61 protein-coding genes (1 of these 61 only partly in view) are annotated in these 57,671 nt (G+C 36.2%); 23 read left to right on the forward strand and 38 right to left on the reverse strand.

Translation table 11 applies throughout. The annotated features are described in order from the left end of the window. Positions 1 to 241 precede the first annotated feature (241 nt). On the forward strand, positions 242 to 1,120 hold the full coding sequence (locus FW781_RS10785) for a cupin-like domain-containing protein (protein WP_149387445.1): 879 nt from the start codon (positions 242 to 244) through the stop codon (positions 1,118 to 1,120). A gap of 109 nt (positions 1,121 to 1,229) precedes the next feature. On the opposite strand, the gene FW781_RS10790 is transcribed toward FW781_RS10785, so the two are convergent. After that, entirely contained in the window at positions 1,230 to 1,760 is a 531-nt protein-coding gene (locus tag FW781_RS10790) for a GNAT family N-acetyltransferase (RefSeq protein WP_149387446.1), read from the reverse strand. Positions 1,761 to 1,884: 124 nt separating this feature from the next. Between FW781_RS10790 and mutS the strand changes: the two genes are divergently transcribed. Then, complete coding sequence (mutS, locus tag FW781_RS10795; RefSeq protein ID WP_149387447.1) at positions 1,885 to 4,476, forward strand: DNA mismatch repair protein MutS; 2,592 nt, start codon at positions 1,885 to 1,887, stop codon at positions 4,474 to 4,476. A 35-nt stretch (positions 4,477 to 4,511) separates the two neighbouring features. Here mutS and FW781_RS22420 read toward each other — a convergent pair whose 3' ends face one another. From FW781_RS22420 to FW781_RS10810, 5 genes are all read right to left on the reverse strand, one after another. After that, complete coding sequence (locus FW781_RS22420; RefSeq protein WP_172625707.1) at positions 4,512 to 4,673, reverse strand: hypothetical protein; 162 nt, start codon at positions 4,671 to 4,673, stop codon at positions 4,512 to 4,514. Between the two features lie 29 nt (positions 4,674 to 4,702). Continuing rightward, entirely contained in the window at positions 4,703 to 4,870 is a 168-nt protein-coding gene (locus FW781_RS10800) for a bacteriocin (protein WP_149387448.1), read from the reverse strand. 157 nt (positions 4,871 to 5,027) lie between these two features. Next, entirely contained in the window at positions 5,028 to 5,183 is a 156-nt protein-coding gene (locus FW781_RS10805; RefSeq protein WP_139348445.1) for a bacteriocin, read from the reverse strand. Positions 5,184 to 5,224: 41 nt separating this feature from the next. Further along, the gene (locus tag FW781_RS22425) at positions 5,225 to 5,386 is read right to left on the reverse strand and encodes a hypothetical protein (protein ID WP_172625708.1); all 162 of its coding nucleotides are present in this window, start codon (positions 5,384 to 5,386) and stop codon (positions 5,225 to 5,227) included. A 120-nt stretch (positions 5,387 to 5,506) separates the two neighbouring features. After that, positions 5,507 to 6,349 (reverse strand): hypothetical protein, encoded by an 843-nt coding sequence (locus FW781_RS10810; RefSeq protein WP_149387449.1) that lies wholly within the window; start codon positions 6,347 to 6,349, stop codon positions 5,507 to 5,509. 141 nt (positions 6,350 to 6,490) lie between these two features. Between FW781_RS10810 and FW781_RS10815 the strand changes: the two genes are divergently transcribed. The 3 genes from FW781_RS10815 to FW781_RS10825 all read left to right on the forward strand — a co-directional run bounded on the left by FW781_RS10815 (position 6,491) and on the right by FW781_RS10825 (position 8,110). Further along, positions 6,491 to 6,979, forward strand: a complete 489-nt coding sequence (locus FW781_RS10815; protein ID WP_149387450.1) for a TlpA family protein disulfide reductase — start codon at positions 6,491 to 6,493, stop codon at positions 6,977 to 6,979. Between the two features lie 10 nt (positions 6,980 to 6,989). Beyond that, positions 6,990 to 7,643, forward strand: coding sequence for a thioredoxin family protein (locus FW781_RS10820; protein WP_149387451.1), 654 nt, complete (start codon positions 6,990 to 6,992; stop codon positions 7,641 to 7,643). Positions 7,644 to 7,714: 71 nt separating this feature from the next. After that, positions 7,715 to 8,110: a ribosomal maturation YjgA family protein gene (locus FW781_RS10825; protein ID WP_149387452.1), complete on the forward strand. Its 396-nt coding sequence runs from the start codon at positions 7,715 to 7,717 to the stop codon at positions 8,108 to 8,110. Between the two features lie 17 nt (positions 8,111 to 8,127). Here the strand turns inward: FW781_RS10825 and FW781_RS10830 are convergent, their stop codons facing one another. Genes FW781_RS10830 through FW781_RS10855 form a run of 6 tightly spaced genes read right to left on the reverse strand, consistent with a single transcriptional unit; the run spans position 8,128 to position 13,101 of the window. After that, positions 8,128 to 9,048, reverse strand: coding sequence for a YARHG domain-containing protein (locus FW781_RS10830; RefSeq protein ID WP_149387453.1), 921 nt, complete (start codon positions 9,046 to 9,048; stop codon positions 8,128 to 8,130). Beyond that, on the reverse strand, positions 9,045 to 9,683 hold the full coding sequence (locus FW781_RS10835) for a DUF2306 domain-containing protein (protein ID WP_149387454.1): 639 nt from the start codon (positions 9,681 to 9,683) through the stop codon (positions 9,045 to 9,047). The genes FW781_RS10830 and FW781_RS10835 overlap by 4 nt, the downstream gene beginning before the upstream one ends. Positions 9,684 to 9,688: 5 nt before the next feature. Beyond that, positions 9,689 to 10,090 carry an energy transducer TonB gene (locus FW781_RS10840; protein WP_149387455.1) on the reverse strand — a complete coding sequence of 134 codons (402 nt, stop codon included), beginning with the start codon at positions 10,088 to 10,090 and terminating at the stop codon, positions 9,689 to 9,691. Between the two features lie 32 nt (positions 10,091 to 10,122). After that, positions 10,123 to 10,551, reverse strand: coding sequence for an energy transducer TonB (locus FW781_RS10845; RefSeq protein WP_149387456.1), 429 nt, complete (start codon positions 10,549 to 10,551; stop codon positions 10,123 to 10,125). Between the two features lie 15 nt (positions 10,552 to 10,566). After that, positions 10,567 to 11,868, reverse strand: coding sequence for an alpha/beta fold hydrolase (locus tag FW781_RS10850; RefSeq protein WP_149387457.1), 1,302 nt, complete (start codon positions 11,866 to 11,868; stop codon positions 10,567 to 10,569). Between the two features lie 30 nt (positions 11,869 to 11,898). Beyond that, positions 11,899 to 13,101 (reverse strand): BaiN/RdsA family NAD(P)/FAD-dependent oxidoreductase, encoded by a 1,203-nt coding sequence (locus FW781_RS10855; RefSeq protein WP_149387458.1) that lies wholly within the window; start codon positions 13,099 to 13,101, stop codon positions 11,899 to 11,901. A gap of 103 nt (positions 13,102 to 13,204) precedes the next feature. On the opposite strand from FW781_RS10855, the gene FW781_RS10860 reads away from it, so the two are divergent. The 5 genes from FW781_RS10860 to FW781_RS10880 all read left to right on the forward strand — a co-directional run bounded on the left by FW781_RS10860 (position 13,205) and on the right by FW781_RS10880 (position 18,163). Then, positions 13,205 to 13,699 (forward strand): acyl-CoA thioesterase, encoded by a 495-nt coding sequence (locus FW781_RS10860; protein WP_047422103.1) that lies wholly within the window; start codon positions 13,205 to 13,207, stop codon positions 13,697 to 13,699. Positions 13,700 to 13,794: 95 nt separating this feature from the next. Beyond that, positions 13,795 to 14,847: a thiamine-phosphate kinase gene (thiL, locus tag FW781_RS10865; RefSeq protein WP_149387459.1), complete on the forward strand. Its 1,053-nt coding sequence runs from the start codon at positions 13,795 to 13,797 to the stop codon at positions 14,845 to 14,847. A gap of 98 nt (positions 14,848 to 14,945) precedes the next feature. Next, positions 14,946 to 15,767, forward strand: coding sequence for a helix-turn-helix domain-containing protein (locus FW781_RS10870; RefSeq protein WP_149387460.1), 822 nt, complete (start codon positions 14,946 to 14,948; stop codon positions 15,765 to 15,767). A 166-nt stretch (positions 15,768 to 15,933) separates the two neighbouring features. Further along, complete coding sequence (locus tag FW781_RS10875; RefSeq protein WP_149387461.1) at positions 15,934 to 17,169, forward strand: multidrug effflux MFS transporter; 1,236 nt, start codon at positions 15,934 to 15,936, stop codon at positions 17,167 to 17,169. A gap of 85 nt (positions 17,170 to 17,254) precedes the next feature. After that, positions 17,255 to 18,163: a DUF6268 family outer membrane beta-barrel protein gene (locus FW781_RS10880; RefSeq protein ID WP_149387462.1), complete on the forward strand. Its 909-nt coding sequence runs from the start codon at positions 17,255 to 17,257 to the stop codon at positions 18,161 to 18,163. Positions 18,164 to 18,269: 106 nt separating this feature from the next. Here FW781_RS10880 and FW781_RS10885 read toward each other — a convergent pair whose 3' ends face one another. The 7 genes from FW781_RS10885 to pepT form a co-directional block, all read right to left on the reverse strand. Then, positions 18,270 to 19,004: a LytR/AlgR family response regulator transcription factor gene (locus tag FW781_RS10885; protein WP_149387463.1), complete on the reverse strand. Its 735-nt coding sequence runs from the start codon at positions 19,002 to 19,004 to the stop codon at positions 18,270 to 18,272. Further along, positions 18,994 to 20,055 (reverse strand): sensor histidine kinase, encoded by a 1,062-nt coding sequence (locus tag FW781_RS10890; protein ID WP_149387464.1) that lies wholly within the window; start codon positions 20,053 to 20,055, stop codon positions 18,994 to 18,996. The genes FW781_RS10885 and FW781_RS10890 overlap by 11 nt, the downstream gene beginning before the upstream one ends. 76 nt (positions 20,056 to 20,131) lie before the next feature. After that, the gene (locus FW781_RS10895; protein WP_149387465.1) at positions 20,132 to 20,728 is read right to left on the reverse strand and encodes a porin family protein; all 597 of its coding nucleotides are present in this window, start codon (positions 20,726 to 20,728) and stop codon (positions 20,132 to 20,134) included. 151 nt (positions 20,729 to 20,879) lie between these two features. After that, entirely contained in the window at positions 20,880 to 21,110 is a 231-nt protein-coding gene (locus FW781_RS10900; protein WP_149387466.1) for a hypothetical protein, read from the reverse strand. Positions 21,111 to 21,276: 166 nt separating this feature from the next. Beyond that, complete coding sequence (locus FW781_RS10905) at positions 21,277 to 22,584, reverse strand: hypothetical protein (protein WP_149387467.1); 1,308 nt, start codon at positions 22,582 to 22,584, stop codon at positions 21,277 to 21,279. 183 nt (positions 22,585 to 22,767) lie between these two features. Beyond that, on the reverse strand, positions 22,768 to 23,334 hold the full coding sequence (locus FW781_RS10910) for a hypothetical protein (protein ID WP_149387468.1): 567 nt from the start codon (positions 23,332 to 23,334) through the stop codon (positions 22,768 to 22,770). Positions 23,335 to 23,340: 6 nt separating this feature from the next. Then, the gene (pepT, locus tag FW781_RS10915; RefSeq protein ID WP_149387469.1) at positions 23,341 to 24,588 is read right to left on the reverse strand and encodes a peptidase T; all 1,248 of its coding nucleotides are present in this window, start codon (positions 24,586 to 24,588) and stop codon (positions 23,341 to 23,343) included. A gap of 186 nt (positions 24,589 to 24,774) precedes the next feature. On the opposite strand from pepT, the gene FW781_RS10920 reads away from it, so the two are divergent. Together FW781_RS10920 and FW781_RS10925 are read left to right on the forward strand one after the other, a co-directional pair. Further along, entirely contained in the window at positions 24,775 to 25,623 is an 849-nt protein-coding gene (locus FW781_RS10920) for a hydroxymethylglutaryl-CoA lyase (RefSeq protein ID WP_149387470.1), read from the forward strand. A gap of 169 nt (positions 25,624 to 25,792) precedes the next feature. Next, positions 25,793 to 26,629, forward strand: coding sequence for a sulfurtransferase (locus FW781_RS10925; RefSeq protein ID WP_149387471.1), 837 nt, complete (start codon positions 25,793 to 25,795; stop codon positions 26,627 to 26,629). Between the two features lie 53 nt (positions 26,630 to 26,682). Here the strand turns inward: FW781_RS10925 and FW781_RS10930 are convergent, their stop codons facing one another. From FW781_RS10930 to FW781_RS10945, 4 genes are read right to left on the reverse strand one after another with little or no spacing between them, the layout of a single operon-like run. Beyond that, entirely contained in the window at positions 26,683 to 27,009 is a 327-nt protein-coding gene (locus FW781_RS10930; RefSeq protein WP_034691980.1) for an SUF system Fe-S cluster assembly protein, read from the reverse strand. Between the two features lie 3 nt (positions 27,010 to 27,012). Next, entirely contained in the window at positions 27,013 to 27,714 is a 702-nt protein-coding gene (locus tag FW781_RS10935) for a 3'-5' exonuclease (RefSeq protein WP_047380145.1), read from the reverse strand. A gap of 17 nt (positions 27,715 to 27,731) precedes the next feature. Continuing rightward, positions 27,732 to 28,079: a tRNA-binding protein gene (locus FW781_RS10940; RefSeq protein ID WP_149387472.1), complete on the reverse strand. Its 348-nt coding sequence runs from the start codon at positions 28,077 to 28,079 to the stop codon at positions 27,732 to 27,734. Continuing rightward, positions 28,076 to 28,585 (reverse strand): hypothetical protein, encoded by a 510-nt coding sequence (locus FW781_RS10945; protein WP_149387473.1) that lies wholly within the window; start codon positions 28,583 to 28,585, stop codon positions 28,076 to 28,078. The genes FW781_RS10940 and FW781_RS10945 overlap by 4 nt, the downstream gene beginning before the upstream one ends. 359 nt (positions 28,586 to 28,944) lie before the next feature. Here FW781_RS10945 and FW781_RS10950 point away from each other — a divergent pair, with 359 nt between their 5' ends. After that, positions 28,945 to 31,035 (forward strand): outer membrane beta-barrel protein, encoded by a 2,091-nt coding sequence (locus FW781_RS10950; protein WP_149387474.1) that lies wholly within the window; start codon positions 28,945 to 28,947, stop codon positions 31,033 to 31,035. A 302-nt stretch (positions 31,036 to 31,337) separates the two neighbouring features. Here the strand turns inward: FW781_RS10950 and FW781_RS10955 are convergent, their stop codons facing one another. From FW781_RS10955 to FW781_RS11025, 15 genes are all read right to left on the reverse strand, one after another. Further along, positions 31,338 to 31,592 (reverse strand): hypothetical protein, encoded by a 255-nt coding sequence (locus tag FW781_RS10955; RefSeq protein ID WP_172625709.1) that lies wholly within the window; start codon positions 31,590 to 31,592, stop codon positions 31,338 to 31,340. Between the two features lie 61 nt (positions 31,593 to 31,653). After that, entirely contained in the window at positions 31,654 to 31,884 is a 231-nt protein-coding gene (locus tag FW781_RS10960; protein ID WP_149387476.1) for a hypothetical protein, read from the reverse strand. A 14-nt stretch (positions 31,885 to 31,898) separates the two neighbouring features. Beyond that, positions 31,899 to 32,120: a hypothetical protein gene (locus tag FW781_RS10965; RefSeq protein WP_149387477.1), complete on the reverse strand. Its 222-nt coding sequence runs from the start codon at positions 32,118 to 32,120 to the stop codon at positions 31,899 to 31,901. An 87-nt stretch (positions 32,121 to 32,207) separates the two neighbouring features. Further along, positions 32,208 to 32,921 (reverse strand): hypothetical protein, encoded by a 714-nt coding sequence (locus FW781_RS10970; RefSeq protein ID WP_149387478.1) that lies wholly within the window; start codon positions 32,919 to 32,921, stop codon positions 32,208 to 32,210. A gap of 59 nt (positions 32,922 to 32,980) precedes the next feature. Further along, complete coding sequence (locus FW781_RS10975; protein WP_149387479.1) at positions 32,981 to 35,191, reverse strand: peptidase domain-containing ABC transporter; 2,211 nt, start codon at positions 35,189 to 35,191, stop codon at positions 32,981 to 32,983. Next, positions 35,181 to 36,503 (reverse strand): radical SAM/SPASM domain-containing protein, encoded by a 1,323-nt coding sequence (locus FW781_RS10980; RefSeq protein ID WP_149387480.1) that lies wholly within the window; start codon positions 36,501 to 36,503, stop codon positions 35,181 to 35,183. The genes FW781_RS10975 and FW781_RS10980 overlap by 11 nt, the downstream gene beginning before the upstream one ends. 357 nt (positions 36,504 to 36,860) lie before the next feature. Beyond that, the gene (locus FW781_RS10985) at positions 36,861 to 37,088 is read right to left on the reverse strand and encodes a hypothetical protein (protein ID WP_149387481.1); all 228 of its coding nucleotides are present in this window, start codon (positions 37,086 to 37,088) and stop codon (positions 36,861 to 36,863) included. Positions 37,089 to 37,200: 112 nt separating this feature from the next. Then, positions 37,201 to 37,425, reverse strand: coding sequence for a hypothetical protein (locus FW781_RS10990; RefSeq protein WP_149387482.1), 225 nt, complete (start codon positions 37,423 to 37,425; stop codon positions 37,201 to 37,203). Between the two features lie 398 nt (positions 37,426 to 37,823). After that, on the reverse strand, positions 37,824 to 38,834 hold the full coding sequence (locus FW781_RS10995; protein ID WP_149387483.1) for a trypsin-like serine peptidase: 1,011 nt from the start codon (positions 38,832 to 38,834) through the stop codon (positions 37,824 to 37,826). 73 nt (positions 38,835 to 38,907) lie between these two features. Next, positions 38,908 to 39,753, reverse strand: coding sequence for a caspase family protein (locus tag FW781_RS11000; RefSeq protein WP_149387484.1), 846 nt, complete (start codon positions 39,751 to 39,753; stop codon positions 38,908 to 38,910). Positions 39,754 to 40,023: 270 nt separating this feature from the next. Then, entirely contained in the window at positions 40,024 to 40,668 is a 645-nt protein-coding gene (locus FW781_RS11005; RefSeq protein ID WP_149387485.1) for a response regulator transcription factor, read from the reverse strand. Next, a complete protein-coding gene (locus FW781_RS11010) occupies positions 40,665 to 41,435 on the reverse strand; it encodes a sensor histidine kinase (RefSeq protein WP_149387486.1) in 771 nt (256 codons plus the stop codon). The genes FW781_RS11005 and FW781_RS11010 overlap by 4 nt, the downstream gene beginning before the upstream one ends. A gap of 13 nt (positions 41,436 to 41,448) precedes the next feature. Further along, positions 41,449 to 42,093, reverse strand: a complete 645-nt coding sequence (locus FW781_RS11015) for a hypothetical protein (RefSeq protein WP_149387487.1) — start codon at positions 42,091 to 42,093, stop codon at positions 41,449 to 41,451. A gap of 12 nt (positions 42,094 to 42,105) precedes the next feature. After that, the gene (locus FW781_RS11020) at positions 42,106 to 42,660 is read right to left on the reverse strand and encodes a hypothetical protein (protein ID WP_149387488.1); all 555 of its coding nucleotides are present in this window, start codon (positions 42,658 to 42,660) and stop codon (positions 42,106 to 42,108) included. 320 nt (positions 42,661 to 42,980) lie between these two features. After that, a complete protein-coding gene (locus FW781_RS11025) occupies positions 42,981 to 43,805 on the reverse strand; it encodes a universal stress protein (protein ID WP_149387489.1) in 825 nt (274 codons plus the stop codon). A gap of 229 nt (positions 43,806 to 44,034) precedes the next feature. Between FW781_RS11025 and FW781_RS11030 the strand changes: the two genes are divergently transcribed. The 10 genes from FW781_RS11030 to FW781_RS11075 all read left to right on the forward strand — a co-directional run. Then, complete coding sequence (locus FW781_RS11030; protein ID WP_149387490.1) at positions 44,035 to 45,153, forward strand: sensor histidine kinase; 1,119 nt, start codon at positions 44,035 to 44,037, stop codon at positions 45,151 to 45,153. Beyond that, positions 45,150 to 45,914 carry a LytR/AlgR family response regulator transcription factor gene (locus tag FW781_RS11035; protein ID WP_149387491.1) on the forward strand — a complete coding sequence of 255 codons (765 nt, stop codon included), beginning with the start codon at positions 45,150 to 45,152 and terminating at the stop codon, positions 45,912 to 45,914. The genes FW781_RS11030 and FW781_RS11035 overlap by 4 nt, the downstream gene beginning before the upstream one ends. A gap of 236 nt (positions 45,915 to 46,150) precedes the next feature. Continuing rightward, positions 46,151 to 47,272 (forward strand): efflux RND transporter periplasmic adaptor subunit, encoded by a 1,122-nt coding sequence (locus tag FW781_RS11040; protein WP_149387492.1) that lies wholly within the window; start codon positions 46,151 to 46,153, stop codon positions 47,270 to 47,272. A gap of 29 nt (positions 47,273 to 47,301) precedes the next feature. Further along, the gene (locus FW781_RS11045; protein WP_149387493.1) at positions 47,302 to 50,460 is read left to right on the forward strand and encodes an efflux RND transporter permease subunit; all 3,159 of its coding nucleotides are present in this window, start codon (positions 47,302 to 47,304) and stop codon (positions 50,458 to 50,460) included. Further along, on the forward strand, positions 50,447 to 51,862 hold the full coding sequence (locus tag FW781_RS11050; protein ID WP_149387494.1) for an efflux transporter outer membrane subunit: 1,416 nt from the start codon (positions 50,447 to 50,449) through the stop codon (positions 51,860 to 51,862). Before FW781_RS11045 ends, FW781_RS11050 begins: the two co-directional genes overlap by 14 nt. Before the next feature lie 252 nt (positions 51,863 to 52,114). Beyond that, positions 52,115 to 52,696, forward strand: a complete 582-nt coding sequence (locus FW781_RS11055; protein WP_149387495.1) for a DUF4840 domain-containing protein — start codon at positions 52,115 to 52,117, stop codon at positions 52,694 to 52,696. A 102-nt stretch (positions 52,697 to 52,798) separates the two neighbouring features. After that, positions 52,799 to 53,365 (forward strand): RNA polymerase sigma factor, encoded by a 567-nt coding sequence (locus FW781_RS11060; protein WP_149387496.1) that lies wholly within the window; start codon positions 52,799 to 52,801, stop codon positions 53,363 to 53,365. Next, complete coding sequence (locus FW781_RS11065; protein ID WP_149387497.1) at positions 53,358 to 54,758, forward strand: outer membrane beta-barrel protein; 1,401 nt, start codon at positions 53,358 to 53,360, stop codon at positions 54,756 to 54,758. The genes FW781_RS11060 and FW781_RS11065 overlap by 8 nt, the downstream gene beginning before the upstream one ends. A 42-nt stretch (positions 54,759 to 54,800) precedes the next feature. Further along, complete coding sequence (locus FW781_RS11070; protein WP_149387498.1) at positions 54,801 to 55,763, forward strand: T9SS type A sorting domain-containing protein; 963 nt, start codon at positions 54,801 to 54,803, stop codon at positions 55,761 to 55,763. A gap of 593 nt (positions 55,764 to 56,356) precedes the next feature. Then, positions 56,357 to 57,671, forward strand: the 5' portion of a protein-coding gene (locus tag FW781_RS11075; protein ID WP_149387499.1) for a TonB-dependent receptor. The gene runs 1,046 nt beyond the window's last position; 1,315 of the gene's 2,361 nt are visible here — the first part of the coding sequence; it begins with the start codon at positions 56,357 to 56,359; its stop codon lies off the right edge, out of view.

Raw genomic sequence — 57,671 nt, forward strand, 5'->3', positions numbered from 1 at the left:
TAATTTTTTCATCTGAGCTCTGCTAATAAAGTAAGGACATCTGAAGCTGGAAGAGGAAAGTTATTGACGCCGAAGAAGAGGTCTAAGGTTTCCATAAAAATATTTTTGTATAGTGATGTATAGACGTTTGCAGACAAATCTTAACTTCCAGGATTTCGCTTCCAGCTTCCAGTCCTTTTAATCTTAATTTTTGCAGGTATCAAAAAAACACTATTTTTATTTCGCATTAAATACCAAATACATGATCCTCGAAAACGTAGATATTGTAAATGATATCAGTAAAGAAGATTTTCAGAAGCATTATTTTAAAAAGCAAAAACCTCTTTTAATCAAGAATTTTGCCAGTCGATGGGGGGCTTTCGACAAATGGAATCTGGCTTATATCCGGGAGAAAGCGGGAGGTCAGGAAGTTCCGTTGTATGATAATAAGCCTGCGGATGCGGCTAAAAGCTCTGATGCTCCGGTAGCCCAGATGAAAATGAAGGAATATATTGATACCATAAAAAGCAAACCTTCAGATCTGCGTATCTTTTTCTATATCATCACAGACAGGCTTCCTGAGCTGCTGAAAAACTTCACCTATCCGGATCTTGGGATGAAGTTTTTTAAAAGGCTTCCAACATTATTCTTCGGGGGAAGTGAAGCTCATGTTTTAATGCATTATGATGTGGATTTGGGTGATTTTATGCATATCCACTTTGAAGGGAAAAAAAGGATTCTTTTGTTTGATCAGAAGCAGTCACCATTTTTATATAAAGTTCCTCTGTCGGTTCATACCATTTATGATGTGGATTATGAAAATCCTGATTATGAAAAGTTTCCGGCTTTACAATATGCGAGAGGGTACGAAATTTTTATGGAGCATGGTGATGCTCTCTTTATTCCAGGGGCTTTCTGGCATTTCAACAGATATCTGGAGCCGGGTTTTTCACTTTCATTAAGAGCGCTTCCCAATAAACCGAATGTCTTTGCCAATATGCTGTATCACGTTTTCATTATGAGATATACAGATAAACTCATGCGTAAACTTTTCAAAGCCAAATGGGTAAATTACAAGCAAAAATGGGCCTATAAGAAAAGTTCTGAGGCTTTGGATAAACATCTGAGGACAGGAAAATAGAGGAATCTGAAACACTCTTCACAGCTTATACAACTTAAATACCTTTATAAGATAACTAGACATTAAACAACCAATAGAAACATCTATCTTCTATCCTTGAGCTTCCCGCTTATTTATTAATCAATCCAAAGATCGTTGCATCTACAAATTTTCCCTTTTCAAAAAAATAATCTTTCAACGTTCCTTCTTTGCTGAAATTTAATGAAGACAGCAACTTTTCAGAAGAAATATTAGAAGGATCAATGAAAGCATCTACACGGTGAAGTCTCATGGTTTCAAATCCATAGGTCAGAATGGGAAGAATGGCTTCTTTCATATAAGACTGCTGCCAGAATTTTAGGTTGAGCTCATAGCCGATCTCAGCTCTGAAATGTTCCCTGTACCAGTTATGATAGCCACAGGTACCAATGACTTTTCCATTGGATTTCAGTTCCAAAGCCCAGCGGAATCCTTTCCCTTTTTCGAATTCACTGTTAAAGTGCTGAATAATGTGCCGGGAATCTTCTTCTGTTTTGAAGGTTTCCAGATCATAATATTCCATGACTTCATCCAGAGAAAAATACTCGAACAGGTCTTGGGTATCATCGAAAGTAAGCTGACGTAAGATAAGTCTTTCAGTCTCTAAGACAGGAAATTTCATGAATGATGTGATTTGATGGTGAAAATACGATTAATTACTGATAAAGAAAAGTATAGAACATTAACCCCCAAACAATTCTCTTACCCTGAATTTATTTTTCTAAATTTGGGGCTCATTTTTTACTATGGCAAAATCGAAGAAGGAAACCCCATTAATGACGCAGTACAATACCATCAAGGGTAAATACCCGGATGCACTTTTACTTTTCAGGGTAGGGGACTTTTATGAAACTTTTGGGCAGGATGCTGTGAAAACATCCCAGATCCTTGGCATTGTTCTTACCAAAAGAAATAATGGGGAAGGAAGTGTGGAACTGGCAGGATTTCCACACCATTCAATAGACTCTTATCTTCCGAAACTGGTAAGAGCGGGAATGCGGGTAGCGATCTGTGATCAGCTGGAAGATCCTAAAATGGTGAAAGGAATTGTAAAAAGAGGAGTCACCGAATTGGTTACACCGGGCGTTACCTTCAATGATCAGGTTTTAAATTCAAAAAAGAATAATTTCCTGCTTTCTTTACACAAAGAAAAAGAGAAATATGGAATCGCTTTAGTGGATATCTCTACCGGAGAGTTTCTGGTAAGCGAAGGAAACCTGGAAAAGCTGCTTCATATTGTCAATACTTTTGATCCCAGCGAGATTATTTATCAGAGAAGTGTACAGATTCCGGAACAGATTAAGAATAAAAGTGCCTTTAAACTGGAAGACTGGGCTTTCCAATATAATTTTGCTTACGAAAAATTAACTAATCACTTTAAAACCAATTCTTTAAAAGGATTTGGAGTAGAAAACCTTCCGTTGGCTATTACTGCAGCAGGAGCTATTTTTGCGTATCTGGTAGAAGATACCCACCATAATCTGCTGGCCCATATTACAAAACTTCAGATCATTCCACAGGAAGATTATCTGATGATGGATAATTTTACCCTGAGAAACCTTGAAATTGTTTATCCCAGTAACCCACAGGGAAAATCGCTGCTGGATATCATTGATAAAACCTCTACTCCGATGGGAGGAAGGCTTTTGAGAAGAAGAATTATTCTCCCGTTAAAATCTGTGGATGAGATTATGAGAAGGCTTTCTCTGATTGATTTCTTAAACGAAAATGATCCTCTGAAATATGAGATCTGCCAGCTTCTGAAGTCAATTTCCGATCTTGACCGCTTGATGGGAAAACTGGCAGCAGAGAAAATTTCACCTAAAGAGTTGGGATATCTTCGCCAAAGTTTAATCAATATCCACAAGATCAAAGCGTTATTGCATCCTCATGCGGATGTGTTGGCTTGGCTGGAACCTTTGTTTGATCTTGAAGAATTGATCAAGTTCCTTCAGAATCATCTTAATGAAGAACTTCCGGTGAGTATTGCCAAAGGAAATATCATTAAAGAAGGGGTTTCTGAAGAATTGGACAGACTGAGAAATCTACAGAATAAAGGACGTGGGTTCCTTGACGAAATGTGCCAGAGGGAAATTGAAAGAACAGGTATTACAAGCCTTAAAATTGATTTTAATAACGTTTTCGGATACTATATAGAAGTTCGGAATACACATAAAGATAAAGTTCCGGATGATTGGGTAAGAAAGCAGACGCTGGTGAATGCTGAAAGATACATTACCGAAGAATTAAAGGAATATGAAAGCCAGATTCTGGGTGCCGAAGAAAAAATAGGAGTTCTGGAAACCTCGCTGTACAGAAATTTATGTGCAGAAACCATGGTTTATATTGATCAGATCCAAGGAAACTCCAATATTATTGCACAGCTTGATGTGGCTGCCGGACTCTCTGAACTGGCTGTTTCTGAGAGTTATACAAAGCCTGTTTTAAATGACGGCTATGCTATCGATTTAAAAGAAGCCAGACACCCGATCATTGAGAATGCATTGCCGTTGGGAGAAAAGTATATTCCGAATGATATCTTCCTGGATAAAGATTCCCAGCAGATTATCATGGTGACAGGACCGAACATGGCCGGTAAATCCGCAATTCTGCGTCAGACGGCTATTGTTTGTCTTTTGGCTCAGATCGGAAGTTTTGTACCTGCAAAACATGCTGAAATAGGAATGCTGGATAAGATCTTCACAAGGGTAGGGGCTACAGACAATATTTCTGCAGGTGAATCAACTTTCATGGTAGAAATGAACGAAGCCGCCAATATTCTGAACAATATTTCAGAGCGAAGCCTTATTTTGCTGGATGAAATCGGTCGTGGAACTTCCACTTATGACGGAGTTTCTATTGCATGGGCGATTGCAGAATATCTTCATCAGCATCCAACGCAATCCAAGACTTTATTTGCCACGCATTATCATGAGCTGAATGAAATGACAGTCAATTTTGAAAGGGTGAAAAACTTTCATGTTTCTATTCAGGAAAACAAAGGGAATATCATTTTCCTGAGAAAACTGATCCCGGGTGGAAGCGAGCACAGTTTCGGTATTCATGTGGCAAAACTAGCCGGAATGCCTGCCAAAGTAGTCAACAGAGCAAATGAAATTCTTAAAACACTTGAGGCGAGCAGAACGCAGGGAAGTGGAGGTACTTCTGAAAGCATCAAAAGAGTAACTGAAGAAAATATGCAGCTCTCCTTCTTCCAGCTGGATGATCCTGTTCTGGAAAATATCCGTGAGGAGCTGACGAAAATAGATATTAATACATTGACTCCTATTGAAGCTTTAATGAAGCTGAATGCAATAAAAAAAATGATTGGAGGTTAATCCAATCATTTTTTTTAATAATGTTAAAAATTTGATTAGCAGCAATAGCCGTCTTTACCCCTTGGGCCGATAATAAGGAAGTGACTTACTCCTCTTAGCTTGCATAAACCTTCTGCGCAGGCTGCTATACCTCCGTTGATTTCTTTAAGCTTGGCTTTGGTGAGTTTTTTTCTTGTGTTGAGGTTTGAATTTTTCATATTTTCCAAGTTTATATTGTATAACTTGGTTAACAGCAAAATCCATCCTGCATGCCAGGCACTCCTGAGCGTTCTTCTCCGGTGTGAGGATCTGTGCAGCTTATTACTCTTGGGCAGATGGGTCTGCTGGCTCCTCCACTGATTTCCTTAAGCTCATTTTTACTAAGCTTTCTTTTTTGATTCTTTGAATTTTTCATAATAATTTGAATTTGGTAAAAGCTAATTTACAAGTTATTTTAATATTTGCAAAATATTGTGAGTCAAATTGTTAACTTTTTTTTATTGAAATCCTATTTCACAAAAAAGATTGAGGGAGGTGCCTCAATCTTTATTATTTAACAAAGCTTTTTGCTATTAACAGCATCTTCCTTTGGTGTCACATGAGCCTATAGTCATTTCACCGTCAATATTGCAGAAACAAGTTCCCGGGCAAAGGGGGCCGCTGCCTCCATTGATTTGTTTCAATTCACTTTTTGTCAATTTTCTTTTTTGAATGTTTGATTTTTTCATGATAATTTTAGTTTTGATTTGATTTCTTGAAATTTTTTTGATTAGCAACAGAATCCGTCTTTTCCTACAAGACCCGGAACCATTTCTCCTGAATCAGGATGTGTACAGAACCCTCGAAGGCATCTTGGAGGAAGTGCTCCACCATTAATTTCTTTTAGTTCGCTTTTGGAAAGCTTTCTCTTTTGAGTTTTTGATTTTTTCATGGTAATTTAGTTTTTGATTCTACTCAAATATACAAAATCATCTATATAATTCTACCACTTGTGAAAAAATTAACATATCTGTGTATGAAAATAAAAAGAGCGCCTTAAGCGCTCTGTGTTTTATAAATGATTGTATTCGTAAGTATTAACCTCACTGTTTGTTATGCCGGTTCCTGTCTTATTATAATAGGTTCTGACATTCTTCGTTGGATATCCGCTGTCATTATATTCGTAAGTGGATTTAAAGATTCCCCATTCTGCACCTGTTCCGTTATTATAGTTAAGGACATTATTATAGCTTAGGATATTGTGAATAGATCCATTTTCATCTTCAGTATCAATAATTTTTAAAAATCCTGTAATGTTTTTAAAAGGAATATTCTTAGTATCATACACAATAGGCTGTAAAGTACCTGTTGCACTGTGAAATCCTCCGGTGTTAGAAGGTACTGAAGCTGTTTCTGTCCAGCTGTTCAGGGAACCGTCAGCATTTAATGTTGCTGTTTTGCTGCCTGTTCTCATGGCTGGTGACCCTGTAAAGTTTGCTGTATAAGTAATTTTTACACTATTGCTTGAAAGATAAGTATAATTGGTTTCTACTGTTGAAACGGCTCCGGATGAAAGAGAATTCTCAATATATACTTTTTTGCTCAATCTGCTGCTTCCATCATAAGTATATGTTGTTTTATAGCTTGTGCTTGAACCGGTTGTTACCTGCTGAGTAATCAAATCTCCCGAATAACTGAAGGAAGTAACTTCACCATTAGTGATGTTTTTAATCTGAGCGATTTTTGATCCATTATAAGTATACGTTGAAGTTTCTCCGTCAGCAACCATTTTCGTTACCAAAACCGGACTGCTATCATTGTTGTTTCCGTTGTTGTTAGGTGAATCATTATCATCGTTACTGCTGGAGCATGATGCCAAAAAGAATATTGGCAGAAGCAAATAAGTTTTTTTCATGGTTTTAATTTTTTAAGGCTGTAAAAGTATTAAAAAATTTATCCATGATAAAAATAAATTGTTCATTTGTATATAATTTATGAAATAGGTAAAATTTATTTTTTTGTACATTGTTGAATTGTAGTATTTTATAATTTTAATATGAAGAATTTAATAAAGATATTGGCTGTATTTATATTTTGTACGGTTTTTAAAGCCCAGCAGACTGAAGTTTCTGTGATAAAATATGAAGATCTGGAAAAGCGGATCCAGCAGGAAAAAGACAAATTATTGGTTGTCAACTTCTGGTCAACCACCTGTGGGCCATGCGTAAAAGAGCTTCCTCACTTTATGGAAGTGAATGCTGAGTTTTCGGGTAATCAGAAATTTAAAATGATTTTGGTTTCACTGGACAGGCTGGCGGATAAAGAAAGAGTATTGAAATTCATTAAAAATAAAAATCTTAGTGCTGAGGTTCTTCTGCTGGATGATATCAAAAGAATGAATACTTGGATTCCAAAGTTTGAAAAAGACTGGGATGGAAATATTCCTGTAACGTTGTTCTATAAAAATGGGGTGAAAGTTCATTTCAATGATGGTGAAATGAGCAAAACAGACCTTGAAAAAAGAATTAAAGAAAATCTACAATAAATAATCGATTATGAAAAACCTGAAAATTTTAATGACCGCATTCATCGTTGGGCTGGGATTACTAAGCTTTACAACGACGGGTCACGATAAAAACAAAACTCAGAAAGAGAATGTTTCTGCAAAAGGCTACGAAGTAGGAGATGAAGCAGCTGATTTTAAGCTTAAAAATATTGATGGCAAAATGGTTTCTTTAAGCGATTTTAAGAGTGCAAAAGGATTCATTGTTGTATTTACATGCAATCACTGCCCGTACGCCAAGAAATATGAAGACAGAATTATTGAGCTGGATAAAAAATATAAAGCTCAAGGCTACCCGGTAATCGCGATTAACCCTAATGATCCTAATGTACAGCCTGAAGACGGCTTCCAGCAGATGATTGAAAGAGCAAAGCAGAAAGGCTTTACTTTTCCGTATCTGGTAGATGAAGGGCAGAAAATTTATCCGCAGTACGGAGCTACAAAGACCCCTCATGTTTTTGTCCTTAAGAAAGAAAACGGAAAGAATATCGTGAAATATATTGGCGCTATCGACAATAATTATGATAATCCGAATGATGTATCCGAATATTATGCTCAGGATGCTGTAAATGCTCTGATCAAAGGAGAACCGGTAAAAATGACTAAAACGGTAGCTATAGGATGTACAATTAAAGTAAAGAAATAATATATTTGCTCATATAAAAATAAAATCGGTGTTCCTTGAATACCGATTTTTTATGCCTAATCCCTTTTGAAATGAAATTACAATTCAGCCTGAAATATCTCCTTTTGACCGTATTTATCTTTCTTGTAGAAGTATTGATTGCCACTAAACTGAGCCATATTTTCTTCGTAAGAGCTTATCTTGGGGATGTTATTGTGGTAATGCTTATTTATACTTTTGTAAAGAGTTTTGTAAAAGTAAATAATGAGAAACTGATTCTGGGAATCCTTATTTTTTCCTTTTTGATAGAATTTGCACAGTATTTCCATATTGCGGAAAAATTAGGCTTCCGTCCTGGAAGCCTGATGTATATTGTTATCGGTAATTCTTTTTCATGGATTGATAATCTTTGCTATGCCATAGGCTGTCTGCTGCTCTATATTTTCATGAGAATGACAAAAAGTGAAGGCGTAATCTCGACTCCCTAATCCCTGCAACCTAACACCTATCTTCCAAAACTATCGTACTTATCCTCTGCGTACTTGGTAAAACGGTTCAATAAAGCAACATTTTCCTTTTCCATTGGAGAAAGATCATTGTCTACATTGCTTGAAACCGGAATGTACCAGTCTGTTTGTTCAAAGAAATTTCTGTAGGTTTCTTTTTTAAATGAGTAGCCATGTCTTGCAAATACGGAGTTTTTGATGATCTCAAGATCAAGCTTTCTTAAGTTTTTAAGATCCTTTTCCGTAAGCTTCTGTTTGGATGCATTCAGTTTGAATATGGCTTCTGAAGCAACGCGGTTTTTAGACGTTTTATAGCTTTCTGTTTTTCCGGTTTCTTCATCTGTATATTTTTCGGTAAACTCTTTAGGATTGGACCAGTCTACCAGATCAGAATCCTTATCCAGCATAAAGTTGGGATTATAAACAAACTCTTTTTTAGTCAGTTTAAGTGTTTTTGACGGGGCTTTAACTGCTGTTTTATCAAAAGCATTCCACTTTCCGGTTAAACTGTCTGCTTTCAGCTTTACTTCAAACCTTCCGTCTGTTTTGTCATTTCCCGGTTCATCCAGTACAAAAGATGTTGTAGCTTCATTGAAAACTCCTCTGAACGGACGCTGATTACCATTAACGATACTTTGTCCATAGACGCTGTCTTTGGTAATTCTGTTGATCTTTAAAGAAATTCTTTTATAATTGCTGACATCATATTCTGAACCATCTGTCTGGTCAACTGCTTTTTCCATTCCGGCAAATTCCCCTGTATAAATTCCGTAATATTCCTGATGAACTTCGGGGATTACAACAGAGTCTTTTTTTGCGGTCAGAGAATCTTTCCCCGATTCATTGGTCTTTCCCTCTTTTTTACAGCTTGCCAAACAAACTGCCAGTAAAGAAATCAAAGTGTAATTTACAATTTTCATAGATGTTTTTTTGTGATTAAATATTCAATAATAAGGATATTGGGAATCCAGCCCAGCCAGGCAATGATCTGATACACATCCATTGGATTGGGATGAAATAAATATACAATAATTACTTTCCACATTCTCAGGGTAATGGCCGATAATGTAAAAGCAAAGCTCCGCCACATCCATTGCTTGTGCTCTTTGAACCTTTTCTGTCTTGCCAGCTGATAAGCTTTAAACGTTGAAAACCACCATAAAAAGCCTAAAATAACAAAAGAAATCTTGGATAAAAGACCTCCGTTGGCAAATATCCCCATATAAATTCCTGAAGGGGCAGCGAAGATCAGAATGAGAAAAATATACACTTTTCCCATATTGTGATGAAAGTTTTTTAATCCAAAATTCAGTCTGAGGATAGCCAGAAACCCTGAAAGAAGGACAAAAATACTTGTATAAACGTGAGTATAGAAAAAGATAAGATATTCAGGCCTATCTACAACTTCCGTCTGTTTGATCATCAGAAAACTGACTTCAGGATTAAAAGGAATATATTCTAAGGTAATTTTCAGCATCAGCCAAAAGAAATACCCAAATCCTATGATAAGAAGGATTTTAAAGAAAACTGCAGTATTTCTTTTGGCTGATAACATGCTAATTATTCAAAATTAACAGTGAAAGGAAATCTATAGGGAACTGATACTGGTTTTCCATCACGTTCCCCCGGGATCCACTTTGTTTTCATTGATTTCAAGACTCTTTTAACCTCTTTGTTAAGATCTTGATTATTTCCTGTCACAACAATCTGTTCTATTTCGCCCTGGGTATTGATAATGAATTGTGCATTGGCTAGCCCTTTTTCATTTTTAGAACTTGTTATTCTATTTGTTTTAATTTCCTTGGTAACATCCTGTACAAACACTTGGATTCCTCCCGGATATTGTGCAGGTTTTCGTTCTGAAGTTTTTTCTTTAAAAATGCCATGTTCGGGAAGAGTATATTTCTGTGAGAAGGCAAGACCAAATCCAAGGTATAAAATAAATGCGAATATTTTTTTCATGTATTTAGTTCATTAAGGTTAGGATTAGTTTTTTAAATACTTAGGCCCATCGGCATGGTAAATTTGGTTTTAACCGGTTGTCCGTTTATAGTACCGGGCTTCCATTTTTTCTTTAATTTCTTCATAATACGATCCATTTCTTTATTCAGAATAGGACTATTGCCCGTTGTAGAAATTGAGCTAATACTTCCATCAGGATTAACATCAAAAGTCGTTACAGATTTAAATGTTCCAGGAGAGTTCGAAAATTTAGAAATATCCATTTCACTGCTTATATGCTTTCTTATGGCTGCCATTCCACCTGGAAATTCTGGAGCAATAGATATAGTATCATCTACTTTATGCTCGTCTTTATTTATCTCTGACGAAGGAGATGGTGATTGCTGCTCTTCTTTTTGTGTTGTTTGGGAAAAGGCAAACTGAGCTCCTAACAGTAAAATCAGTATTGATATTTTTTTCATGATTTGGTTTTTAGTTTATTTATTTTCAAAGAAATCGATAACGAGTTCATTGAACAGTTCCGGTTTTTCTTCAGGAACATAATGGCTCGCATTTGGAATAATAGCCAGTTGTCCCTTAGGAATAGATTCTGCTATTTTTACCGTATGTTCTGTTTTTATCAAATCTTTATCTCCAGCAATAATCAATGACGGACACTGAATTTTTTTCAGATCTTCATATTGCCAGTTCGGATATTTAAGGTCAAGATTCAAAAGGTCTATGAAAATATCATTTTTATGGTCTTTATTCTCTTTAGTAAAGCTGGCGAGCATTTCTTTCATGGATTTTAACTCATCATCTTTTACTCCCTCCGGAAAAATATTGGCTCCGGAACATGCAATTTTATCTACCATGTGAGGATATTTCATTGCCATGGATAAAGCAAGAATTCCGCCATCACTCCAGCCCAGAATCTTTGTTTTTTTGATGTTGAGCTTCTCTAAGAATTGCTTAAGATCCTCTGTCTGAATGTCAAAGGTAAGTTCTTTCGTTTTGTCATAAGTAGATTTTCCACGCTCACGGCAATCTACAATGATGACTTTATATTTCTTGGCAAATGTATCCTTTTGGTTCATAAAAGCACTGATAGATTGGCCATTGCCATGAAGCATAAGTACAGGTTCTCCCTCGCCATAGATTTCGTAATATAATTTAATACCATTCACCTCCATAAATTTTCCATCCGGCATGGAACCTATAATGCCCTGACCTTTTATCAGCAATGATTTATTACCACTGAATGGCTTGTAATCTGAAGCTCCAACCGTAAAATGTTTTACATGAGTTATTCTCTGCGAATGGATTCCTTCAAACCAGGCATTTGATGCAGCAATATCTTTCTCAAAACCTGAATTTTCTAACGGAATTTCAATCCATTTTTTTGACTTTGCATCGTTGACTTCCAACTTGAAATCGTCAAAATAAAAATCTCCATTATCTTGTGCAAAAGCTCCAATATTGATTGTTTGTGCATTGGGATTGATGATTCCTTTTATTTCATATGTTTTCCATTCATTAGTGACTTTTATTCCATAATATTGATTTTCAAAAAAACCGTTAGATCCGTCTTTATTGTCTATTCTGCACCATAGACCGCAGTTGGAACTGCTATCTTTATTGTCTTTTCGGATTTTTGCCGTTACCCGGAAATTCCAGTTTTGTTTATTCTCTATATTTAGGGCTTGTGTAAATGCAGTCCAGTTAGAAACAATAGATCTTTCCTGGCCATATCCTAACAACAGCCAAAACAGAAGAGGGAAGACGAAATTTTTTTTCATTGATATAGTTTTTAGTAAAAATAGTGTTTTTTACAAATTGTTGAGATCCTGTGCAATCAACCATCCTTCACTCCAGCATGCCTGGAAATTGAAACCGCCAGTCACGGCATCTATATTCAGAACTTCTCCGGCAATATAGAAATTAGGAAGTAATTTTGAAGACATGTTTTTAAAGTTAATTTCCTTTAAATCAACACCTCCCGCTGTCACAAATTCATCTTTAAAAGTTGATTTTCCGGTCACCTGAAACTTCTTTTTGCAGAGATTTTCAAGGATTTTCTGCATTTCTTTTCCGGAAATATTAGCAACCTGTTTGTTGAGGTCAACTTTTGAAATATCTAAAATTTTCTGCCAGAATCTATTGGTTATATCAAAGATCTTAGACTGTCCGATGGTCTTTTTAGGATTACTTTGTTTAAAATTATGGAAGATTTCCTCAGCCTCATCCAATTCTATCGAAATAAAATTAACCTCAATTTCAAAGTTATATTTAAGTTTTGCCAGACTTATGGCTTCCCATGCAGAAATTTTCAAAACAGCGGGTCCGGAAAGTCCCCAATGCGTAATAAGTAAAGGTCCGCTTTCTTCAGTTTTGAGTTTAGGAATAGAAATTCCTGCATTTTCAAAGCTTGTTCCCGGAAGGTCTTTCAGCAATTCATCTTTAATATTGAAAGTAAAAAGGGAGGGGACAAGGTCTATAATCTTATGACCCAGACTTTCAACCATTTTTAAAGACTTGGGAGAACTTCCGGTTGTATATACGATATAATCCGCCTCAAAATCCCCTGAATTGGTTTTAACGAGATATTTTTCATCCTGCTTTTCAATCTCTTTTACCGTACATTTTGTTTTTATAGAGACATTTTTCTTTTGCGCTTCATTCAGAAAAGTATTGATGATGGTCTGAGAAGAGTTGCTTTCAGGAAAAGTTCTGTTATCGTTTTCAATTTTCAATGGAACATTGCGCTGGTCAAACCATTCCATTGTATCGCCAGGCTGAAATTTGCTGAAAACACTTAACAGTTCCTTATTTCCACGAGGATAAAACTGAACAAGTTCTCTTGGATCAAAGCATGCGTGAGTTACGTTACAACGTCCGCCTCCGGAAATTTTAACTTTCTGAAGGACATCCGAGTTCTGTTCTAAAATCGTAATTGTATATTTCTTTTCGTCAAGATTGGATGCACAGAAAAAGCCTGCAGCACCGCCTCCGATAATAATGATCTGTTTCATGTATATGTAATCCTATGCGGAAGATTATTTTTTCAAAAGTACAATTTTTATAAACCATCTTATTTGAGTATTTTTGAAGATTATAATTTTAACGAGACCAAAAATGATTTTCTACCATAAATTTGAAGTGCGATGGAGCGATCTTGATGCTAATAAGCACTTAGCCAATTCATCATATGTACAGTATTGTGCGCAAGCCAGAATGGCTTTTATGACTAAAGAGAAAATGGGGGTTACCCAGCTCAGCAGATGGGGAATTGGTCCTGTTATCCTGCACGAAAGATATTCTTTCTTCAAAGAAATCTATGCAGATCAGATTGTCATTGTAAGTGTGGAAATAGACGGATGTGCAGAAGATTCTTCTATTTATCGTTTCGTGCACAAATTCTATACACCCGATGGAATGCACTGTGCCACTGCAGAAGCTACAGGAGTATGGATTGATATGATGCTTAGAAAAATGACCACTCCGCCGGATGATGTAGTGGAAGCAATGAATAAATATAAAAGCCCGGAAACGGTTGTATTATCGAAAGAAGATTTCAAAAAATTTCCTTTCCACCCACACAATATCGACCCTGCAGAAATTAATATATAAATGATGAATGACGATTGATTGATGATGTTGATAAAAATATTACATTCTTGATCTATCAATTATCATTTATCAATGATCACTTATAAATAGAAATCATGTTTGAAGATAAATCACAGGAGCTGACGCCCATTTCAAAATTAGGAGAATTCGGTCTTATTAAGCATTTGACAGAGCATTTTCCGCTATCCAATGAATCTTCTGAGCTTGGAGTAGGAGATGATGCAGCGGTTATCAATCCTGATAACAAGAAAGTAGTTCTTACAACAGATGTACTGGCGGAAGGAGTACATTTCAATCTGGGGTATGTACCGTTGAAGCACTTAGGATATAAGGCTGTAGTCGTAAACCTTAGTGATATTGCAGCAATGAATGCAACTCCTACACAAATATTGGTTTCCCTTGCGGTTTCCAACCGTTTTCCGGTGGAAGCTTTAGAAGAAATCTATTCCGGAATTCAGGCTGCTTGCGGAAGATATAAAGTTGACCTGATCGGAGGAGATACTACAAGCTCCAATTCAGGGCTGGTGATGAGTATTACCGCTGTAGGAATTGAAAATGAGGAAAATATCATAAAAAGAAGCGGAGCAAAACCTAATGATCTTCTTGTGGTAACCGGAGATTTGGGTGGTGCTTATATGGGATTACAGATTCTGGAAAGAGAACATGCTGTATATCTTGCAGATCCGAACATGCAGCCGGAAATGGAAGGCTACGATTATATCCTGGAAAGACAGCTGAAACCTGAAGCAAGAACAGACGTTAAAACGATTCTGGAAGAACTGGATATAAAACCAACCTCTATGATTGATATTTCGGATGGCCTGGCTTCCGAAATCCTTCACCTTTCAGATCAGTCAAAAGTAGGATTCAGATTGTATGAAGAAAAAATACCATTAGACAGTCTTACGATCTCTACCGCGGATGAAATGAACCTGAATCCGGTAATGACTGCTTTAAGCGGTGGTGAAGATTATGAACTTCTATTCACGATTTCGCCAGATGATTTTGATAAAATTAAAAATCACCCGGATTTTACCATCATAGGACATGCCGTAGAAAAAGAAGAAGGAAACTTTATGGTGGCAAGAGGATCTAACCAGTTGGTGGCACTTACTGCTCAGGGTTGGGATGCTTTTTTAAACCAATAAAACCGAAAAATTATATTTAATTTTAAATATTGTAAGAGAACCGCAGCACTTTTTTTGCTGTGGTTTTTGTTTATAGTTAATTACTTTACCATACAGTGATGATTACACCCGAAAAAGAAATCCCGGTTCACCATCTGACTTCCGAAGAATTTCAGATGAGTACGCTGAGTGCGGCAGGCCCAGAGAATTTTCATGATGTTCACCGGCACAATTTTTTTGAAATTATCTGGTTCAGGAAGGTGTATGAAAACAGTCGTTTGGAACTGGATTTTGAAAGCTACAAACTTGAAAACAATCAGATCTGTATCATTGCACCAGGACAGGCATTCAATATGAAACTGGAAGGAGAGGTGGGATATGTCATGGCAATAAGCAGGGAGATCTTCAACGAAGCCTGTGATATAGAATCGGTACTTACGGGTGGTGAGCTCCCCTTTTTTTTAAATCCGGAAAATGAAAAAACCTGCAGTACCATTATATCACTGATTGAGCAGGAATATAAAGCCACATCAAGGACGGAACTTTTAAAGGCATACCTGAAAGCATTTTGTATCATTATTGGAGAACAAATTCACCCTCAGGAACCTTTATTGAATGACCGTCAGCGTATTCAGGAACTGGTGGGACTTATTGAGAGAAATTATATAGTGCATAAAGAAACAAGCTTCTACGCTGAGCAGTTAAAGATAAGTACTCATCATCTTAATGATATTGTGCGCCTTTCGAGAGGTACGACCGTTAAGAAAATGATTTCCCAGCGTCTTATCTTAGAAGCCAAAAGAGAACTTAGCTTTGGAGCTCTCACGGTAAAAGAGATTGCTTTTAAACTCGGTTTTAACGATGCTTCATATTTTTCAAGGTTTTTCAAGAAACATACTAGCCAGAATCCTGACAATTTTAAGAATAATGAAAAAAGATAATCCTCAAAATTTACTGTAATGATGAGCTTAAAATAATATTTTTCATTTATTACTGTATTTGAATCTTCATTTTGTCCTATACTTCCTTCAGTTCTTTTATTGAAATATGATGCTTTTTACAGCAACTTTGCAGCTGAAAAACCGCCTGTGAAGGCTTATATTATTTATGAAGAAGAATTTGAATATTGTAGTGTTTATTCTTGCACTACTCAACACGCTAGAGTCGCTAAGTATAGATCTTTATCTTCCCGCTTTCCCAAGTATGGCGAAGATTTTTAATACAGATATCGGACATATCCAGGTGTCTATTTCTGTGTTCTTTGCGGGGTTTGCTTTCGGGCAGCTTTTATGGGGGCCTTTATCCGACAAAAAAGGACGAAAACCCATGCTGTATTGCGGACTTTTACTTTTTATTATAGGAGCTGCGGCCATCTATTTTACCTCAGATATTTATGTTTTATGGGCAATGCGTTTCTTGCAGGCGTTCGGAGGAAGTGCAGGGATTGTAATTGGCAGAGCGATCATTATTGATCTTTATGATAAACAGAAATCGGTAACGATCTTTTCCCAGCAGTCTCAGATCAGTGGTATCGCTCCCATTGTGGCTCCGCTATTGGGAAGTGTTTTCCTTAAATTCTGGGGCTGGAACAGTTCCTTTGCCTTTTTATGCATCATGGGACTGATCACATTTTTCATGGTATACAAATATGTACCGGAAACCAACAACAGAATCAACCTTTCTGATGATGAAATTGCGGACGAAAAAGGATTAAAAGACCAGCTGAAAATGATCATTTCCAACAAAGATTTTATCAACAGTACAATGGTAGGAAGTATTGCGTTTGCATCCCTTATTATCTACATTTCGAATGCACCGTTTCTATTCATGGAGATCCATGGATTTTCGAGCAGCACATTTAGTTTTATATTTGCTTTTAATTCTCTGGCATTGATAATGGCAGCTTATATTACCCCTAAGCTGATCAAGAGAATAAGCAATTCAGCATTGTTATTTACGGCCACCATTGTATTACTGGTTGTATGTTCCCTTCATATTCTGATTGCCGCTGAAAACATTTCTGTAGCCCTGGAAATTGCAATGCTTTATCTTTCATTACTGGCCATTGGTATTTTATTTCCTATTACATCTGCCCATGCGCTGTCTCCGTTTAAAGAAGGAAGGGGAACAGCGGCGGCTTTACTTGGATTCATGCAGTTGATGGTTACATTCTTAATATCAGCATTACTGGGTTTTTTAGAAGCAGATTCTATCATTCCAATGGTGGTAACACGTTCTGGAATGGCATTGATTGCCGTGTGGTTCGGGTATCGCATTTTTAAAACTCAAAAAAGAGAAAGCTTACCTGCCAGTTCTAGTCCGGAAACTCATCCTCTTATTTGATCCTGTTGTCATACTATCCGGGCACTTAATCAAGTAATTTTTGTGAAAAATAACCAAAGGGTTCTCTTTGCATAAAATTTAAAATATGAAAAGAACCCTTTCGACAGTTTTATGCTGTTTATTGCCATTAGGATATTGGGTAAATGCACAATCCGGGCTCTCTGCGGAGTTGAAAACAGAATATATTCCGGGCTCAAACTATATCCGCCCTGAAGACAGTACAAAGACAAATTCTAAAAGTGATTTTAAAAGAATAGATCTTAACCTGAGTATTCCTTTATCTGTAAAAAAAGATACCGACGGAAAAGTAAGATCATGGTCGATGTTATTGAGCGGATCTTATGCGAAGATGACGCATAAAAATTATGGAACCCAATTATTTCCGGATGAGATGCTGAATGCGCAGGTCGGTGTACAGCACATGAGACCTTTAGGCAAAAAGTGGAGCATAATGATGACTGCATCCGTGGGAGTGTATACAGACCTTGAAAGAGTTAGTTTTGATGACGTACTGGGACAGGGAGGTATATTGTTTATCAGACATTTCAATCCCAACCTTTCTCTGGGTGGAGGGCCTGTGCTTACCACTGCATTCGGAGTTCCGATGATTTTACCATGGATCTATTTTGACTGGAAGACCAACGGGAAAATTAAATTCAACATCAATTTCCCACAAGGGATGGAAGCCGGTTATCTGTTTTCAGATAAATTTGCTTTAAAAGCTGTTGTAGATCTTAACGGGATGACGGCAGAGAGAAATGTAGGCGGAAAATCTATACTTTTGGGTTATCAGCAGATCACTGCAGGACTCAGACCGGAATTAAAAATCAATGACAATCTTACATTGCGTCTCACGGGTGGAACAGCAATACTGAGAAGTTTCAACGAAAATGACCGAAAGATCAAAAGTATTTTCAGAGACAAAAAAGTAGCAGATCCAAGGTTTGCAAGTACATTCTACGCTGCTGTATCACTGCGCTGGAATCTGCCCTAATAAAAAATAACTGGAATCTGAGAAGATAAAACACTGAGTACAATGAAAGAATAATTCATTCATTCATTGTACTTTATAACCCCAGCTTCAGGATTCTCTCTTCCAGCTATTTACTTATCAATTTCTTATACACCACCTGATTAAGTAATTCTTCTTTCCGGGTTCGGGAAATAGGAAGCTCAATTTTATTAATGAAAAGACGTCCTCCCGAGATCATATCAATATGGGTAATATTGATGAGGTAAGATTTGTGAATCCTGAAAAAATGATCCGAAGGAAGAGATTCCTCAATCGCCTTCATCGTCTGATGAATAGTCAGTGACTTGTCTTTAAAATGAAGTCTGGTGTAATTCTGCATACTTTCAATATATAAAATATCTACCCAGGAAACCTTAATAAAGGAGTCGGACTGTCTCACATACAGAAAAGGATCATCCAGAGGTGTATTCTTTTTCAATTTTTCACTGATGATAAACTGTTGCTGGGCCTTATTTACAGCCTGATAAAAACGGTTGAAAGCAATAGGTTTCAAAAGATAATCTACTACCTGCAGACGGAATCCCTCCAAAGCATATTCAGAATAGGCTGTGGTAAGAATACACAAAGGCGGATTTTCCAGCTGTTCCAGAAATTCAAGACCAGTAAGATAGGGCATGTTGATATCCAGAAAAAGAAGATCTATTTGGTTTTCCTTTACTTTGGTGTCTGCTTCCAGTGCTGTAGCGCATGTATCTTCAACTGATAAAAAATCAATTTGACCGGCCAGTTCTTTAAGATGAAATCTTGCAAGAGGTTCATCATCTATAATCAGGCATTTCATTTTAGGAATATTAGAGCTCATGATAGTCAGATAAAGTGAGAGTTAAGGTGATTTTGAAGATATGATGATCTGATTCAATTTTTAAATCATGAGAATCAGGGTATTGCAGCTTTAAACGTTTTTTTACATTCTGAAGACCAATTCCGCTGGCTCCGTCTTTCTTTTTATGGGTAGCTATCTCGGAATAGGAATTTTCAACATAGAAAGAAAGAGTATTGTCTTTTTCTTTGCAGGAGATTTTCACATACCCTTTATGCCCGGGAAGTCTGCAGACATATTTAAAGGCATTTTCAATAAAAGGAACCAGCAGTAAAGGAGCAATAAAAGCTTTTCTGTTATCAATTTCCCAGGAAGCCTTTACCCCGAGCTCATTTCCCCATCTTAATTTTTCTACCTCTACAAGATTCTGAAGGTATTCTATCTCTTTATATAAAGGAACCAAAGGCTGGTTACAATGATACAGCTGATACCGCAGAATATCTGAAAATTTCATCAGTAAAAAATCTGCAAGCTGCGTGTCCGTTTTCATCAGAATATGAATGTGGTTCAGAATATTGAATACCACATGCGGATTGATCTGATCCTGTAGAAGCTTGAGCTGGTTTTCAAGATGAGCCTGCTGAAGGAGAATATGGTCACGTTCTATTCTTCCGTGTTCTTTATAAAATTTTATGCCACATGCCACTCCGGTAATAAGAAAGGAGGCTGGTAAAGACATATAAAAGCCCTGCCATAAAATAGGCAGCTGATCTGAAAAACTCTGTGGAAGAGGGTTTTTGGGAGTGACTTCAAGATAAGTAAAAATAACAGCGAAGATCAGGCTCAATACGAAAATAACAATGACTGCCTGTATCAGAAACTGGTTCATCTTTTTTTCCCGTAAGGCTTTTGATAGAAGCTTATTGGTTAAAAAATGGGTGAATGTAAAAGAAGAGGCTGTAATGATAATAGCCTGAATAACAGCAAGATATTTTTCTGTAGAGATCTGAATATTGCACCACAATACAATAGCAAGAGTAAGCCAGAATATAAAAGTAAATACGTATTCTTTGAAAACAAAAGATTTTGTCATAGAACTGGAAATAGGTTGATAAAAAAATAGAAACTGCAGGGAAACAGTTTCTAATGGTAAAGATAATTTAAGTTTTTTAGAACAGGAAATAACCTATTCCAAGGGAAAAACTATGGGGTTTGGACTTAAACTCTTTACTGATGCTTGAAAGACCTGTTTCATACCTGAGATCTGCCGTGAAGTTTTTATAATCTACCCCGATACCTCCAGTAATTCCAATATTGGATTTGTCGAATTTTCTAAAACCTTCCTGTAAAGCCCCAGAAGAAGATAAGTTATTGTTAAAAGCATAGCTGTAAACACCTCCTGCAAATGCTCTTACATTAAAATCATCGGCTTTAATGAATTTATATCCTACGACTACAGGAATATCAATAGCGTTCCATGAAAGTTTTGAAGAGCTTCCGTCTTGGGATTGATATGATGTTTTTCTTTTGTTGAACAGAGCCTCTCCCTGTACATATAGTCTTCCGATATCCATTCTTGTCATTACTCCTGCCTGATAACCGAATCCGTATTTCCCTTCTAAGGAAGAAGATTCCGTTGAGGTTTTGGTAAAATTTGCTCCTCCCTTTACTCCGATGTGAAAAGCCGGGGTCTGCTGTGCTTTCGTTTCTATGGTGCAGGAGATGCACAATAATAGTGAGCTCAGCGCTAAAAATTGCTGCTTCATAAATTAAGTGTTGTTAAAAATCTGTTGCAAAACAACAATTATGAAGTATGGGATAAAATTTTATTTGATGAACGGTAAAGATACTTTGACAAGAATCTGTTTTAGGGTGAAAAATAAAACCGAAAGTATCACTACTTCCGGTTTGCTATTACTAATACGGTTGTTCTTCACAGATCGAAGGTGGATTACATCCGCCGCCGCCAGGGGTTCCGCCGCCTACAAAGATGCATTGTCCCGGATTTCCGTCTTCATACATTTCACATGCATATCCCCAGGCACATTGGCAGTCGTCCTGACAATTATAAGAGTTGCCTCCCATATGGCAGCCGTCTATTCCGCTGCCCAGAATTGCAGATAAGTCCTTTCTCAAAAGTTTTTTCATTGTTTTCATGATTAATTTGGTATTAAATGTTATTGTTTAAAATTGTACATCCTTGTAAATATAATAAAATTGTCTTAATGGATTGTAAATGAATTGTATGCAGATGCATTATACGAATAAAGCCACTGTAAGAGTGGCTTTATTATGATACATAGGTGGTTTTGTCTTAGAAGCTGAAATCCTTTTGATACAGCATATATTCTTTTTTGAAAAGAGGAATTGTGCCTTCATATCTGAGAGGAGCTATTCCAAAACCGTAAAACATATCAGCCTGAATCTTACCTTTTACAGAGATTACGCCTTTCCTTTCAGGAACGAATGTTAATTCTAAAGATGAAAGGGCAGAAGCTCTTCCTCTCAATCCGGAATTAGCAATCGGAATAGAAATAAACATCAGTCCTACAGCTCCTTTAGCTTCTAAGCCCGCTTCAGCAGATAAGTTTCCTTCAGCACCAGTAATGGCAGGATCTGATTTCTTTTGCAGATTGATATTGAGTGCCGGAGTTTTGCTTACCAGAAAGTTGGCATTTCCTTCAAGATCAAGAAGCTGTCCCTGTACTTTTCCTGTAGCCTGTACTCCCAGAAATGGCCCGGCAGCGATGGTAGGGCTTAAGATCAGTCCGGTAGGCCCCAAAACAATAGGAACAATAGGAATATTCAGATAGTCTGTAGTGCTTACTGTATATCCTAAGCTTCCTACAATACTGGCGGTACTTTTAAGCTGGATATCATCCATGATAAAATTGACATAAAAATCAGATAAATGTCCCCATGAGAATGTAATATTATAATCAATTTTTGGTGTAAACCCACCTTGTACGTTCACGCTGGATGTACCTGCCGAAGATAAAGGAAAGGAAAAAGTTTTATCAAAATTAAAACGGTTGAAGGCAATTATCTTTTGATTTTGGAGATTCTTTGCTTCAATAGAAAGTATTTTACGATTGATTTCCTCTGAAACCATACCTTCTACAGGTACATAATTTACCATTCTTCCGTCAATATTAACGGGAGCTTTACCTGACGGATCATAAACTCCGCTCAATGTTCCGCTATAGATAAATTCTTCAAGTTTTGCACTGGAAGTTTGTACTTTGAATTGGTTATTCAATTTAGAGACAGAACTTACTTTTGAAAGAATTGTGCTCACCTGATCACCTTCTATCTTGGTTCCTACAATAACAGTTCCTACCGAAATACTGTCTGTTTGCGGAGTCATTCGGCTAAATGTAATTTCTCCGCCATTATGAGTGGAAATTGCATTTACCGATTCATCATTCAGAATAATAACATTCTTCTGCAGGGTTAGATTTCCCAGAGTCTTCATATGAACAGACTCAGCAGGTTTTTCAACAGGTACATCCGCGGGATCTTCCTGAGAACAAGACGTTAAAAGAAACAAACAGAAAATAGAAAAAAGAAGAGAAAAATAAAATTTTCTGTTGATTTTGAAGAAATTAGATTTCATTTTCATAAGCAGTAATTTTAAGTTTTCTCTAATTTAAGTGAATTATTTAAGGATTACAAAAGAATCATGTTAAATTACTGTCAATAACATAATGATTTCCATTGGGTTTTATATTTTAATTCTTCATGCACTACTATGTCCTAAAAATGAAAAACAAAAACCCGCTCTTGTGGGAGCGGGTTAATGATATTATTTTTTAAAAGTCAATGCTAAAGGAACAGAAACATTTGATGACACCGGTTTTCCTTTGTCTTCTGCTGGTTTCCATTTGCCTTTATCCTTGATACGGTAAAAAGCAGCTTCAATAAATGCATTTACATCTTCATTATTTCCTTTTACATTAGGATCCAGAGCATTTCCTTTAGAATCAACAACAAAAGTTATTGTTGCTTTGTAGGCTTCTGAAGAAAAGTTTAAGAAATCAAGATCCACAGCTTCATATAACAATTTTTGAAAGGCGGCTTTACCTTTGTCATATTCAGCTTCTTTAGAGACTTTTGCTTTTGTTGGAGGATCAGCAGCGATCATTTTCTGATCTTCAAGAGAAGCTTTATCTAAAGCATCTTTGTAAGCCGCTATCTTATCTTCTGTCAAAAGCCATTCTTTCTTCGTTCTTAAATCATTAGGCTTAGGATATTTGTTATACAGTGCCGTTTTCTTTCTTTCATAGCGTGAATCTGCCCTTTGAAATTCAGAAATCTGGGCACTGCCGAAAATAAAAGTGAAAATGAATGCTGATGCTAAGACCTTTTTCATAATTTATTAAGCTTTTACAATATTAATAATTACTTCAGTTGCTTTTTCCATACTTTCCAAAGCTACATATTCGTAGGGTCCGTGGAAGTTGATTCCTCCTGCGAAAATATTTGGGCATGGAAGTCCCATATAAGAAAGCTGAGCACCATCTGTTCCTCCTCTGATCGCTTTGATCTTAGGCTCAATACCAGCTTCAGTCATTGCTTTTGCAGCAAGATCTACAATGTGCATTTTACCTTCAAATTGCTGCTTCATGTTTCTGTATTGCTCTTTGATCTCCACTTCAGCAGTTCCTTCACCGTGCTTTTGATTGAATTCAGCGATTTTCCCTTCCATAAATTTCTTTCTGGCTTCAAATTTATCTGCATCATGATCACGGATAATGTATTGAAGTTTAGCTTCAGAGATGTCGGCTGTAATATCCATTAAATGATAGAATCCGTCAAACCCTTTTGTTGTTGAAGGAGTTTCATTAGCAGGAAGCATTTGAGCAAATTCAGCCGCTAAAAGAGCCGCATTGATCATTTTTCCGTAAGCATAACCCGGGTGAACACTCAATCCGTGAATTTTTACCACAGCTCCTGCAGCATTAAAGTTTTCATACTCCAATTCTCCAACTTCTCCACCGTCCATGGTATACGCCCATTCTGCACCGAATTTAGCTACATCAAATTTATGTGCTCCTCTTCCGATCTCTTCATCCGGAGTAAATCCTATGGCAATTCTTCCATGTTTGATTTCCGGATGGGCAATAAGGTATTCTGCAGCTGTTACAATCTCTGCACAACCCGCTTTATCATCAGCACCAAGAAGAGTATTTCCGTCAGTAGTAATTAACGTCTGGCCGATGTATTTTTTTAAACTTTCAAATCTTGAAGGGGATAATGTGAATCCCGTAGTCTGGTTCAGAAGAAGATCATTTCCATCATAATTTTCCCAAACCTGAGGTTTTACGTTTTCTCCGCTGAAGTCCGGTGAAGTATCATAGTGTGAAATAAATCCGATGGTAGGTCTGTCATCATTTTCAAGGTTGGAAGGAACATATCCCATAATATAACCATGCTCATCAATTGAAACGTTTTCCAGGCCAATGGTTTTCAGTTCTTCAGTAATGTAATTGGCAATATCCCACTGGCGAGGCGTAGAAGGTGTTGTTTCGCTCTCTGCATCACTGGTTGAATATATTTTTACATAGCTAAGAAAACGGTTCAGTAATTTCTCTTTCCACAAAGGGTTGAATTCTATTGTACTCATCAGATATCATAAATTTTAACAAAGTTAGCAAATTTGGTGCTGAGAATACGTTATTTGCGATTTAATATCAGTTATTGAAATTATAAATCAGATATAAAACTTTGAAAATCAAAATAGTGTTAGCTTTGTATATACAGTATACTAAGTAGTTTAGTTTTATTATATTTGAGAAAATCAAAAGTAACAATGTTTCTTACCGAATGTCCTAGAGATGCCATGCAGGGATGGGGAGAATTTATCCCTACCGATAAAAAAATAGATTATATCAACTCCTTGATGGATGTTGGCTTTGATGTATTGGATTGTCTGAGTTTTGTTTCTCCGAAAGCAATTCCACAGATGGCTGATTCTGATGAGGTGGCCAAAAATATTGACAAATCACGTTCCAGGACGAAAGTTTCCGCAATTATCGGTAATTATAGAGGCGCTGAAAAAGCATTAAAGCACCAGTCAGTTGACATTTTAGGCTTTCCGTTTTCTATTTCCGAAACTTTTCAGCACAGAAATACCAATAAAAGTCAGGAAGAAGCTTTTGATGAAATCATTAAAATGCTTGAACTGGTAAAAAGCGAAGGAAAGCAGCTGAATATCTATTTCTCCATGGCTTTCGGAAATCCATATGGAGAAATGTGGAAATGGGAAGATGTTGACCATTGGGCACAACGTTTTTCTGATATCGGAGTGAAAGATATTTTATTATCAGACACTACAGGAGTGGCAACTCCTGAAACGATTGCCCTTTTATTTGAAAAAATACCGTCAAAATATCCTGAAATCAATTTCGGAGGACATTTTCATAACCGTTATGAAGATTCCTATTCAAAATTAAAAGCGGCTTATGATAAGGGGTGCAGAAGATTTGACAGTGCCATCAAAGGAATCGGAGGATGTCCTATGGCTAAAGATGATCTTGTAGGGAATATGCCAACAGAACAGGTCATCAACTTTATGAGCGTTGAAAAAGCAGAACATAAACTGAATCTCCTGAACTTTGAAAGTTCTTACAATAAAGCGAAGGATATTTTTCATTTTTAAGAAGAATACTTCTCACAGGTTTTGCAAATTTCGCAGATAGAAAAAACAATCTGCTCAATCACCGGAATCTGTGATAATTAATATCAATGGGAGCGGGCTTTAGCCCGCTTTACTATATTAAAATACAGTTGGCTTTAGCCAAAACATACATTAACCCAAAATCAACAAAATGACTCCAATAATCTCCCCATCCGATTTAAAAAATCTTCCAACAGAAAATCTTATCATTCTTGATGCAAGAACAGGAAAAGATGTAAAGCAGAATTATCTTGAAAAGCACATAAAAGGAGCTCGATTCATAGATTTGGATAAAGATTTGGCTGAGATAGGAGAAAATGCCGCTTTTGGAGGAAGACATCCGCTTCCTTCCGTAGAAAAGTTTGCAGAAACACTTTCAAATCTTGGAATCGCTGAGAATTCCCATATCATTGTGTATGATGATAAAAATGCTTCAAATGCAGCAGCGAGAGCCTGGTGGATGTTAAGATCTTTCGGTTTTGAAAAAGTTCAGGTTGTTGATGGTGGAATGCAGGCCGCTGAAAAAAATGGACTGGAATTTTCTTCAGGAGAAGAAATATTTGATAAAGCTTCTTTAATCAAAAAAGATCATTGGCTTCTTCCTGTTTCGAGTCTGGAAGTTGTTGAAAATGAGATTGAAAACAATTCTTCTACCATCATTGATGTAAGAGATGCCTATCGCTATAAAGGTGAATCTGAACCCATTGACCTGGTTGCAGGGCATATTCCCGGGGCGGTCAATATTCCTTTTTCTGAAAACCTTGATGAAAACGGAAATTTTCTGAATCCGGAAGTTTTAAAAGAAAAATACAGGCAGTTATTAGAAAATAAGCCTGAACATCTGATCATTCACTGCGGATCAGGTGTAACTGCTTGTCATACTATTTTGGCGCTGGATTATGCAGGATTTCCAATTCCGGATCTGTATGTAGGTTCGTGGAGTGAATGGAGCAGGAGGGAAGGAAAAGAAATAGCAAAAGATATTTAAAAATAAAAACCCCGAAAAGTAATTCTTTCGGGGTTTTATATTGTTAAGAGTAATTAAAGCATTCCCAGCTCAAACTTCGCCTCTTCGCTCATCATATCCTTGTTCCAGCTCGGTTCAAAAGTAAGCTCTAAATCTACACTTTTTACATTCTCTACTTCAGCCACTTTATCTTTTACTTCCTGAGGAAGTGTTTCTGCAACAGGACAGTTGGGAGTAGTAAGTGTCATTATAATTTTTACGTCAGCATCATCGGAGATCTGGACATCATAAATCAGCCCTAATTCGTAAATATCTACCGGAATTTCGGGGTCATATACGGTTTTCAGTACACCAATGATTTCCTCACCAATGTCAGCTATTTGATCGTCTGTAAATTTCATTTTTTAATCTAGATTGATATTCCTTTTCAACAAATCTTCCTGACGCATGCGTCGGAAAATATTTGCCAAAGTTAAGACATCTTTTTCACAATAGTCAACAATTCTCTGCAAGTCTTTTTCTATGTAGTAAATTGATGAAACCATTGAGCCGTCAATATCATCTTTCGGAGTGGGAATCCCAAAGACATGAGCCAGTAATTCAAGGGATACAAAACTCTTATAATCCCCGAATTTCCAAAGCTCCATCGTATCTATGTGAGGAACTTCCCAGGGTTTCTTTCCAAACATCTGAAACGGAGCAGGAGGCAGCATCCCGTTGATGAGGTATCTTCTGGCAATCCATGGGAAATCAAATTCTTTTCCATTATGAGCACAGAGAATAACATTGTGAAGTCTTGGGCTGTTGAAGATTTCTCCAAATTCCTGAAGCAATTTCTTTTCATCGTGTCCGGAAAAACTTTTTATTTTAAGGGTTTCATTCTTTTCAAGCATTCCGATGGTGATACAGATGATTTTTCCAAACTCGGCCATAATACCGGCTCTGTCATAAAACTCTTCTGCAGAGATATCTTCTTTTCTCTGAAACCGGGTTTTCTTGTCCCAAAGATATTGCTCTGTTTCGGATAAGTCGTCCCAGGATCCGGCCTGTGGAACGGTCTCAATATCAAGGAATAAAACTCTTTCTAAAGGGATGTTCTGTATCATATTGTGTTTTGTTGAATTTATCCTACCTGCATTCCGTTTTTTGTGGGCAGCGAAGGGGCTAAAAGAGTGACATCACTTTTGTCTTCTCCATATAATCCCAACACCAGACATTCACTGAAGAAATTGGCAATCTGTTTTTTAGGGAAATTTACTACTGCTAAAATCTGTTTTCCAACAAGTTCCTCTTTTTCGTAAAGAGAGGTAATTTGTGCAGATGATTTTCTGATTCCTAAGTCTCCAAAGTCTATTTCCAGCTGGTAAGATGGGTTTCTTGCTTTTTCAAAATCATTCACTGAGATGATCGTTCCGCATCTGATGTCTATTTTTTCAAAATCTGCCCAGGTGATGTCTGGTTTTACTGTCATGGTAATTCGTTGATTAAATGTTCTACTTCTGTTTTCTGTTCTGCATATTTTTGCTGTAAGACTGAGCCTTCACCCATTCTTTTGTAATATTCCAGAGCTTTTCCCCCGAAGAATTTTTTATGGAAATCCGAAACTTCAGGAACTTGTGGGAAAACTTTATGAAAAAGCATTTCATAATACGCCTGGAATTCTCTTTCATTTTTGTCTTCAATTACCTGTCCGGGAGCTTTCTGTCTTACATGAAGCATTTCATGAGCTACCATATTCAGAACAAGGTTCAGGTCAAAATCAAATAAGTTTTTCGGGATCATCACCGTTTGCGGCCCTCCCAATTCACCTTCCGCAGTAAGAAGCATTGAAGTAGGAGAGAGTTCTTCTCTGAATCCGAACCCTGCAAAGTTTTCATGCTCCAGGTCAAAGGAATGGATCAGATATTTTGCTGCATCCAGAATCTGGTTGTGTTCTTTATAAGCCTCAAGGTGTAAGTTGATCTGCTCGAAATTCATCTGAGATATGTTTTATAACAAATGTATTAAAATATTGAGAATTATCAGATCATTAATCATTTAACGGATAAAAATAAGCAAGCATTATTTTCGTTTTTCCACTTCACTTAAAAATTTTTGCTATAATTCTCAATAAAGGTTTTCTTATACTTACATATTGTCGAATTATTTATACTTTTGATGAAAATAATTTATTATATTTCGGATAGAAAATGTCTTTATTAATCATAGTTATGATTGGATCAGTTTCATATAGATACATTTTTAACTTTTTCAGAATAAAGATCAATTTACTTTGAAAAAACAATCTGTAATTTTAAATTTGCTAATAAAATATTTCGAAAAAACTAATACTAATAATGAGAAAACAGATAAGTTTAGCACTATTAACTATAGGTAGCTTTACTCTTGCACAAGAAAATAATACCCCCAAACCCCAGGATTCAATTCAAAAAATAAAAGAAATTCAAGAGGTTCTAATAAAAACACAACGTAAAAAACAATATGTAGACAAAGCGGTTTATAGTTTCGATGAAGAAGCTTTAAAAAAAGCCAGATACGCGAATGACTTACTACGGACTTTGCCAGAACTTCAGTTCGACCCTATTTCCAGTAAGATTTCCAGTATAAAAGGTGGAAAATTTTTACTTTTAATCAATGGAATAGAAGCTACAGAGCTGCAAGCCAGAGGAATCCGGCCAGAAAATGTGGTGAGAGTTGAGTATTATGATAACCCTCCTACAAGATGGGCCAATAGAGCGGATACTGTTGTTAATATTATTACAAGAAATCCTGAAGTAGGTTTTGCTGCAGGAACTTCAGTAAGTACTGCATTGACGACAGGGTTTGTAAATGGACAGGCCTATGCAAACTATACCAACGGAAGAAATAATATTGGTCTAGAGTATGCCATTAATTTCAGAGATTATGATAACCGAGCTGCCAACAGAGTCTATGATTATTATTTGCAGGGATCTCATTACAATACAAATGAAAATAAGACAGATCATTTTGGCTATACCGATCAGGATATTACTTTAAGATATACCAATTCCCTGAGCGGAAACTATGTTTTTCAAACAAAGTTTTCAATGAATATTTATAATTCTTTCTCTAAGGGAAATGGAGAAAGTATTTTCATAAAAGACAATGCTTCAGAACAACATGGAACTTCACAGTATACTGGTGAAAAATATAGTCCTCCAAAGCTAGATATTTACTTTTCCAAAAGACTAGGCAAAAAAGATGAAATAAGTTTTAATGTAGTAGGATCTGCATATACCAGTAAAAGCTTTGAAATTGATAAAGAATGGGTAATCAATACAGATAATATTGTTTTTGATAATGATATGAATTTAAAAGCCAAACAGAAGAGTATTGTAGGAGAGGTAGCCTACACTCATGATTTTGTAATGGGTAAGCTAAGTTCAGGCTATAGAATTGACAACAACAATGTTGATAATAGTCTAGTGAATCTGGCTGGAAATTTTGATTTTTCAGTTAATTATTTGACACAATATTTATATTCAGAATTTGCAGGTAAAAGTAAAAAACTGATGTATCGTATCGGATTGGGTTTAACTAATATACACAATAAGACTGCTACAACGAGCAATGATGACTGGACAATAACTCCTAAAATTATTTTAGGATACGAGTTGAAGAAGAATCAAAGTTTGCGATTCACGAGCAGTTACACTCCTTATAGCCCAGGCAGTACATCACTAAGTCCAAATATTAATCAGATTGTTCCTAATATTGTTTCTACAGGGAATCCTTTTTTAACAATACAAAAGGCGTGGAATAATAATTTAAATTATTCTTATAATAATAAGTATTTTGATTTTAATGCGAATCTTTTCTATAATTACTTGGATAATGCTATAAACAGTATGTACGTTTTGTATAATAACAATACCCAATATGCATTAACATACGAAAATGCCCAGTTTAGTTCACGTTTAGGGATACAGATGACAGGATCTGTAAAACCATTTGGAAATAGGCTGTTGGTTATTAAAGCCAATATTTATCCAACAATGCAGCGTGTTAAGATGATTTCAGGAGCTTTGCTTAAAAATAATTATTTCGGAAATAATTTCACAATTTCTTCTGAATACAAAAATTTAAGTCTGACTTATATGTTTAATATTCCTGTCTACACCCTAAGTGGAGCATTCTTAAACACTAATGAAAACCAGAACCATATTTTTGCCAATTATAAGCTGAAAGATTGGACATTTACCACTGGGATGTACTGGTTGGGAATGCCATCAAGATACAAGATGAAAACACTTGATGAAAGCTTAGTAAACTATTCAGGAGTTACTAATATTTACAACAACAAAAATATGTTTATCTTGGGAATAGGCTATGATTTTGCTAAAGGGAAAAAGAACGAAGTCAACAGAAAGTTATACAACAATACCGCACCTGCAACCACATTCTAGGAGAGCCTGGTTTTATTTACAGAAATTCTGAGAATAAGAATGTAATTGATAATATAAAGCTGGATAATAACTTATTATTCAGCTTTCTTATTTGTATTAATTGGTCTATTTAATAAATATTCTCCATTTTTTGTACAGTAAAATAGTTGTGAAATGGCTTTCAATATTTTATTATGGAATGGCTGTGTTCCATTATTTCATAACATATTTATAATTTTATCAGGTAAATTAAACTATTATTATGGGGAAATAGAAATACTTAAAAAGCCTCAAAAGAGGCTTCCAACATTCATAATATGTATTTAAAAAATACAGACCGTATTTGGTCCTACCGGAGTATCTGGGGGATAATCGCCGCAATGTCTATGACAATTTGCCCCATTACAGTTATTAGACTGTCCATCAGAAATAGTATCTTCAATTCCTATTGATAAAGATTGGCTGAAACCTCCAATAAGTTTATCAGCAGATTTATCTGTTTCAATTTCTGCAGAAACAATAAGTTGCTGTAAACGTTCCATGTTTAGGCGAGTATTCTCACGACTGAAATTTTTCATATTTTTTAATTTTTAAGTAATGAACCATTAACGAAATGCTCCGCGGTAGTTATTGAGAGAATTATGATCTAAAGGGCAATTGAGGCATATCTGCGCCGCAATATTTACGACAATTCACTCCATCACAATTATTAGACTGTCCATCAGAAATAATATCATCAATTCCTATTGATACAGCTTGACTGAAACCACCAATTAATTTATCAATTGATGCATCTCTTTTAATTGTTGCAGAGGTAATTAGATCTTTCAGATGATCAGTATTTAAACTTCTCTTTTCATTTTTTTTCATAATTCAATTCTAGTTTATTTACCGCAGGCTCCGCTACAATTGAGATTTTGATGAATGCTGCAATTGATGGCACAGTTACCTCCCTGGCAGTTATTTGAGATACCATCATCAATTCCTGTATCCGGATTAGTAATGGTACGGGAAAAACCTCCCAACAATTGTTTACCTTGTGATTCTGAAATTTTTTCAAAACCAGTTAAAACCACAGTGGTTTTAATTTTGATTACTTTTTTCATAGCAATAGTTTTTAAAATTGTTAATTATAATTTTTTATGAATGTTGTAAACGCTTAAAGGATATGAATTTGGATTAAATTTTCTTATCTATTTTTCAACTTTATATGTTGTGATTTTTATCTCTCCATCGTCCGTATGAAGAACATCTTTAATGTCTTTTCGTTGTATAGTAGAATTGATGTTGTCTGCTGAGATTTTTTTTAAAGTATCAATATAAATTAAACTTTTGGGTGATTCTAGTTTTATCCAGCCCGTATCACTTATTAAATAATAAGAATTATTAATTTCAAAGAAACTTTTTTGACTGCTTTTTCTCAAATTATTAATGGTTTTGTTAAACCTCAATTTTTCTAAAACATTTTCGAAATTATTGGAAGCAGATTTAAATGAAAGGTCACTGTTAAAAATAAATTGTGAAAAAGAATCTACATCAGAAGCCTCATCGGCTTTCTTAATTCCAAAATAATATATCGTGTTAATACTTCCTTTTTTAAAGTCTGCCCAATTTTCAGATTGGGTAAAAGATAAATAGCCTTTTTTTTCTAACTTAATTTTAAACTTTATACCTTCTTTATTTGTGTATTGTAACTTACCTATAAAATAACCCCTGGAATCAGTTTTTGCAATAACACCTCCTTTTTCATTATAAATATTCACATTTTCTATAGGAAGGAGAGATTTTGAATCAAAAACGATTCCTGAGATATTAATTATATTTTCTTTCTCTGGCTGGCTGGCATACACTTGTGAAAGAAACATATTTCCAATAAGAAAAATAAAAACTGCTACAAAATTTTTCATGTTTATATTGTTTATTAATTAAATAAGAATCGCTTGTTTTTAAATTTGAATGAGAATTATTAATTTCCTAATTCTAACTGATTTTTTACTAAAGAGAAATATTTTTCTCTTGTCACAATGAGCTCTTCATGAGTTCCTATTTCCGTTATTTCTCCTTTCTCCATCACAATGATTTGATCTGCATTTTTAACCGTACTTAAACGATGAGCTACAACCACAACCGTTCTTCCTACAAAGAAATCTCTTAAATTATTTAGAATTTCTTTTTCAGTGTTGGCGTCTAAGGAACTGGTAGCTTCATCAAAAAATAAAAACTCAGGGTTTTTATAAACTGCTCTGGCAATTAACACCCGCTGGCTTTGCCCTCCGCTTAATTGCATTCCAACATTACCAATTTTTGTTTCTGAACCTAGAGGTAAAGATTCTATGAAATTATCTAAGCACGCTACTTTTATTGCGTTTTCAAGCTTCACTAAATCTATAAATTCATTTTCACAAAGAGCAATATTGTATTTAATGGTTCCAGAAAAAATATGTCCGTTCTGAAGTACTGCACCACACTTATCTCTCCAATGATCAGGATCTAAATTTGAAAAATTACCTTCCCCAAGAAACAAATTTCCAGAAGTTGGCAGGTAATATTTCATTAATAATTTCATTAGCGTTGTTTTACCACTTCCACTGGTACCAACAATTGCAGTCACTTTATTTTTAGGGATCGCAAAAGATAAATTGTTAATTACGAATGGATTAAAACTTCCTGGATATTTAAAGGAAACTTTATCTAAAATAATATCATGAATCTCTATATCACTTTCGGATACCTCCTGGTCATTTTCATTTGAAACCTTAAAGACATCCTCAATTCTTTTTTGAGATATCAAGGCGTCCTGACCATCTTTTATATTGTTAATCAGGTTAATAATAGGTCCGCTCAATTGCCCAAGAATAAATGAGATACTTAACAAAGTACCTACAGTCATCTGTGAATTTATTATAAAATAGGCACAAATTGCAATTATTGTTATTTCTTTAAATTTCAAAAGGAAATTAGCACCAGATAATTGGTAAGCGTTGAGATATAAGGACTTTAATTCTAACTCATTGAGGCTTCTTTGTAATTTTAAAATTTTTGATATAATAGTGTTCTGAGCCTGGTTAACTTTTATTTCAGGCATATTCATTATAAATTCGTACAGATTGTTACTATTGTCTGATTGTTTTATAAATAATGAATATTCTAAAGCAGCCCTCTTTTTTAAAAAAAAGGAAATCCAAATAACAGATAAAGTGCTTAATACAGCAAATATTAAAAAAACTAATTTGTTTAAAGAAAACAGGATGCCACTAAAAACAATTAAATTAAGAGTATTTATAAAAAAACTAATTCCTTTCCAGGTAAAAAAGGTTTGTAATTTTGATAAATCACCTAATCTAAGCAATGTATCTGTATTGAGTCTGGTATCAAAATAATTGACGGGTAATTTTATCAGTTTATTAAGGAATTTTTCTTTAAGAGTTATTGATAAATTAAAGTTTAGTTTTGTTAATATGAAATCGCTTAAAAACTGTGATACAAAATTTCCCATAAATAATAGAAATTGTGTAAGCAAAAGAATAATAACTAAGTTGAGTGATTTGGCGATTATTCCATCATCAATTATTCTTTTAAAAATAATAGGAATGAGCCAGTTGGTACCAAGACCCACAATCAATAGTAAAAGTGAGAATATGTATTTGTAATTATTGTTCTTAAGAAAACTAATAAGATGATTGATAACAGTACTGCTGTAGAAGGGCTTCTTTTTATAGTCAGTAAAAGTTTTTTTTTCAATAATTTGTTCAAAATCATCTTTAGGCTGAAAGATCAAACAAACACCTTTTGCCTCATTTCCAATCCATTCTCTTATTATCAGTTCTTCTTCAATTTTAATTTTCCCATAGCCAGGATCTGCGATATAGTAATGTTTTTTACCTTTTTTAGTGATAATATTATACAATACTACATAATGATCTTGCTTCCAAAATAAAATTGCAGGTAAAGGGATTTCTTCAAGCTGATCTAAAGTAAGTTTTAAACCATGAGATTCAAAACCTACTTTTTCACCACCATCTAAAATGTCTTTGACTGATATCCCCATTCTTGTTATTTCGCAAATTTCTTTTAATTCTTTTACAGGAATATTTACCCCATAAGAATTTAGAACCATTGATAAACAAGCCGGCCCACAATCATTACTTTCAAGTTGATTAACAAATTTAAACTTCATCTAAAACTAAAGCTTCTACTATTCCTTTTATTTTAGATATTACAACGTCATCTTTTATTCGATCATCACCGTAATATACACAGTATTCTGTTTGGCTTTCTTCTGCCTCCATAGCGTGCTGTGAGCAGCCTCCATTACAAATTGGAAGTAATCTGCAAGATAAACATGGTTTATTTTTAAATTTTGTATTCATCCTTCTCTCAAGATAATCATCTTCCCATATCAAATCACCTGATTCATTAATATAACCAGCTCTTTTAGCTGTTGTAAAATCTCTGGCTGTACATTTGAACAGATCACCATTATAATTAATAACAGCACTGTTTCTTTTATCTGCATAACAGGAGTTTCGAACATTATCAGGAGTCATATGACTAACCAGAATCCCATTCTCTTTGATTTTGTCTGTATTTTCATCTACAACTTCATTTATATTATCATTCTGTGAATCCTGCCAAACTCTATGAAAATCCATCAACAAGTATTTTTTCTTGATATCAGCTGGGATATCTTGAAATTCTTCTGATATTTTATAGGTATCAGCAATATTTTCTGATGTATAATTTACTCTAAGTCTTACAAAAAAGGAATTATTTATAAGACGCTTTATATTTTTTACAATTTCATCATAAGATCCCTTTTTAGCATTTACAAATCTTACTTCGTCATGCTTTTCTTTGTAACCATCAAGGGTAATTTGAAATGAGGGAGTTATTTTACGGGAGTTAAAAAAGTCAATAAAGTAGTCATCTATCAGATAGCCATTTGTGGTAAAACTAACAGAATAATCTACAGAATTTTTCACACATTCGTCCTGAAGCTTTTCGATAACGGGAACAACATCTTTTTTAAAATAGAGTAAAGGTTCACCTCCAAAGAAAGCTAACTGGAAATATTTCATTGCAGGGTTTGTTGTTGTTTTCTCAATAAACAGCCCCACTTTATCAATCATACTTTGAGAGAATTTAGATGTTTTTACATGCGTTTCATAGCAATACCAACATTTAAAATTACAATTCATCGTAGGATTAATGGTAAGTAAAAAGCTAGATTGGTTTTCATCAACAGATTTCGAAATTTGCTTTACTTTTTCAACCTCATCAATCTCACGAGATATTATAAATTCCTCTGCAACCAGATAATCATAGAAAGTAGGATGCACCTCGTATAGATTTTCTATGTTTTCGCTTTTTGAAGCTTCAAGAAGATCCCTTAGTATAGGATCAATTACTAAAAATTTTTGATTGAAAGAATTATATAGATAATATCTTTCGTCTATATATACAATAGAGTTAAATTGGCTATATTTCATAACTTAGTGATAAGAGGCTGTCCCAAAAGAAAAATATTATTCTTTGAATTTCTTGATATTAATGAATTTAAGAGAAATACTTTTGAGACAGCCTCAATTTAATTAAACATAAGAGTTTTAAAACAGGGGAGTAGTTGATCTTATACATGAATCCAGAAAATTTTGATCACAATAGTATGATAGACTTATTTCCATACAACTGTTAATTTATCCGCTGGATAGTCGTTTTAATTCTGACCACTAACAATTTTGATATTAATGGTTGAAATGGTGTAACGTGCTATAAATCATTATTAAAAATATAAAATTTTCATTAGTGCCAGTTCTTATAGGCTACCTGACCAAAAAATTATATTCTTATTTCCCACAACCTGATACGCAGTTTACGTTTTGACCTTGTCCACACCCATCTTTACAGTTTCCTCCTGCACAGTTATTGGTAGTTCCTGTACCGTCATCAAGCCCAGTATCTGGATTAGTGATTGTATGGGAAAAACCTCCCAATAATTGTTTCCCTTGTGATTCTGAAATTTTTTCAAAACCAGTTAAAACCACAGTGGTTTTACTTTTAATTACTTTTTTCATGGCTAAACTTTTGTTTAAATTACTAATTATGATCTATTATAATAAATCTTAGAATTGTGTGAAGCTGAAAATTGAAAACAGCTTTGTTATAAATAATTGAATTGCAGATTCCTTATTTGCCGCACTGAATGCAGTTTAAGTTTTGTAATATTCCACATCCTGCTCTACAATTTCCTCCTTGGCAATTATTTGTAGTGCCGTCATCAGGATCAAGCCCAGTATCTGGATTAGTGATTGTATGGGAAAAACCTCCCAGTAAATGTTTCTTTTGTGATTCTGAAATTTTTTCAAAACCAGTTAAAACCACAGAGACTTTAATTTTAGTTACTTTTTTCATGGTTAAATTAGTTTATTGAATTTTAAAATTACTTATCAGATTGTTATATAAAATTGATTTTTATTATCAAAATATATTATTCTGCGTAGTTTTTTAGTTCATTCAAAAATAAATATTAAACCAATATATCCATACTATTTGAATAAATTTGTAATAATTCTAAATAGATTTCTTTTGATTGAAGTAAAAATGCTATTTCATCAATATGGGAATGAAAATAAAAATATAACATATTATTTTTTATAATAAAAGATTTATAGGGGGAGGACTCTAATCCCGGACAACTCTGTTTTACTATATTATTCTAACTGGATATGGTTACATCTTGGCGTTTTTATTTAATTATAAAAAAAGCCTACCCCCTAAGGATAGACTTTTAACTGAAAATAAAAAATAAATTAAGGATGTTCATTTCTTGCTCTGATGACCAGATTGACTAAATCTGAGCCGCCACTTGCAAAATTATCGCTTGGGTTGTGGGCACTTTGAGTAGCCACAGCATACGGAGAGCCATCCCAATATCCCCAGAAAGGGCCTCCGCTTTGTCCAGGCCATATATCTGCTTTATGGCTCATGCTTTCGTTGTCATCAGCACTCCAGAAATCTCCATCCAGAGCGATTCCTGTTTGGTATGTTGGTCTTTGAGTTCCTGTAAGGTCTCCCGGATATCCGGCGTGAGTCCAGTAAGCTCCTCCATCCCAAGAGTCGGAATAAGATTTTGAGCCTAGCCATCCTGTGCTGTTTCCGATAGGTCTGTCTAATACAATGACTACATAATCGTATTGTATTTCTGTTGAATCAATAGAAGGACCTGCTACTTTATACTTGTAATACGTTAATGTACCCCAGGCTGTTCCGTAAGGAGCGCTTCCGTTGTAATACATTGGCGTGAATTTCAGCCATCCTGTAGTATTATTGGGCTGCCAGTCTACAATATGGGAACAGGTTAGAAGGTGTCTTGGACCAATCATTACTCCGCTTCCTGAACCCAGAGAACTTTCCACTCTTCCTACACATCTCCACGGATATGCTGTAGAGTTATATACTTTTCTTTGATCTGCTCCAAAAATAGTTCTTGCATTTTCAGCATTCAGGAAAGAATCTCTTTCAATAAATTTAGGTTTACGGTCTTTTTTAGGTTCCAGTTTCGGATTGTATTCAAAATCAGAATGAGTAGGGTAGAAATGGTCAGTTTCCAAAGATCGGTTTTCTGCTGTTTTTTCATCCATAGGCATTCCTATTGTTTTCATTCCTTTAGGAAAAGATCTTCCGTTGATGGTTTCCATAGCGGGAGCCTGCTTAAATAATTTTTCAACAGTTTCTGGTTTTTCAGTTGATTTTGCTTTAACAGTTCTAAGTCTTAAAACTTCTTCTGCTGTCATTGGGTTGTTGTTTTCAATTTTAGACATGATTATTATTTTTAATCTAGTGTATTCCTACTCTTTTGATGGCTTTTCGGATTCCGCCGGTAATGGTTTATGATTAAGTAAATATTTTTTGTGAAAATTCTGCTGTGATGCTTTCCGTTTGATTAATCTGGGCTGCTCCCATAGCCGCCAATGCAATAGCAACCTGCTTATCAAGTGTTTTTCTGACAATACTGCCATTGGTAGCGCGTAAAATTTTACAGAAATGATAGGTGAAATATCCTCGTATCTGTCCGCTGATATTGCCTTCCATAGACACCTGGTTGTCTTTTGCTGCGGCCCATAACGTATGATTCATTCCGGCAACAGGGATAAGTGCTTTCGTGAGAACAGTTGATTTTTTTGAATTCTTAGACGATTCCATTTCACTGGCATAGGTCAGATAAAATTCATCTTCAAGCATAGGAGGAATATAACGGGCGGTTTCGTTGAGAAAATCCGCTTCCAGTCCCAGATCCATTTTTCGGGTTCCTGTTCCGGAATAACAGCAGTCGAAGATGACTTCCATATTGACTCCGGCTTTAAGTTTACCGAGAACGGTTTTAAAATCATCATCACGAATGACACCGTTATTGGCATAATCGTGCGGGCAAATGGCTTCATCCAGACCGTCCAGTTCCAGATCCGATCCGATATTAGCCACTCTGGTTCCGTGTCCCGAATAATAAAAAACAAGAGAATCTCCTTTTACACTTGTGCTGATCATGGATTTCAGATAGTTTAATATATTCGCCCGTGTTGCATTTTGATTGGTCAGAATTTTAATCTTTGCCGGACTAAAACCACAGATTACCAATGTATTTGCCATATCTCTCGCATCATTTACACAACCATTAAGATCCGGACCTCCGTATCCGATGGGTGCATAGTCATTAATACCTACGATAAGTGCTTTTTTCATTGTATTAGTTTTAAAAATTTTCCCTACTCTGTTTCGGCTTTTCGGGTTCTGCCTTTCTGCGTTTTTTTCTATGACAAAATTCCATCATTCTTAAAGACAAAAACAGAGGAGAAAACCGTATTTTGAAAAAGGGAAAACACCTTTTTAATTGTATATGAGATTGTTATGAATTAAAAATCCGGCAGCTTTTCAAGCTGCCGGATACGTAAAAAGAATGTAAAGATGTTTATTTTATAGTATTGAAATAAGATTAAAAATGAGAATATTCAATCAACACAGATCATGTTTCAAAGCAAAAAGTACCAGACCTGCTCTGTTTTTTATATCCAGCTTTACAAAAACCGAATCTCTGTAGCCGTCTATTGTTTTTGGGCTCAGGCACATTTTATCTGCTATTTCTTTGTAAGTGAGTTCACTGCAGGCCCATTTTATAAATTCTTTCTCTCTGTCTTTAAGTTCAGAAAGTAAGGATGCATTTTTCATTTCCTCCGTTTTTACTTTCAATAATTTCTGAGCTACAAAATCAGTATAGAAACTCCCTTTTTCAAATACGGTGTCTATGGCCTGGAAAAGTATAGAAGGCTGCATGTCTTTCAGTAAATATCCTTTGGCTCCTGCCTTCAGCATTCTGATAAGAACTCTTTCATCATCATCCATGGTCAGGGCAATGACTTTGATGTCAGGATAATGTTCGGTAAGCCATTCTGTAGTTTCTATACCGTTTTTATAAGGCATATTAACATCCATCAGTACTACCGCGGGTAATTCAGAAGCTTTTTCCACACCTGCAATAAATTCTTCTCCGTTGGGATGATTCATAATTACCCGATATTGAGTGTTTTCTGTGATCATATTTTCCAAGGCTTTGGAAATTAAAGTATGATCATCAACGATCGCTATGGGGATAGTTTTCATAATAAATTTTTATGATAGGTTATCAAAGTTTGTGTTCCTTTATTTAATTCTGAGTGTATAGAAAGCTCGGCATGAATCAGTTTTGCTCTCAGCTCCATGTTTTTTAATCCTGAGCCATCCTGAATACTGCTTGTGTCAAAACCTCTTCCGTTATCAGAAATGCTGATGTGTAATTGTTCACAGTCATCTTCTATCTGTATAGAAACATTTTTGGCCTTGGAATGTTTCAGGATGTTGTTGATACTTTCCTGGATAATTCTGAAAAGGATCAGACCATGTTTGGGAGAAATATCAATGTCCTGTTTCTGAGTAATGAATTCTATCTTTAATAATTTCAGTTTTTTGATCCGCTGAACTTCTCTTTCAATAGATTCTGCCAGTCCGAAATGAATGATCTGTTCGGTGATCAGAGTCTTAGACAGATTTCTTATATCCTGTATACATTCTCCCAACAGTTCATTAAGTTCGATAAGGTCTTCTTTTTCGTTGTTTTTTAATTTGGGAATCAGTTGGTTTTGCCGCAGCCGGACAACCGAAAGTTTTTGCCCCAGATCATCATGCAATTCCTGCCCGATATAATTCAAGGTCTGTTCCTTCATTTCAACCTGTGAAGTGGCCAGCTCTTTTTCAAACCGCAAATCTTTTTCTTTTTGCTTTATCAGCAGCGTTGTCTTTTTCTTGATGAAAACAGCATAAATGAAGATCATTGTTAAAACAACGATGAATAAAGTAATCGTAAAGAAGATGACCAAATTATTCTCTTCCATATCTAAAAAGGATTTATCTCATTTTTTCTTGTTTGTTCCAAATTAAGCCCAATATGAGTATACCGTTACTGATCAGATTCAGCATAAATAAAATGAAGAAATAAATAGTCTCCGAAACAGTAGCTCTGAAAAAAAGTATCGGAATGCTTCCAATAAAAAAGATCAGTAAAGCCACTGATATCCAGAATGGTAAATAGCTTTTGATATCCAGTATTTTATCAGAATTAAAGGTTTGATACAGGAACAAAATAATTGAAAATAATAACAGAAGAATATCTACATACAGCATATTAAAAGAAAAATGATGAAGCAGATCATCTTCCGTGGAAAACATTACAGCAATATTGAGGACAAAAAGAACCAGGATTATTACCTGTATCTTTTTGAGCAGCGGAACATACAATAATTGATAATAATAAAATAAATACAAAAAGAATACGATCATTAAAAAACCAATTACATAAAATATGTCCGTAGGCAGATTGGTCAGGTCGTAGTAGAAATAACAGAAAATATCAATCAGGGAAAACAACAGATATCCAATAATAAAAAATAGGTTCTCCTTTCCGGTTTTTCTATATTTTATGACCATTAAAAATATCACTATGATGGATAGGATCATCGATATCTGTTTCCCTGTTTCAATATTCCAGTTCATAATTTGTGTTTTTTAAGGCATTGTTCCTGACAGCGTTTTGGGTGGAGGTGCCAGGTTGGTCATATTCATAGATTCTATGGATGGTACGTCTGTATTTTCCTCGGTAGACGCCGTTCTGGCCATCGCATTGTCACTTTTTCTTTTTTGGGAGGTAGGAACTAAAAATATGGTTTGATAGCCCGCATATTCCGGTTTTGCCATTCTGTTTTTAGGATGATTCATAGGGTATTTTCCCATATAGATCCTGATTCCCGGATTTTTTAATTTTTGTTTTTTTGCGTTTTCTTTTACGTATTTAATATATCCTTCCATATCTTCCAGTGAAAACCAGTACCATCGGGAATCTGGTTCACCATTTCTGTATTTCATGAGAATTTCATGATTGGTCCTGGTGTATTCATCAAAAAGGACCCGGCCTTCACGGTAGCTGATCAGCTTCTTTTTATAACTGTTGCTAACGGGTTCTTTAGGAGGTTCGGAGCAGCGGGTGCAGCTTAACAAACAGAGCGTTAGAACAAATGCTGCACAAAGCAAGCTTAAAGTCTTAGTAAAAAAGGAAGTTTTCATTTTTATGGTTTTTAATTTTATGGAACAAAATTAGCTAACGGCACAACTATAAAAAAGAGGGAAAACACTGTTTTTTTATTCTTTACTAAATTTACGACTTTTTGGTATTCAGTTGAAAATGAATGATTGATTTGTTTTTATTTTAAAAAAATATATTAATTATGATTATTAAAATAGTAATATGTTTTTGGTTCCGAAACTATGTATAAAAAACAGGACCGGAAATCTCTTCCCGGTCCTGTCAAACAAGATTAAGTGTAAAATTTAGCCCTTAAAGGCAAAAAGGATAATTCAAAATGTGAACAGATTTTTATTGATTCTTAATCTATGTTTAGGGGAATTGATAGTAATGGTACTTTATTTTTATAAGCCATAATAGCTGTTTTACTTCGATGGAACAGAGATTCCACAAGATTGTATTTGTAGGGAACCATGGTTAAAAGGTCTGGGCCCGTCAGTCTTATTTCCTCTTCAATCGCTTTAATCACTTCAATAGATTGAATCATTTTAAAACTGTATTTAATATCATCCAGATCATACCCGGAATTCAGGTCAATATCATGAATAACCTCAGCAAAATCCTCCAGGCTTTCACTTACATTGAATACCTCAATCTCAGCATTAAACTCATTAATGAAATAATAAATATCATTCATTGCGGTCCAGGTCATGCTTTTGTGCGTATCATAAGCAAAAAGAATTTTCCTGATTCCTGTATATTCTATATGGGAAGGAACAATGAGTATCGGTTTTTTGAGCCGGTGAATAGCTCTTGTTACACTGTTGCCCAAAAGCTTTTGTTCAAGAGTTTTTTCTGCCATTCCCATCACAATAAAATCACATTCGTGAAGATGTATGCAGTTTTCAAGCTCCTCAATGAAATTGCCGGAAGCCAGATGATATCCGGTTTCTATAGCATAAAGCGCCGCAAGTTCGGCTGCCTTGTCGTCAAGCTTTTTCTGATTTTTAAGCGTTTGGGTGTAGAAGAAATCAGCCGAAACCTGTGCGTTCAAAGCATGAATGGACACGGTTTGAAGATTAAAAAGTAGAATCCTGTATTTATTCTCTTTAGCCATAGAGGCTGCATAATGAGTGGCATTTTCAGCTTCGTGGGAAAAATCTGTGCAGACAATTATTGTTTTCATTGTACCGGATTTAATACTGCAAAACTATGGTATACCGGATTTCACTAATGGTAAAAATATTGTGATGTTGCATAAAATGATGATGAAATGTCTTTTTCGGGTGATGAACCGTCACATCCATTTGAACGCTGCTATTTTACGTTTCAGGTACGGTTTTGGCGGTCTCGTCTAAAATAGAAGATATTCGTCTAAAATCTATTTCTATATTTACATTCATAAAATCCCAGATATGAATAGGATTTCTACAATAAGAAAAAATATAGTAAGAAATAAGAAGATTCTTTCTACCATGAAGAGAAGGCTCGTAATCTGGGCAGTAGCAGTAGTTACTTTCTGTGTTTTTTCCTATCTTATTGATCCTTTTGATCCCGTTTGGAAAGAATATTTGAACGCTCCGCTGAGGATGATTCTGGAAGATGCTACATGGATTGTCTTTTTTTCTATTATCATCTCAGAGGTAAGTATATTTATAGACAGGACACTCAATAAACTTCTTCCCTGGAGTAACAGAACCGTAAAGCGATTGCTCATTCAGTGTTTGATTCAGATCGTGGGAAGTGTCATGATTGTGATCATTATTAATGCCATTGTAGATTGTACCTCAGTGACATTGCCCGAAATGGATTCCCGCAAAGAGTATACGCTTCTGGGACAATGGATCGCAACTAACATTGTAATATCGTTGATTATCAGTGCTTTTAATACCGTGGATTATTTACTTGAAAACTGGAAAAAAACAGCCGTAGAAGCAGCCCAGCACAAACTTAGGGCATCAAAACATAAGCAGGCTGCTATGGCAGCAGAACTTCAGGCTCTTAAGCTTCAGATAGACCCTCATTTTATTTTCAATAACTTAAGTGTACTGTCAGAGCTTATTCTGGAAGATCAACAGTTAGGCTATGAATATTCAGAGAAGTTTGCAAGAGTATACAGATACCTTTTGGTCAATTCCAAAAAAGATATTATTGCAGTAGAAGAGGAGCTCAAATTTTTAGAATCCTACATTTTTTTGATTGAAAAAAGAATTGGCGAAGGGGTTATATTCAAAATAGATATTCAGGAAGAATACAGATCCAGATTTACCCTTCCGCTGTCTTTACAATTACTGGTGGAAAATGCTATTAAGCATAATCAGACTTCTAAAGCAAATCCCCTTGAAATTCATGTTTATACAAATCAGGAAGGAGAATTGATCGTCTCCAATACATTTCTGCCTCTGATCAACAAGCCGGATTCCTCCGGAGTAGGACTCACCAATATTATTGCACGGTACGAAATCCTGGGATATCCCAAGCCTGTGATTGAAAAAACTGAAGATAAATTTATTGTAAAACTCCCATTGATATGAAGATTAATAAAGTTTTAATTGTTGAAGACGAAAGACCCAATGCAGACAGATTAAAAAGACTGTTGTTGAAGTTAAGACCCCATATTGAAATACTGTCTGTGGAAGACTCGATAACCTCAACGGTACACTGGCTGGAAAATAATGTTGTTCCGGATGTTATTATGATGGATGTGCGTCTTGCGGATGGGCTCAGCTTTGAAATATTCAACAAGCATGAAGTTAAAAGTGCAGTCATATTCACTACAGCATACGATGAATATGCAGTACAGGCATTTAAATATAACAGTGTAGATTATCTTCTGAAGCCCATTGAAGAAGAAGAGCTGGATGCTGCTTTAAAACGCTATGAAACCTTTATGGAAGCCGTTCCGGTAGTGGGAACAGCTATTGAAGGATTATTGAATTATATTCAGCCGAAAGATTACAGAAAGCGCTTTCTCATCGCCCACAGAGATGGATATAAAACCGTTCTGACAGAAGATATCCTATACATTTATACCGAATTGGGAATCAGCAAAGCAATGCTGAATACGGGAGTGGTAGAGAATGTTCCACAAACGCTGGAAGAACTTGAAAAACAGCTGGATCCTAAATTCTTTTTCCGGGCCAACAGACAGTTTATTATTCACATCAATTCCGTAAAGCAGATTTTTAATCATTTTAATGGAAAGCTAAAGCTGGAACTGAGAAAACAGCCTGATATGGAAGTGATTGTTAGTCGGGAAAAAGCTTCTGTATTCAAATCCTGGATGGATTATTAATTCCATAAAAATACAAACGAGACTGCTTTATCTAAAAGCAGTCTCGTTTGTATTTTACTCTCATTTTACCCAGAAAAGCTTTTTTTTATAAGATTTATAAGAGAAAACAGCTGTTTTCCCTTCATTTTTCCTATCATACGTTTCACCAGCGATTAATGACACTTCACTCAACTTCTGAATGAATATCCTTATTATATGAAGTTATTTTGCTCCTGTAAAATTTAAAAACTCATGTTATGAATTACAGAAAAGGATATCTGGCACTCTCACTTACAGCCGCAGCAATACTGCACTCGTGCGGTTCCGGGAATGGCCAGGAAAATGGGCAGCAGATGCAGCAGGCATTGCCTACAGATTTTATCCAGGTGAAGACCGGAGATGCAGATGTGTCTACAGGATATCCGGGAAGCATAGAAGGGCAGGATAATGTGGATATTAAAGCGCAGGTAACAGGTTATCTGGAAGCAGTATATATCAAAGAAGGACAGTATGTAAGCAAAGGACAGACCCTTTTCAGAATAAATCCTTCAGTATATAATGAGCAGGTAAATACCAATGAAGCCGCTCTGAAATCAGCTCTGGCAGCACAGGAAACAGCAAGACTTGAAGTTGAAAAACTGAAACCTCTTGTAGAAGGAAAAGTAGTTTCCGATATGCAGCTGAAAACCGCTCAGGCAAGCTATAAAGCAGCAGCAGCACAGGTAGCACAGGCACAGTCATCATTAGGATCATCAAAGATTAATGCTAATTTCACTTATATCAAAGCTCCCGTTAGCGGATATATAGGAAGAATTCCCAATAGAGTAGGAAACCTTATCAGTCCATCAGATGCTTCTCCTTTGACAACGCTTTCAAATATAAACAGTGTGAATGTGTACTTCTCAATGAACGAAGCCGATTTTATTGCACACAGCAGGGCAGCATCATCAGGAGATACAGCCGAAAATGTAGAGCTTCTCCTGGCAGATGGGTCTACCTATTCTCTTAAAGGAAAACTTGAAAATGCCAGCGGAAATTTTGACAGAAATACAGGGAGTATTCAGATGAAGGCTGTTTTTCAAAATCCGGATAAGCTGTTAAGAGCTGGAGGAACAGCAAGAGTGATGATTCACAATGCCTTGAACGGCGTGATTAAACTTCCGAAAACCTCAGTGAAGGATATTCAGGACAGATTCTTTGTCTATAAACTGAATGGTAAGGATAAAGTGAAAATGACTCAGATTACCGTTTCGGGAAGCACCTCTCAGGATTACTTTATTAAAGAAGGAGTGAATGCAGGAGACAAGATTGCCATCAACAGAATTGATGCCCTTACAGACGGCGCACAGGTTGTTGCCACAACAGTTCCTTTGAAATAGTTGTATAACGATTCTTAGAAAATTCAAAAATGTTAAAAAAAATAATAGACCGTCCGGTACTGGCGACGGTAATATCCCTTATCATCGTGATCTTAGGGATTATAGGATTAAACCAGCTGGCGGTGACCCGGTTTCCGGACATTTCTCCCCCTACGATCACTGTTTCAGGGTCGTATCCTGGAGGAAATAGTGAAACTGTGATCCGTTCCGTGGTAACTCCGCTGGAAGAACAGATCAATGGAGTGGAAGATATGGAGTACATGAAATCCAGTGCAAGTAATGACGGGACATTCTCCATCTCTATTATATTCAAGCAGGGTGTAAATGCCGATCAGGCAGCCGTAAATGTGCAAAACAGGGTACAGCAGGCCACGCCGATACTTCCTCAGGAAGTAGTGAGAATGGGACTGACCACGTCCAAACAGCAGAACAGCATGGTGTTGATTTTCAATATTTATACTGAAGATAATAAACAATATGATGAAACTTTCCTGCAGAACTACGCGAATATTAATCTTATTCCGCAGGTCAAAAGGGTAAAAGGAGTAGGGCAGGCCATGGTATTCGGATTGAAGGATTATTCCATGAGAATATGGCTTAACCCTCAGAAAATGTCATCTTACGGACTTGAACCGGCAGATGTTTCCAGAGCGATTGCTGATCACAGTTTGGAATCTGCTCCTGGTAAATTGGGAGAAGAATCTGATGCTGCCTTAGAATATGTAATCAGATATAAAGGAAAAAAGAACAAACCGGAGCAATATGAGAATATCATTGTTAAAAATACCGGAAGCCAGGTCATCAGACTTAAAGATGTCGCCCGCGTAGAATTCGGAGCCATTTCCAATACAGGAGATAACCTTTCCAATGGGAAAAATGCGGTTACTGTAGCCATTATGCAGACCACAGGATCCAATGCCAATCAGATTGAAATAGGGGTAAACAAAGCTCTTGACCAATTATCCAAATCATTCCCTCCCGGTATCAAATATACAAAGGTAATGAGTACCAAAGAGAGATTGGATGAGGCCACAGGACAGGTGAAATCTACTTTGATAGAAGCATTTATTTTGGTGTTTATCGTTGTATTTATTTTCTTGCAGGATTTCAGATCTACGATTATTCCGGCAGTGGCGGTTCCGGTAGCGATTATCGGTACCTTCTTCTTCCTTCTGGTCTTAGGATTTACCATCAACGTACTGACGCTTTTTGCCCTTGTATTGGCCATCGGTATTGTTGTCGATGATGCGATTGTGGTAGTGGAAGCCGTCCACAGTAATATGGAAGAAACCAACCTTTCAGGAAGAGAGGCTACCCACAAGGCGATGAGTGAGATCACGGGAGCTGTTATTTCTATTACGTTGGTGATGTCTGCTGTATTTATCCCTATTGGGTTTATGTCCGGTTCAGCAGGATTATTCTATAAGCAGTTTGCTTATACATTAGCGATAGCGATCATTATTTCAGCGGTTAATGCATTGACTTTAACTCCTGCTTTATGTGCTGTATTTTTGAAAAACAACCATTCAGGAGAAGGTAAAAAGCCAAAAGGATTCGGGCAAAGATTTGCAGTAGCATTCAATGCCGGATTTAATAATATGACCAACCGTTATGCAAAAGGAGTACGTTTCTTAATAGGAAGAAAATGGATTGCAGGAGGGTTAATTATAGCCGTTATCGGCGTTGCAGGATGGCTGATGTCAAGCACTCCTAAAAGTTTTGTACCGATGGAAGATGACGGATTCTTTATGTACACCTTAAGTATGCCGCCAGGAACAGCATTGACTAAAACTACGGAAGTTTCCAACAAAATCAATGAAATTTTAAAAGGAGTAGATGCCGTTCAGGAAAATACTTCTATTACAGGCTACAATCTTCTTAGCAATAGTGCGGGACCAGCTTATGCGATGGGGTTTGTTAAACTGAAGCCTAAAAAAGAAAGGGGTGAAGTTCAGGACATTCAGGAAGTGGTAGATATGGCGAATGCAAAATTGGGTGTTATCAAAGAAGGAAGTGTGATGACTTTCAGAATGCCTCCGGTAGAAGGATACGGAATGACCAATGATGCCGAAATTGTACTTCAGGACCGCATGGGAAGAGATCCTCAGGTTCTTAAAGCCAAAGCAGATGAACTGATTGGTGAGCTGATGAAGGTTCCGGAAGTGGCATTTGCATACACGATGTTCAGAGCAGATTATCCTCAGATGGAGCTTGAAGTAAATGAAGATAAGGCCAAACAGTTAGGAGTAAGCATTTCAAATCTTTTAGGAACTGTTCAGACGTATTTCTCGGGAGATCAGTCTCAGAATTTCTCAAGATTCGGGAAATTTTACAGAGTGAATATTAAGGCAGACGGTGTTTTCAGAATGGATGAGCAGGCCTTCAATGATATTTTCGTGAAAAATGAAAAAGGAGATATGGTTCCGGTGAATACACTGATTACCCTGAAAAAAGTCTATGGTCCGGAATCCGTTCAACGTTACAATCTTTACAATTCCTTAAATATCAATGTATCTCCAAAACCGGGCGTAAGTAACGGGGAACTGATGGGCAAACTGGAGCAGACCTTAAGTAAATTGCCTTCTGACTACAGCTACGAATGGACAGGATTGAGTTTGGAAGAAAAATCTGCAGGAAATCAGACGATTGCCATCTTTGGTTTATGTTTGCTTTTCGTATACCTGCTACTGGCAGCCCAATATGAAAGTTATATCCTTCCTTTAGCCGTAATGCTTTCGATCCCAACGGGAATTGTAGGAGCATTCTTAGGAATAAAAGCGATCGGGCTGGATAATAACATTTATGTACAGGTAGGACTGATTATGCTTATTGGGTTATTAGCCAAAAATGCCATCCTAATTGTTGAATTTGCCATCCAAAGGAGAAAATCAGGACTTTCTATCCTGGATTCTGCACTGGAAGGAGCGAAGGCTAGATTACGTCCGATTATTATGACTTCATTGGCTTTTATTGCGGGTATGATTCCACTGATGATTTCTTCAGGAGGAATGGCTTCCGGAAACAAATCAATCAGTACAAGTGCAGCGATGGGAATGCTGAGTGGAGTCGTTTTGGGAGTTTTTGTAATTCCTGTACTCTACATGTTTTTCCAGTATCTGGATGAGAAATTCTCTGCCAAAAAGAAGTACAATACGATAGAAAATCAATTGACAAATGAGAATATTTAATATAAAAAAAATCCTTATTTCAGGTGCAATGGCGTCACTGCTGATGTCTTGTGCTGTAGGGAAAAAATATACAAGAACAGATCTTCAGGTTCCGGAAACGTTCAAAGAATCTGTACAGGTAACAGGAGATACGGTAGTTCTTCCGTGGAAGACTTTCTTCAAAGATCCTAAATTGATAGGCTTAATAGATAAAGCGCTTTCAAGAAATAACGAAGTAAATGTTGCTCTGAAAAATATTGAACAGCTGGATCTGATCTATAAACAAGCCAAGCTGGGTTTGATGCCAACACTGGATTTAGCTGCAGGAGCCAACAGAAGCTGGGCATCCAAAAATACCCTTAACGGCTCTCTTAATGAACAGTTTGTAGGGACCAAATACATGGATGATTTCAGTGCAGCCCTAAGACTTTCCTGGGAAATAGACATCTGGGGAAAAGCTAAAATGCAGAAAGAATCCGCAGCGGCAGAATATTTTGGACAGAAAGAAAACTTAAATGCCATCAAAAGCAGAATTGTAGTTCAGGTGGCACAGGCTTATTATAACCTTATAAGCCTTGATGAACAGCTGAAAATTGCAGAACAAAACATTGAACTGAGTGACAATACGCTTAAAATGATGAATCTGCAGTTTAAAGCAGGACAGATTAACTCATTGGCCGTTCAGCAGTCAGAAGCTCAAAAGAAAACAGCTGAGCTGCTGATCCCTTTGGCAAAACAGAATATTTCCATTCAGGAAAATGCATTGAGCATTCTTTGTGGAGAATATCCGACTAGAATAGAAAGAGAAGGAAATCTTAAAGCAATGATTCCGGAAAATAGATTATCAGAAGGATTGCCCGCCCAGCTGCTGAGCCGCAGACCAGATCTGAAGCTGGCAGAATTTAACGTAATCAGCCTGAATTCCAAAACCGGACTGGCAAAAGCAGCAATGTATCCGAGCATCAGTCTGAGCCCGCAGATAGGGGTAAACTCCAATAAGTTCAGTTCATGGTTTGATATTCCCGGATCTATTACCAAAGCAGTCGCTGCGAATCTTGCCGCTCCCATTTTTCAGAAAAAACAACTGAAAACAGCTTATGAGACCGCATTGATTGATCAGGAAAAAGCAGCCATCAACTTTAAGCAATCTGTAATGACTGCTGTTGGAGAAGTTTCCGATGCCATGGCTAAGTCTAAAGGCTCTTCAGAAAGACTGCAGCTTTTAGAACAGAGAACAGCCATTCTGGATAAAGGAATCAATGATGCCCTGAAACTGTATAAAAGCGGGATGGCAACTTATCTTGAAGTCATTACAGCTCAGAATAATAAGCTTCAGAATGACCTGGAAGCCGTTAATGTAACCCTTGAAAGGTTAAATGCAGAGGTAGATCTGTACAGATCGCTTGGCGGCGGAGTACAATAGAATGTAAATAAATAGTAAAAGGAAGCTGCATCTTACAGCTTCCTTTTTTTGTTATTTCTAAAGATAAATACAACTTAATTTAACATAAGGTCCGGAATTTGCACGGGAGTGATGAAATTTTATATTCATTAAATCAGTGGTTTATGAAAAATTTTATCTTTTTTTCAAGAATAGATGCAAGATTTTTGAGAAATGGGATTTATATAGATGAGTACTCGAAAATAATTAATGTTTAACGAAAAAAGTAATGCAATGAAAAGATTGACAGTACCCCGATTTTTTATAACAGTTTTAATGGTTTTAGCAGGATTTTTTGCTTTATCCTCATGCAATGATAACGACGGACCGGACATCCCTCCTGTAAAAATGGAAGACTTAAAAGGTAACTATAAAGGTAAGCTGGTTATTGTACAGGGAAATAATAAAAGAGAAGGAATAAAAGAATTTAAGGTAAAAAAAGATACCATCTCATTTGCGGAATTTCCAATTACAGAAATTGTAAAAACAGTGGTGAAAGACCCTGCAAAAGCAGAAGCCGCTTTGAATGCGATTGGAAAAGTAAAGTATGATCTTAAGTATGCAGCAGTGATCAACACAGCCAATAATGTGATAGAACTTACATTTGCTCCTAAGACTATGGAACTTCAGATTCCTGTAGATGGTGTTAATAAAAAGACCGTTGTAGAATTTGTAACAAAGCAAAAAGGATATTATGTAGGATTGGATCAGACGCTGAGATATGCTATAACAGCAGAAAAAATTACAGTAGACGGTACACTGGTTACTCCTTATACTGTTATTGATTATAATTTCCCATTCTGTATAAAAAATTAATTAATAGATATTATCATCAATGGATTGCGCTTTATTATGAAGAGGCAATCTATTTTTGCTTGACAGTTTATAACATCCTAATGGATACGGAGGCAGCAGTATATGGAAGAAAGTAAAGAACAGATTTTGGTAAAGCACCTTCTGAAGAAGGAGGAAGCTGCCTGGAAAGAGCTTTTTGGAGCTTATTCCGGAAATCTGGCCTATGTCTGCTCCCGTTATGTGGCTGAAAAAGAAGATGTTCATGATATACTCCAAAACAGTTTTATCAAAATGTTCCGGTCAATAGAATCTTTTGAGTACAGGGGAAGTGGCTCTTTGAAAGCCTGGATGACCCGTATCACTGTCAATGAATCTTTGAAACATATCAAACAGAAAGGAGATTTTAAATCTGCAGTGGAAGTAGATGATCTTCCGGATATTCCTAATGAAGATGAACCGGACTTTGAAGAGATTCCGCGTGATGATATTATGATGATGATAAGATCTCTTCCTGAAGGATACAGAACTGTTTTTAACCTGTATGTATTTGAGAAAAAAAGCCATAAGGAGATTGCCGGGCTGCTGGGAATTGCAGAAAACTCTTCTGCATCTCAGTTTCACCGTGCAAAAGGACTGCTTGTTCAGAAAATAAAAGAATTTAAAATGTCAAAAAAAGCACAATATGAATAATGAATGGCTAAATAACCTGCGAAGCAGAATGGATGACCATGAAGAGGACGTTCCGGAAGGATTGTGGGATGACATTAGAGATGAACTTTTTTCCGGAGAAGAAAACAGCAGCATCCCTGGGTTTATTCCTGGAATTCATGATGAAAGAAATGATAAGAAAGAGGAGAGAGCCGGTGCAGGAAAGAAAACGTTATTCTATCGACTTGGAGGTATTGCAGCTGCCATTGCGTTGCTTTTTATGCTGACAAAAATGCTGCCACAGGATGATACAGGCAAAATCTTATCTAAGAAGCCTGCAGATGTGAAAAAAGAAAAGGGAAATCATTCTTTAAGACCTCTGGAAACCGGACATATCTCAAGTAGTGAAGTGAAATCAGGAACAGTGCCTTTTTTAGCTGAAAAAATATCAAAAGCGGTCGATCCGGAGAAAAATTCAGGACAGAACTATTTTCATCCTGAAGAAAACAATGGTGCAGGGAATATTCAGAATAGTCATGAAATCATTAAACTTCCGGCTGCAACGGAGTCTTTTCATCAGGAGAGCAAGATTGCCCAGAAAGTACCTCACGCAGATGATACAGTAAAAGAATCGGCTATAGAGAAGACCTCTGATGAGGTTCTTTTCAAACGGGAAGAATTAAAAGAAGTCTACGCAGAGAATACAAAACATACTGCCAAAAAATCCCGTGATAAAAAGTCGTGGATGCTGAGTATGCTTACAGGAAATGTTGCTTCCAACTCTGCAGAACAGCAATTTCCGGGATATGCCTCCATTACAGGAAAAGCAATGAATGTTGAGCAGGTTTGGAGCACTTCCGAGTATCATGATGATCCTCTGACAGCTATATTCCTGGCCAATCAAAGTCAGCCGGTAGAAGCAAGAATCAGACATAAAGTACCTGTTACATTCGGATTGTCTCTTTACTACAATGTAGGAAAAAGATGGGGAATAGGAACGGGACTGAATTATACGAAACTTTCTTCTGAACTGCATTCCGGAACGGAGAACAATTATATTAAAGGAGACCAGACAGTTCATTATATAGGAATTCCTGTTCAGGTCAATTATAATGTCATTCAGAAAGGGAGGTTTACAGGATATGTTACAGGCGGAGCGCTTATTGAAAAACCTATAGCAGGAAACATCACAACAACTTATGTAGTGAATGATGAAATAAAGGAATCCTCAAAAGAACGTGTGGAACCAAAACCTTTCCAGTTTTCTGTTAACACTGCAGTAGGATTTCAGCTGAAGGTCATAGATAAAGTCGGAATTTATGCTGAACCGGGAATAGGATATCATTTCAGGGAAGAAGATGCTCCTAATACCATTTATAAAGAGAAACCATTTCATTTTAATATGAAATTCGGGATCAGAGTGCTGTTGGATTAATGTAGAGGATTTTTAAACCAAATCACACTTAATAATCTATATATGAAAACAAAACTAATTTTTTTAGTGTTTTTGCTATTCAGCATTTTGGATATAAAAGCACAGTGTACCCCTACCATTACCAGCCCGAGACTTGGACAGAAATATCCGGGAACAATCTTATTCTGTGATGTGGAAGATGAAATAATTTCTACTACACAGACGTATGGAAGCTATCAATGGTACAAACAGGAATGGACCTGGCAGACACCCAACAACAACCCTTGGGTAGCCATTACGGGAGCCACATCACAGCAGTTAACCATTAGTGGTAACGATCAGCTGAATTATTTTAAAGTAGTCGTTACAGATGGGGATTGTACGGCAGAAAGCCCGGCAGTATTTGCTGACGGATTTGTGTATGGTCTTCCGGCGATGATGACAACTTATACACCTGGAACTTATGAGGAAGAGATGGGAACCGTGAAAGTATGCAATGGAGCTTCTGTTCAGTTTGATAATATATTTCCTGTCGTTTATGGGAAGCATACATGGTTCAGATGTGTGCCTGCCAGTAATCCTCCGGTGCTGGGAGATCCTTGCATCATCCCGGGAGTCGTAGGAGATACTTATGTTGCGACAAGTTCCGGAAAATATGGATTTTATGCCTGTACGGAATACTGCCCGGATCAATGTCAGATGCTGGATCCGTTTGCCTTTGTGGAAGTGAATTTCGGGAATTGGGAATTCTGCAGCAATCTGGGAACAGGAGAGACGAAGAGTAAAGATAATAATCTGAAAATCTATCCCAATCCTACAGCGCAGCATCTTTATATCGGAAAAGAATCAGATAAAATCTATAAGGAAATTACCATTATAGACATGTCTGGAAAGCTTGTTCTGAAGAAAAATGACCACAGGTATAATCAGGCGATTGATGTAAGCCAGCTGGTGCCGGGAAACTATATCATTGTTTCCAAAAGTGCGGATGGGAAAGAATATAAAAATAGATTTATAAAAAAATAGGATTAGATAGTCTGAATGTGCTAAAATATTGATTGTGGGAAGGAAGACTGGATGTCAGAGGAGGGATGCTCTTTATATTGAAGAAGAACTAGAGTAATTTATTTTAATACTTTGCGCTCAATAGATAAAATTTTCATCCTTGTTAATCTAATGACGTCATAATTACCCCCAAAAGAGTTCTCTCTTTCCGGCATCCGGCTTCCTGACTCACACTAGGTATTTTATCCTGAATTCAGATGAATAATCTCTTTCGTTAGTTTTTAATAATGGTTGGATCGGTACAAATTTTTTTGTACCGGTTTTTTTATGTCCCCTTTTGATAATTTAAAAGAGCATACTCACATTATTCTGTCTTTTAGATCGATAGGATGAATATTCTCTAATGCTTTTTATATGACTTTTTTCATACAGACAACAATAGAGTACAACAATGATTTTATATTTATATCTGAATGTAAGCCTGTTACGATTTTAAAAGGAATTTATAAATAAACTATTTTTAATTGTAATTAGAATAATTAAAAATAAACTCCTTTTTCCTTTGGGATTTTACAGGTGAACCTTTAATTTTGCTATTATAATAATTATAAATAATGAAATTGTATCAGCGTATTTTTATCTTTCTCATTTTTACCCTTACAATTTCCCTCATTAAAGCACAGGATGCAGGTTTTACAGTTCAAGGAGCTGTACAGGATCATACAATGCAGGGATTAAATGGAGTAAATATTTTTGTTGAAAACACAAAAATAAATACAAAAACCGATCAAAACGGAAATTTCAAGATTAGTTACAAGAAAGGAGAAGCTACATTAGTATTCAGCCTGGATGGCTACAAAAAACTCAAAAAGAAAATAAACTTCGGTAGTGGAGTACCTCCGGTAAATATTCAGTTAGCGGAGGATCGTGCGGCTGTACAAGAAGTTGTAGTTCATGGCAAAGGTAGAGTAAAAGCACTGCAAGACGGTGCTTTTACTGTTAGTGCTATAGATGTTGCTAAATTGGCCAATACCACGGCAGATCTTAATCAGGTTCTGAACAGAACTACAGGGATTAAAGTCCGTCAACAGGGAGGTATAGGTTCCGACTATAATTTCTCTATCAACGGAATGTCTGGTAAAGCTGTAAAATTCTTTATAGATGGCGTTCCTTTGGAAATGCTTGGAAAAGGAGTGGATCTGAGTACATTGCCTGTAAATATGGCAGACCGTGTAGAGATCTATAAAGGGGTAGTTCCTATCCATTTAAGTACAGATGCAATGGGTGGAGCGGTTAATATTATTACGCCGTCAAGCAGCAGAAATTACCTGGATGCAAGTATAAGTCTAGGTTCTTTTAATACCCAGCGTATCAATCTGAATGGGCAGTTTAAAGATGATAAAACCGGAATTATCATGCGTATCAACAGTTTTTATAACCATTCAGATAACAACTATCTGATGAAGGATATGAAAATCTGGAATGCTGCTAAAAACGAATATGAGTTAAAAGACCTGAAACGTTTTAATGACAGGTATCAATCTGTTTTTGGGATGGCTGAGGTAGGACTAGAAAACAAAAGCTGGGCAGATTCTTTCTTTGTAGGAATGTCACAATCAGTTTTTGATAAACAGATCCAGACCGGCTCCAATCAGGAAGTAGTATATGGTGGGGTAAAGCAAAACGGGCAGGCTCATAATTACTTTATGAAGTATAAAAAAACAGGTCTGTTCAATGATCATCTGGATGTGAATGTGTATGCAGGTTTCTCAAAAAGCGTTCAGAAAGCAACAGACACCCTTATGCGTAAATACAGCTGGGATAATACTTTTGAACCTTCTGCTACAAGTGAAAAAGGAGGAAGGACTATTATCATGCAGCATGAAGACCGTCTTTACTCACAGCTAGGAGCTACTTACAAAATAGTTG

The sequence above is a fragment of the Chryseobacterium panacisoli genome (assembly GCF_008274625.1).
Taxonomy (GTDB): domain Bacteria; phylum Bacteroidota; class Bacteroidia; order Flavobacteriales; family Weeksellaceae; genus Chryseobacterium; species Chryseobacterium panacisoli.

Bases quoted from the DNA above. Each gene is read 5' to 3' on its own strand.
- FW781_RS10960 (WP_149387476.1), bottom strand. From the start codon at position 31,884: ATGAAAAAAAATGAAAAGAGAAGTTTAAATACTGATCATCTGAAAGAT.
- FW781_RS11010 (WP_149387486.1), bottom strand. From the start codon at position 41,435: ATGGAAGAGAATAATTTGGTCATCTTCTTTACGATTACTTTATTCATC.
- FW781_RS10845 (WP_149387456.1), bottom strand. From the start codon at position 10,551: ATGAAAAAAATATCAATACTGATTTTACTGTTAGGAGCTCAGTTTGCC.
- thiL (WP_149387459.1), top strand. From the start codon at position 13,795: ATGTTTGAAGATAAATCACAGGAGCTGACGCCCATTTCAAAATTAGGA.
- FW781_RS10940 (WP_149387472.1), bottom strand. From the start codon at position 28,079: ATGACAGTAAAACCAGACATCACCTGGGCAGATTTTGAAAAAATAGAC.
- FW781_RS11000 (WP_149387484.1), bottom strand. From the start codon at position 39,753: ATGAAAAAAGCACTTATCGTAGGTATTAATGACTATGCACCCATCGGA.
- FW781_RS10835 (WP_149387454.1), bottom strand. From the start codon at position 9,683: ATGTTATCAGCCAAAAGAAATACTGCAGTTTTCTTTAAAATCCTTCTT.
- FW781_RS10975 (WP_149387479.1), bottom strand. From the start codon at position 35,191: ATGAAGTTTAAATTTGTTAATCAACTTGAAAGTAATGATTGTGGGCCG.
- FW781_RS10880 (WP_149387462.1), top strand. From the start codon at position 17,255: ATGAAAAGAACCCTTTCGACAGTTTTATGCTGTTTATTGCCATTAGGA.
- FW781_RS10800 (WP_149387448.1), bottom strand. From the start codon at position 4,870: ATGAAAAATTCAAAGAATCAAAAAAGAAAGCTTAGTAAAAATGAGCTT.
- FW781_RS10815 (WP_149387450.1), top strand. From the start codon at position 6,491: ATGAAGAATTTAATAAAGATATTGGCTGTATTTATATTTTGTACGGTT.
- FW781_RS10785 (WP_149387445.1), top strand. From the start codon at position 242: ATGATCCTCGAAAACGTAGATATTGTAAATGATATCAGTAAAGAAGAT.
- FW781_RS11065 (WP_149387497.1), top strand. From the start codon at position 53,358: ATGAATAATGAATGGCTAAATAACCTGCGAAGCAGAATGGATGACCAT.
- FW781_RS10925 (WP_149387471.1), top strand. From the start codon at position 25,793: ATGACTCCAATAATCTCCCCATCCGATTTAAAAAATCTTCCAACAGAA.
- FW781_RS10840 (WP_149387455.1), bottom strand. From the start codon at position 10,090: ATGAAAAAAATATTCGCATTTATTTTATACCTTGGATTTGGTCTTGCC.
- FW781_RS10905 (WP_149387467.1), bottom strand. From the start codon at position 22,584: ATGAAAATGAAATCTAATTTCTTCAAAATCAACAGAAAATTTTATTTT.
- FW781_RS10935 (WP_047380145.1), bottom strand. From the start codon at position 27,714: ATGATACAGAACATCCCTTTAGAAAGAGTTTTATTCCTTGATATTGAG.
- FW781_RS10790 (WP_149387446.1), bottom strand. From the start codon at position 1,760: ATGAAATTTCCTGTCTTAGAGACTGAAAGACTTATCTTACGTCAGCTT.
- pepT (WP_149387469.1), bottom strand. From the start codon at position 24,588: ATGAGTACAATAGAATTCAACCCTTTGTGGAAAGAGAAATTACTGAAC.
- FW781_RS11060 (WP_149387496.1), top strand. From the start codon at position 52,799: ATGGAAGAAAGTAAAGAACAGATTTTGGTAAAGCACCTTCTGAAGAAG.
- FW781_RS10920 (WP_149387470.1), top strand. From the start codon at position 24,775: ATGTTTCTTACCGAATGTCCTAGAGATGCCATGCAGGGATGGGGAGAA.
- FW781_RS10955 (WP_172625709.1), bottom strand. From the start codon at position 31,592: ATGAAAAATTTCAGTCGTGAGAATACTCGCCTAAACATGGAACGTTTA.
- FW781_RS11030 (WP_149387490.1), top strand. From the start codon at position 44,035: ATGAATAGGATTTCTACAATAAGAAAAAATATAGTAAGAAATAAGAAG.
- FW781_RS10820 (WP_149387451.1), top strand. From the start codon at position 6,990: ATGAAAAACCTGAAAATTTTAATGACCGCATTCATCGTTGGGCTGGGA.
- mutS (WP_149387447.1), top strand. From the start codon at position 1,885: ATGGCAAAATCGAAGAAGGAAACCCCATTAATGACGCAGTACAATACC.
- FW781_RS10850 (WP_149387457.1), bottom strand. From the start codon at position 11,868: ATGAAAAAAAATTTCGTCTTCCCTCTTCTGTTTTGGCTGTTGTTAGGA.
- FW781_RS11045 (WP_149387493.1), top strand. From the start codon at position 47,302: ATGTTAAAAAAAATAATAGACCGTCCGGTACTGGCGACGGTAATATCC.
- FW781_RS10810 (WP_149387449.1), bottom strand. From the start codon at position 6,349: ATGAAAAAAACTTATTTGCTTCTGCCAATATTCTTTTTGGCATCATGC.
- FW781_RS10895 (WP_149387465.1), bottom strand. From the start codon at position 20,728: ATGAAGCAGCAATTTTTAGCGCTGAGCTCACTATTATTGTGCATCTCC.
- FW781_RS11025 (WP_149387489.1), bottom strand. From the start codon at position 43,805: ATGAAAACAATAATTGTCTGCACAGATTTTTCCCACGAAGCTGAAAAT.
- FW781_RS10885 (WP_149387463.1), bottom strand. From the start codon at position 19,004: ATGAGCTCTAATATTCCTAAAATGAAATGCCTGATTATAGATGATGAA.
- FW781_RS10985 (WP_149387481.1), bottom strand. From the start codon at position 37,088: ATGAAAAAAGTAATTAAAAGTAAAACCACTGTGGTTTTAACTGGTTTT.
- FW781_RS10950 (WP_149387474.1), top strand. From the start codon at position 28,945: ATGAGAAAACAGATAAGTTTAGCACTATTAACTATAGGTAGCTTTACT.
- FW781_RS11005 (WP_149387485.1), bottom strand. From the start codon at position 40,668: ATGAAAACTATCCCCATAGCGATCGTTGATGATCATACTTTAATTTCC.
- FW781_RS10900 (WP_149387466.1), bottom strand. From the start codon at position 21,110: ATGAAAAAACTTTTGAGAAAGGACTTATCTGCAATTCTGGGCAGCGGA.
- FW781_RS10965 (WP_149387477.1), bottom strand. From the start codon at position 32,120: ATGAAAAAAGTAATCAAAATTAAAACCACTGTGGTTTTAACTGGTTTT.
- FW781_RS22420 (WP_172625707.1), bottom strand. From the start codon at position 4,673: ATGAAAAATTCAAACCTCAACACAAGAAAAAAACTCACCAAAGCCAAG.
- FW781_RS10930 (WP_034691980.1), bottom strand. From the start codon at position 27,009: ATGAAATTTACAGACGATCAAATAGCTGACATTGGTGAGGAAATCATT.
- FW781_RS10890 (WP_149387464.1), bottom strand. From the start codon at position 20,055: ATGACAAAATCTTTTGTTTTCAAAGAATACGTATTTACTTTTATATTC.
- FW781_RS10990 (WP_149387482.1), bottom strand. From the start codon at position 37,425: ATGAAAAAAGTAACTAAAATTAAAGTCTCTGTGGTTTTAACTGGTTTT.
- FW781_RS10995 (WP_149387483.1), bottom strand. From the start codon at position 38,834: ATGTCTAAAATTGAAAACAACAACCCAATGACAGCAGAAGAAGTTTTA.
- FW781_RS11050 (WP_149387494.1), top strand. From the start codon at position 50,447: ATGAGAATATTTAATATAAAAAAAATCCTTATTTCAGGTGCAATGGCG.
- FW781_RS11055 (WP_149387495.1), top strand. From the start codon at position 52,115: ATGAAAAGATTGACAGTACCCCGATTTTTTATAACAGTTTTAATGGTT.
- FW781_RS11020 (WP_149387488.1), bottom strand. From the start codon at position 42,660: ATGAAAACTTCCTTTTTTACTAAGACTTTAAGCTTGCTTTGTGCAGCA.
- FW781_RS10980 (WP_149387480.1), bottom strand. From the start codon at position 36,503: ATGAAATATAGCCAATTTAACTCTATTGTATATATAGACGAAAGATAT.
- FW781_RS10805 (WP_139348445.1), bottom strand. From the start codon at position 5,183: ATGAAAAAATCAAACATTCAAAAAAGAAAATTGACAAAAAGTGAATTG.
- FW781_RS10910 (WP_149387468.1), bottom strand. From the start codon at position 23,334: ATGAAAAAGGTCTTAGCATCAGCATTCATTTTCACTTTTATTTTCGGC.
- FW781_RS11070 (WP_149387498.1), top strand. From the start codon at position 54,801: ATGAAAACAAAACTAATTTTTTTAGTGTTTTTGCTATTCAGCATTTTG.
- FW781_RS22425 (WP_172625708.1), bottom strand. From the start codon at position 5,386: ATGAAAAAATCAAAAACTCAAAAGAGAAAGCTTTCCAAAAGCGAACTA.
- FW781_RS10970 (WP_149387478.1), bottom strand. From the start codon at position 32,921: ATGAAAAATTTTGTAGCAGTTTTTATTTTTCTTATTGGAAATATGTTT.
- FW781_RS10855 (WP_149387458.1), bottom strand. From the start codon at position 13,101: ATGAAACAGATCATTATTATCGGAGGCGGTGCTGCAGGCTTTTTCTGT.
- FW781_RS10875 (WP_149387461.1), top strand. From the start codon at position 15,934: ATGAAGAAGAATTTGAATATTGTAGTGTTTATTCTTGCACTACTCAAC.
- FW781_RS10830 (WP_149387453.1), bottom strand. From the start codon at position 9,048: ATGAAAATTGTAAATTACACTTTGATTTCTTTACTGGCAGTTTGTTTG.
- FW781_RS11015 (WP_149387487.1), bottom strand. From the start codon at position 42,093: ATGAACTGGAATATTGAAACAGGGAAACAGATATCGATGATCCTATCC.
- FW781_RS11035 (WP_149387491.1), top strand. From the start codon at position 45,150: ATGAAGATTAATAAAGTTTTAATTGTTGAAGACGAAAGACCCAATGCA.
- FW781_RS10945 (WP_149387473.1), bottom strand. From the start codon at position 28,585: ATGAATTTCGAGCAGATCAACTTACACCTTGAGGCTTATAAAGAACAC.
- FW781_RS10860 (WP_047422103.1), top strand. From the start codon at position 13,205: ATGATTTTCTACCATAAATTTGAAGTGCGATGGAGCGATCTTGATGCT.
- FW781_RS10825 (WP_149387452.1), top strand. From the start codon at position 7,715: ATGAAATTACAATTCAGCCTGAAATATCTCCTTTTGACCGTATTTATC.
- FW781_RS10870 (WP_149387460.1), top strand. From the start codon at position 14,946: ATGATTACACCCGAAAAAGAAATCCCGGTTCACCATCTGACTTCCGAA.
- FW781_RS11040 (WP_149387492.1), top strand. From the start codon at position 46,151: ATGAATTACAGAAAAGGATATCTGGCACTCTCACTTACAGCCGCAGCA.